This is a genomic window from Staphylococcus sp. HMSC62B09, from assembly GCF_001839115.1.
Taxonomy (GTDB): Bacteria; Bacillota; Bacilli; order Staphylococcales; family Staphylococcaceae; genus Staphylococcus; species Staphylococcus haemolyticus.
In genome coordinates, this window is the sequence record NZ_KV840169.1 from 68,033 (window position 1) to 121,356 (window position 53,324).

The 53,324-nt window shown below is 33.3% G+C and carries 49 protein-coding genes, 1 pseudogene and 1 riboswitch (1 of these 51 cut by a window edge); of the genes and pseudogenes, 24 read left to right on the plus strand and 26 right to left on the minus strand.

Features of this window, described 5'->3' with window-relative positions; translation table 11 throughout:
• Positions 1-524, plus strand: the 3' portion of a protein-coding gene (locus HMPREF3265_RS11325) for a hypothetical protein (protein WP_070861705.1). The gene continues 790 nt to the left of window position 1, outside the view; only the last 524 of its 1,314 coding nucleotides appear in the window; its start codon lies off the left edge, out of view; its stop codon occupies positions 522-524.
• Between the two features lie 349 nt (positions 525-873).
• On the opposite strand, the pseudogene HMPREF3265_RS13160 reads toward HMPREF3265_RS11325, so the two are convergent.
• Positions 874-1,007, minus strand: a pseudogene (locus tag HMPREF3265_RS13160) (RimJ/RimL family protein N-acetyltransferase); the annotation flags it as partial.
• 179 nt (positions 1,008-1,186) lie between these two features.
• Here HMPREF3265_RS13160 and HMPREF3265_RS11330 point away from each other — a divergent pair.
• The 3 genes from HMPREF3265_RS11330 to HMPREF3265_RS11340 all read left to right on the plus strand — a co-directional run bounded on the left by HMPREF3265_RS11330 (position 1,187) and on the right by HMPREF3265_RS11340 (position 4,282).
• Positions 1,187-2,761, plus strand: coding sequence for a BCCT family transporter (locus HMPREF3265_RS11330; protein WP_070861706.1), 1,575 nt, complete (start codon positions 1,187-1,189; stop codon positions 2,759-2,761).
• A gap of 273 nt (positions 2,762-3,034) precedes the next feature.
• Positions 3,035-3,253: a hypothetical protein gene (locus HMPREF3265_RS13045; protein WP_229664821.1), complete on the plus strand. Its 219-nt coding sequence runs from the start codon at positions 3,035-3,037 to the stop codon at positions 3,251-3,253.
• Between the two features lie 87 nt (positions 3,254-3,340).
• The gene (locus HMPREF3265_RS11340; RefSeq protein WP_070861707.1) at positions 3,341-4,282 is read left to right on the plus strand and encodes a ketopantoate reductase family protein; all 942 of its coding nucleotides are present in this window, start codon (positions 3,341-3,343) and stop codon (positions 4,280-4,282) included.
• A 216-nt stretch (positions 4,283-4,498) separates the two neighbouring features.
• On the opposite strand, the gene HMPREF3265_RS11345 is transcribed toward HMPREF3265_RS11340, so the two are convergent.
• The 14 genes from HMPREF3265_RS11345 to lepB all read right to left on the minus strand — a co-directional run bounded on the left by HMPREF3265_RS11345 (position 4,499) and on the right by lepB (position 17,339).
• Positions 4,499-5,263 carry an alpha/beta hydrolase gene (locus tag HMPREF3265_RS11345; protein WP_002502244.1) on the minus strand — a complete coding sequence of 255 codons (765 nt, stop codon included), beginning with the start codon at positions 5,261-5,263 and terminating at the stop codon, positions 4,499-4,501.
• Between the two features lie 24 nt (positions 5,264-5,287).
• Positions 5,288-5,947, minus strand: coding sequence for an ABC transporter permease (locus tag HMPREF3265_RS11350; RefSeq protein ID WP_070861708.1), 660 nt, complete (start codon positions 5,945-5,947; stop codon positions 5,288-5,290).
• Positions 5,947-6,903: an osmoprotectant ABC transporter substrate-binding protein gene (locus HMPREF3265_RS11355; protein WP_070861709.1), complete on the minus strand. Its 957-nt coding sequence runs from the start codon at positions 6,901-6,903 to the stop codon at positions 5,947-5,949. Before HMPREF3265_RS11355 ends, HMPREF3265_RS11350 begins: the two co-directional genes overlap by 1 nt.
• An 18-nt stretch (positions 6,904-6,921) precedes the next feature.
• Entirely contained in the window at positions 6,922-7,554 is a 633-nt protein-coding gene (locus HMPREF3265_RS11360) for an ABC transporter permease (RefSeq protein ID WP_002502247.1), read from the minus strand.
• Positions 7,551-8,738: a betaine/proline/choline family ABC transporter ATP-binding protein gene (locus tag HMPREF3265_RS11365; protein WP_016930946.1), complete on the minus strand. Its 1,188-nt coding sequence runs from the start codon at positions 8,736-8,738 to the stop codon at positions 7,551-7,553. Before HMPREF3265_RS11365 ends, HMPREF3265_RS11360 begins: the two co-directional genes overlap by 4 nt.
• 140 nt (positions 8,739-8,878) lie before the next feature.
• On the minus strand, positions 8,879-9,352 hold the full coding sequence (locus HMPREF3265_RS11370) for a thioesterase family protein (RefSeq protein WP_016930945.1): 474 nt from the start codon (positions 9,350-9,352) through the stop codon (positions 8,879-8,881).
• Between the two features lies 1 nt (position 9,353).
• Entirely contained in the window at positions 9,354-10,322 is a 969-nt protein-coding gene (locus HMPREF3265_RS11375) for a 3-hydroxyacyl-CoA dehydrogenase NAD-binding domain-containing protein (protein WP_070840041.1), read from the minus strand.
• Entirely contained in the window at positions 10,322-11,206 is an 885-nt protein-coding gene (locus HMPREF3265_RS11380; RefSeq protein WP_070861710.1) for a beta-keto acid cleavage family enzyme, read from the minus strand. The genes HMPREF3265_RS11375 and HMPREF3265_RS11380 overlap by 1 nt, the downstream gene beginning before the upstream one ends.
• A gap of 126 nt (positions 11,207-11,332) precedes the next feature.
• A complete protein-coding gene (locus HMPREF3265_RS11385) occupies positions 11,333-11,890 on the minus strand; it encodes a TetR/AcrR family transcriptional regulator (RefSeq protein WP_070861711.1) in 558 nt (185 codons plus the stop codon).
• Positions 11,891-12,505: 615 nt separating this feature from the next.
• A complete protein-coding gene (locus HMPREF3265_RS11390) occupies positions 12,506-12,892 on the minus strand; it encodes an FGGY-family carbohydrate kinase (RefSeq protein ID WP_070861712.1) in 387 nt (128 codons plus the stop codon).
• Between the two features lie 432 nt (positions 12,893-13,324).
• Positions 13,325-13,867 carry a GNAT family N-acetyltransferase gene (locus HMPREF3265_RS11395; RefSeq protein WP_141764286.1) on the minus strand — a complete coding sequence of 181 codons (543 nt, stop codon included), beginning with the start codon at positions 13,865-13,867 and terminating at the stop codon, positions 13,325-13,327.
• A gap of 181 nt (positions 13,868-14,048) precedes the next feature.
• Entirely contained in the window at positions 14,049-15,455 is a 1,407-nt protein-coding gene (locus HMPREF3265_RS11400) for a zinc ribbon domain-containing protein (RefSeq protein WP_070861714.1), read from the minus strand.
• Positions 15,455-16,528 (minus strand): zinc-ribbon domain-containing protein, encoded by a 1,074-nt coding sequence (locus tag HMPREF3265_RS11405; protein ID WP_070861715.1) that lies wholly within the window; start codon positions 16,526-16,528, stop codon positions 15,455-15,457. Before HMPREF3265_RS11405 ends, HMPREF3265_RS11400 begins: the two co-directional genes overlap by 1 nt.
• A 238-nt stretch (positions 16,529-16,766) precedes the next feature.
• Positions 16,767-17,339, minus strand: coding sequence for a signal peptidase I (gene lepB / locus HMPREF3265_RS11410; RefSeq protein WP_070861716.1), 573 nt, complete (start codon positions 17,337-17,339; stop codon positions 16,767-16,769).
• Between the two features lie 352 nt (positions 17,340-17,691).
• Between lepB and HMPREF3265_RS11415 the strand changes: the two genes are divergently transcribed.
• From HMPREF3265_RS11415 to HMPREF3265_RS11435, 5 genes are all read left to right on the plus strand, one after another.
• Positions 17,692-18,099, plus strand: a complete 408-nt coding sequence (locus HMPREF3265_RS11415) for a YxeA family protein (protein WP_070861717.1) — start codon at positions 17,692-17,694, stop codon at positions 18,097-18,099.
• 23 nt (positions 18,100-18,122) lie between these two features.
• Complete coding sequence (locus HMPREF3265_RS11420) at positions 18,123-18,881, plus strand: ABC transporter ATP-binding protein (protein ID WP_070861718.1); 759 nt, start codon at positions 18,123-18,125, stop codon at positions 18,879-18,881.
• A complete protein-coding gene (locus HMPREF3265_RS11425; RefSeq protein WP_070861719.1) occupies positions 18,871-20,754 on the plus strand; it encodes an FtsX-like permease family protein in 1,884 nt (627 codons plus the stop codon). The genes HMPREF3265_RS11420 and HMPREF3265_RS11425 overlap by 11 nt, the downstream gene beginning before the upstream one ends.
• A gap of 27 nt (positions 20,755-20,781) precedes the next feature.
• Positions 20,782-20,976, plus strand: coding sequence for a VraH family peptide resistance protein (locus tag HMPREF3265_RS11430; RefSeq protein WP_053023567.1), 195 nt, complete (start codon positions 20,782-20,784; stop codon positions 20,974-20,976).
• Between the two features lie 332 nt (positions 20,977-21,308).
• Positions 21,309-23,150: a Spy0128 family protein gene (locus HMPREF3265_RS11435; protein ID WP_070861720.1), complete on the plus strand. Its 1,842-nt coding sequence runs from the start codon at positions 21,309-21,311 to the stop codon at positions 23,148-23,150.
• A gap of 56 nt (positions 23,151-23,206) precedes the next feature.
• Here HMPREF3265_RS11435 and HMPREF3265_RS11440 read toward each other — a convergent pair whose 3' ends face one another.
• The 10 genes from HMPREF3265_RS11440 to rpmH form a co-directional block, all read right to left on the minus strand.
• A complete protein-coding gene (locus tag HMPREF3265_RS11440) occupies positions 23,207-23,779 on the minus strand; it encodes a helix-turn-helix domain-containing protein (RefSeq protein ID WP_053026893.1) in 573 nt (190 codons plus the stop codon).
• A gap of 257 nt (positions 23,780-24,036) precedes the next feature.
• Positions 24,037-24,576 carry a TetR/AcrR family transcriptional regulator gene (locus HMPREF3265_RS11445; protein WP_037551843.1) on the minus strand — a complete coding sequence of 180 codons (540 nt, stop codon included), beginning with the start codon at positions 24,574-24,576 and terminating at the stop codon, positions 24,037-24,039.
• The gene (locus tag HMPREF3265_RS11450; protein ID WP_053024872.1) at positions 24,539-24,937 is read right to left on the minus strand and encodes a DUF3147 family protein; all 399 of its coding nucleotides are present in this window, start codon (positions 24,935-24,937) and stop codon (positions 24,539-24,541) included. Before HMPREF3265_RS11450 ends, HMPREF3265_RS11445 begins: the two co-directional genes overlap by 38 nt.
• An 18-nt stretch (positions 24,938-24,955) precedes the next feature.
• Positions 24,956-25,318: a DUF3147 family protein gene (locus HMPREF3265_RS11455; RefSeq protein ID WP_053024873.1), complete on the minus strand. Its 363-nt coding sequence runs from the start codon at positions 25,316-25,318 to the stop codon at positions 24,956-24,958.
• Positions 25,319-25,538: 220 nt separating this feature from the next.
• Positions 25,539-26,378 carry a nucleoid occlusion protein gene (noc, locus tag HMPREF3265_RS11460; RefSeq protein WP_053026892.1) on the minus strand — a complete coding sequence of 280 codons (840 nt, stop codon included), beginning with the start codon at positions 26,376-26,378 and terminating at the stop codon, positions 25,539-25,541.
• 45 nt (positions 26,379-26,423) lie between these two features.
• The gene (gene rsmG, locus HMPREF3265_RS11465; RefSeq protein ID WP_037552646.1) at positions 26,424-27,146 is read right to left on the minus strand and encodes a 16S rRNA (guanine(527)-N(7))-methyltransferase RsmG; all 723 of its coding nucleotides are present in this window, start codon (positions 27,144-27,146) and stop codon (positions 26,424-26,426) included.
• Positions 27,146-29,023 (minus strand): tRNA uridine-5-carboxymethylaminomethyl(34) synthesis enzyme MnmG, encoded by a 1,878-nt coding sequence (gene mnmG / locus HMPREF3265_RS11470; RefSeq protein ID WP_053026891.1) that lies wholly within the window; start codon positions 29,021-29,023, stop codon positions 27,146-27,148. Before mnmG ends, rsmG begins: the two co-directional genes overlap by 1 nt.
• A 119-nt stretch (positions 29,024-29,142) precedes the next feature.
• Positions 29,143-30,522: a tRNA uridine-5-carboxymethylaminomethyl(34) synthesis GTPase MnmE gene (gene mnmE, locus HMPREF3265_RS11475; RefSeq protein ID WP_053026890.1), complete on the minus strand. Its 1,380-nt coding sequence runs from the start codon at positions 30,520-30,522 to the stop codon at positions 29,143-29,145.
• Positions 30,523-30,675: 153 nt separating this feature from the next.
• On the minus strand, positions 30,676-31,026 hold the full coding sequence (gene rnpA, locus HMPREF3265_RS11480) for a ribonuclease P protein component (protein ID WP_160380507.1): 351 nt from the start codon (positions 31,024-31,026) through the stop codon (positions 30,676-30,678).
• 112 nt (positions 31,027-31,138) lie between these two features.
• Entirely contained in the window at positions 31,139-31,276 is a 138-nt protein-coding gene (rpmH, locus tag HMPREF3265_RS11485; protein ID WP_000240855.1) for a 50S ribosomal protein L34, read from the minus strand.
• A 678-nt stretch (positions 31,277-31,954) separates the two neighbouring features.
• Between rpmH and dnaA the strand changes: the two genes are divergently transcribed.
• The 6 genes from dnaA (at position 31,955) to gyrA (ending at position 41,215) form a co-directional block, all read left to right on the plus strand.
• Positions 31,955-33,310 (plus strand): chromosomal replication initiator protein DnaA, encoded by a 1,356-nt coding sequence (dnaA, locus tag HMPREF3265_RS11490; protein WP_049394873.1) that lies wholly within the window; start codon positions 31,955-31,957, stop codon positions 33,308-33,310.
• A 301-nt stretch (positions 33,311-33,611) separates the two neighbouring features.
• Positions 33,612-34,745 carry a DNA polymerase III subunit beta gene (gene dnaN, locus HMPREF3265_RS11495; protein WP_011274360.1) on the plus strand — a complete coding sequence of 378 codons (1,134 nt, stop codon included), beginning with the start codon at positions 33,612-33,614 and terminating at the stop codon, positions 34,743-34,745.
• 374 nt (positions 34,746-35,119) lie between these two features.
• Complete coding sequence (yaaA, locus tag HMPREF3265_RS11500; RefSeq protein ID WP_172458781.1) at positions 35,120-35,362, plus strand: S4 domain-containing protein YaaA; 243 nt, start codon at positions 35,120-35,122, stop codon at positions 35,360-35,362.
• Positions 35,359-36,474: a DNA replication/repair protein RecF gene (gene recF, locus HMPREF3265_RS11505; protein ID WP_053026889.1), complete on the plus strand. Its 1,116-nt coding sequence runs from the start codon at positions 35,359-35,361 to the stop codon at positions 36,472-36,474. Before yaaA ends, recF begins: the two co-directional genes overlap by 4 nt.
• 9 nt (positions 36,475-36,483) lie before the next feature.
• Positions 36,484-38,418, plus strand: coding sequence for a DNA topoisomerase (ATP-hydrolyzing) subunit B (gyrB, locus tag HMPREF3265_RS11510; RefSeq protein WP_049394870.1), 1,935 nt, complete (start codon positions 36,484-36,486; stop codon positions 38,416-38,418).
• 97 nt (positions 38,419-38,515) lie between these two features.
• On the plus strand, positions 38,516-41,215 hold the full coding sequence (gene gyrA, locus HMPREF3265_RS11515) for a DNA gyrase subunit A (RefSeq protein WP_070861721.1): 2,700 nt from the start codon (positions 38,516-38,518) through the stop codon (positions 41,213-41,215).
• 101 nt (positions 41,216-41,316) lie between these two features.
• Here the strand turns inward: gyrA and HMPREF3265_RS11520 are convergent, their stop codons facing one another.
• Positions 41,317-42,129, minus strand: coding sequence for an NAD(P)H-hydrate dehydratase (locus HMPREF3265_RS11520; protein ID WP_037552514.1), 813 nt, complete (start codon positions 42,127-42,129; stop codon positions 41,317-41,319).
• Positions 42,130-42,784: 655 nt separating this feature from the next.
• On the opposite strand from HMPREF3265_RS11520, the gene serS reads away from it, so the two are divergent.
• The 9 genes from serS to HMPREF3265_RS11565 all read left to right on the plus strand — a co-directional run.
• Complete coding sequence (serS, locus tag HMPREF3265_RS11525) at positions 42,785-44,071, plus strand: serine--tRNA ligase (protein WP_049394867.1); 1,287 nt, start codon at positions 42,785-42,787, stop codon at positions 44,069-44,071.
• Between the two features lie 447 nt (positions 44,072-44,518).
• Complete coding sequence (locus HMPREF3265_RS11530) at positions 44,519-45,214, plus strand: AzlC family ABC transporter permease (RefSeq protein WP_011274367.1); 696 nt, start codon at positions 44,519-44,521, stop codon at positions 45,212-45,214.
• On the plus strand, positions 45,211-45,540 hold the full coding sequence (locus HMPREF3265_RS11535; protein WP_011274368.1) for an AzlD domain-containing protein: 330 nt from the start codon (positions 45,211-45,213) through the stop codon (positions 45,538-45,540). The genes HMPREF3265_RS11530 and HMPREF3265_RS11535 overlap by 4 nt, the downstream gene beginning before the upstream one ends.
• A gap of 124 nt (positions 45,541-45,664) precedes the next feature.
• A riboswitch (SAM riboswitch) is annotated at positions 45,665-45,766 on the plus strand.
• Between the two features lie 70 nt (positions 45,767-45,836).
• On the plus strand, positions 45,837-46,805 hold the full coding sequence (locus tag HMPREF3265_RS11540) for a homoserine O-acetyltransferase MetX (protein WP_011274369.1): 969 nt from the start codon (positions 45,837-45,839) through the stop codon (positions 46,803-46,805).
• A gap of 123 nt (positions 46,806-46,928) precedes the next feature.
• Complete coding sequence (locus HMPREF3265_RS11545; protein ID WP_029376641.1) at positions 46,929-47,855, plus strand: YybS family protein; 927 nt, start codon at positions 46,929-46,931, stop codon at positions 47,853-47,855.
• A gap of 27 nt (positions 47,856-47,882) precedes the next feature.
• Entirely contained in the window at positions 47,883-49,850 is a 1,968-nt protein-coding gene (locus HMPREF3265_RS11550; protein ID WP_070861722.1) for a DHH family phosphoesterase, read from the plus strand.
• Positions 49,847-50,293, plus strand: coding sequence for a 50S ribosomal protein L9 (rplI, locus tag HMPREF3265_RS11555; RefSeq protein WP_011274372.1), 447 nt, complete (start codon positions 49,847-49,849; stop codon positions 50,291-50,293). The genes HMPREF3265_RS11550 and rplI overlap by 4 nt, the downstream gene beginning before the upstream one ends.
• Before the next feature lie 196 nt (positions 50,294-50,489).
• Positions 50,490-51,890, plus strand: a complete 1,401-nt coding sequence (gene dnaB, locus HMPREF3265_RS11560) for a replicative DNA helicase (RefSeq protein ID WP_011274373.1) — start codon at positions 50,490-50,492, stop codon at positions 51,888-51,890.
• 277 nt (positions 51,891-52,167) lie between these two features.
• Positions 52,168-53,324 (plus strand): adenylosuccinate synthase (locus tag HMPREF3265_RS11565; protein WP_070581796.1); only part of this gene is annotated, 1,157 nt, incomplete at its 3' end.

A 53,324-nucleotide genomic window follows, 5' to 3' on the forward strand; every position in this document is an offset into this window, starting at 1 on the left:
TTAATTTTATATCAAGACATAATTTATATAAGCATTTTAATGATTCAACTCAAATATTTCTAAAAGTTAATATTGATAATGACAAAGAAGGTAATTACCAGTTTTTATCCTATTTTTTAAGAAACGACTTAAATGATCAGTTAAATTTTATAAATAATAATATTAAAAACTGGAATTTTAATCATATTAGTAAAGATTTTAGTAAAATTTTATTCGAAGTTTATGAAAAAGAAGGTTTGACCCAAGATTACTTGAACCAAATTATTGAAATATTTAGAGAGAGTGTTAGTTTTGACACTGCTAATTCTAATTTCAATCATTTTATAATGCCATTTTTCAGCTACTTTGATGAAACTCAATTTCAAAAAATTATAGCAGCTTTTAATGATAATAACCAGATAATCAGCCGTTGGAGAGGTAAGACAGATTTAGAAATGGTTTTAAATGAAATGTATAAACATAATTTTAAAACAGATATTATACATGAATATACACATGTAAAAAAATTACTAGAGGAAAGATAACTACTATAAATTTATATTTCAATTAACTTTAATACTCCCTTGATATTAAATCTCTTCAATCTAACAACTAGAATTACACCTAAATAATATAAAATTTATAGTTGTTGGATTAAAGAGATTCTACGATTATTACCGACTAATTTATACAGTTGCTTTATTATATGTACAGATATTCATTACTATACTTCCAGAGCTTTTTTATTTAAAAAAACCGCTACTAAAGAGGGTATGGAAATCCATCTCCGCATCAGTGCGGTTTTTAAATACAACTCCTCATTTCTTATTCGCGTGTAAACTGTTGCAATAGTGAATAGATAAAATTTTTACTATATTCAACCTTCTTTATTTATTCAGCAAAAGGTAGAAATTCTGATAGATACTTACGATTACTATCTATTAATTTAAATAGTTATTCTGCTTCACTTCTCGTTCTTCAAATATTTTTAATTTCAAGAGTTCATTAATTTGATATCCAAATATAATTAGAATCTCTTATATTTTTAAAACATGAAAGAAATTATAACCAAAGCAACATATTACACAATTCAAAGGTATAAACTTATTACATGTTTGTAAAATTTTAAACTTATTCATTATTCTTTTAACTATATATGTTAAGCTTTTATACATCTACTTTATTAAATTTGAAAGGAGTTAAATACATGGAAAACAAATCTAAACAGTTTTCAAATGTGTTTATTTTTGCTTCAGTTACTGTAGGGTTACTGGTAATTATTGGAGCCATCTTCCCTAATCAATTTGGTTCAATTTCAGGAGCAATCGGAAGTTTTATTACAGAAACGTTTGGTTGGTACTATATGCTACTTATTAGTATTATTCTGATATTTTGTATCACTCTTATTTTTCATCCAATTGGAAAGCTAAAATTAGGAAAACCTGATGATAAACCAGAATTTAATACCATTTCATGGCTAACAATGCTATTTAGTGCAGGTATGGGTATTGGACTTGTATTCTATGGATCTTCTGAGCCCATTTCACATTATCTATCGCCGCCAACAGCGAGTAAAGAAACAGAAGCTGCTCTAGCTGAAGCCATGCGTTCAAGTTTCTTACATTATGGACTACATCCTTGGGCAGTTTACGGTATTGTTGCTTTGGCTCTTGCATATACACAGTTTAGAAAAAATGACTTAGGACTCATTTCTCGTACATTACGTCCTATTTTCGGAAATAAAGTAGAAGGTCCATTAGGTACTGTTATAGATGTTCTAGCTGTTTTTGCTACTATTATTGGGGTAGCAGTGTCACTTGGTGTTGGCGCCATGCAAATTAACGGTGGTTTAAATTATTTATTTGGAGTGCCAAACAATAAGCTTATTCAAGGCATTATTATTCTTATTGTTACAGTTTTATTCTTAATTAGTGCTTGGAGTGGCTTAAGCAAAGGTATTCAGTATTTAAGTAATTTAAATATGCTTTTAGCTGCGATGTTACTTATTATTATTCTAATTGTAGGTCCTACAATTTTAATTATGAATATGTTTACATCCTCAATTGGTGAATATTTGAATACACTTATTTTTAATAGCTTTGATGTTGCTCCACTTAACTCACAAAAACATGAATGGTTACAGTCATGGACGATTTATTATTGGGGCTGGTGGATGAGTTGGTCACCATTTGTAGGTATCTTCATTGCACGTATTTCAAAAGGTCGTTCGATTCGTGAATTCGTTATAGCAGTATTAGGCGTTCCTACAATTATTAGTATGCTATGGTTTACAGCCTTTGGTATTACTGGTATTGAAATTGGTAAGCAATCTAAACATATCTTTAGTATGCCACCTGAAACACAATTATTTGGTATTTTCAATGAGATGCCTATGGGTACAATTTTATCGTTTATCGCTATTATCTTAGTAGGCTCGTTCTTTATTACATCCGCAGACTCAGCTACATTTGTATTAGGTATGCAAACATCATTTGGACGTTTAAATCCATCCGGTTTTGTTAAGATTGTTTGGGGAGTCATGTTATCAGCGATTGCCTACATACTTTTACTATCTGGTGGATCGACAGGTCTAGATGCTCTGCAATCAGCTGCTATTATTTCAGCATTGCCATTTAGTTTTGTTGTTATTTTAATGATGATTTCATTTTTCAAAGATGCAAATCAAGAAAGAAAATTCTTAGGTTTAACCTTACAACCTGATCATCAACGTAAAAAGAACTATATTAAAAATAACACAAACCAACAATCTAAAATTAAATAGGACAAAACCTGAGACATTATTAAATGTCTCAGGTTTTATATATTGATGGTAGTCGATGATTAAAATGTAGCTAAAATTTATGCTAAAAAATATTTAAATTCTGGACGAGAACAAAGTGGATTTTATATTGATAAAAATGCAACAAATAATGAAGCTTATTTTGTTAATTTTAAAAACGGAACAGTTGCTGGGCCTGCATTAACACAAACAATTAAGGTTAATAAATATCGTGGAGAAGTCATAGATAGTTATACTAATGCAACTGATGAAGAAATGAAACAATTTAATAAAGCTAAAGAACAAAAGTATGGTCAAAATCAAGAAGACAATAATCAAATTACTAATGAAAATCAAGAAGAAACAAACACCAAAAATCAATCATCGGAAGATAAAGAAGGTACGGAATCTAATCATAATGATGATAATGTGCAAGAAGAATCATCGTCTTCTGAGGATCAACAAGCACAAGACAAATCATCAGAAAATGATTAGTAGCTTAAATCTATGTAATTTAGACTATATTTTTAACATATTTTAGTGGAAATAGATAGAATACAAGAAAAATAAGGAGTGTTAAGTATGGCTAATAAAATTGCAATTGCTGGGGCGGGTGCAATGGGAAGTCGTATTGGTACTTACCTAAAACAAAGTGGACAAGATGTTACATTAATAGATTACTGGAAAGATCATGTTCATCGAATAAATGAAAAAGGAGTAGAAGTTCAAACTGAACATGATACTTATACTGTTGAAATGCATGCCACATTCCCTGAAGAGGTCAATCAAACCTATGATATTATCGTACTTTTAACAAAATCAATGCAATCTGAACAAATGATGCAAATTTTAAAAGAGCAGGGAGCAATTAGCGAGGATACTGCCATCTTATGTATGATGAATGGTTTAGGCCATGACGAACGTCTATCACAATTCGTTCCAAAATCACAAATTTTCTTAGTCGTAACAATGTGGACAGCTGGATTACGTGGTCCAGGTCAATTGCTATTAGAAGGTGAAGGTTCAATTGACTTTCAACGTGCTGATGGTAAAAAAGACCCACGTACTCAAGAAATTGCAGATATCTTAAATCAAGCTCATTTAAATGCCACTATCAGTAATGATGTATTTAAAGCAATATGGTCTAAAGCCACGCTTAACAGTGTTTTAAATCCACTGTGCACGATATTAGATAAAACAATCGGTGAATTGGGCGCTTATGATCATTCTAGAGCAATGATACGCCCAATCATTGAAGAAATTGTCGACGTAGCACATGCTAAAAATGTAGATATTCATATTAACGACTTAATCTCGAAAATTGAAGCAGCTTATCCTGATCATGCACAAGGTTTACACTATCCTTCAATGCATCAAGATTATAATCATGGTCGTTTAACTGAAATAGATTACTTAAATGGTCAAATTGTGAACTATGGTAAATCATTAGGTATCGCAACTCCTAATAATGAACTGATTACTCATCTCATTCATCAATTAGAAATGAAGTTAAATAAACGTTAATATGAAATAATGTAAAATTAAACTATACTTTTTTGTGAATTATTTGAAAGAATTGGTATTTTTTTGATAAAACTCAATTGTTGTCATTGCCCTAAATAATATATATATTGATTTTTAAATTAACTTGTAAATGAATAATCAATATTAAATCTTTCTATATAAGAATAAAATAATAAGACCACTAGTCAAAATTGTTAGACTAATGGTCTTATTATTTTATATATTATTTGTAAATATTTTAATTACTTTTTCAATAGCTTTATCCCAAAATGCATAATCATGTTTTCCTGAGCTCTTTATAAAGTCATACTGTACATTTTTTTTATCTAAATAGTTAATAAAATCTAAGTTACCTTTATAAAGTTCATCTTCTGTACCACACATAATTAATAACTCTGGCAAATCAATATTTTTCTCTATAGCTTTATCAACGAGATGATAAGGATCAAAATTACTACCAACTATCTCCTTATCCGTTCCAACTATAGACTCTGGTGAAAAATCATACCATTTGTATTTTTTAAGCATAGAAACGTCGAATGCAGCAGATAAAGGAGCAGCTTTAGAAAACAACTGACTTTGTGTTAATGCAAATTTAATTGTTCCATATCCTCCCATTGAATGCCCTGCAATAAAATTATCTTCTCTTTTTTTAGACAACGGTAAAATCTGGTGTACATAATTGTAAACTTCTAAAATGTAATCATAATAACTGTGTCCAAAAGCCATATTCGTATAAAAACTGTGATCTGCATTAGGCATTATAATCGCTAATTGATATTCATTAGCATAGCGTTCTATACTTGTATATCTCATATACGAATGAGTGTCGCTAGATAGTCCATGAAATAACATCATTGTTTTAAGTTTTTTTGTTTCGTTCGCTGAATCAAAATAACTGTCATCTTCAGGTAAAATAACATTTAAAGATTGATGCATTCCAAGCGTTTTTGATAAATAATTCATCTGGATTAAAGCCATATTATCTACTCCTTAAATACTTTATTAATTATTCGTTTGTGTAGCTGGATCTAATTTTTTCTCTGCTAGACGTAAAATAATATCTATAAGGATTACTATCACAACAATGGGTAATGCACCAGCCAAGATAAATAGTGTGCCATCAGTAGCATTCGTACCACGAATAACGACATCACCAAGTGAAGGAGCTCCAATGAACGAACCAACAGCAACAACACCTATTGCAACTACTAGTGCAATACGTATGCCTCCAATAATTACTGATAAAGAAAGTGGTAACTCAATCATACGTAAGACTTGATTACGTGTCATTCCCATTCCTTTTCCAGCATCTTTAATATTGATATCCACTTCATTAATACCAGTATACGTATTTTTTATAATAGGAAGAAGTGCATATAAGAAAACAGTGAAAATAACAGTATTAATACCTAGTCCTATTATTAACATTAAAATTGCTAACATAGCAATTACAGGCACTGTTTGAATAATGTTAGCTAATGTAATAATAATTCCAGACAACTTACCAAACCTTGCAATAAGTATTCCAAGAGGTATACCGATAATAGCAGCAAATAATACTCCATATATTGACATTAAGAAGTGATTAATAAATAACTCCCATAGATAACCAAAATTTGTTTGATAATAATGTATTAGTTGTTCGAATAAATTACCTTCCATTAGTTTTGAACACCTTTCTGTTTAGAGTCATTTTCATCGTCAAAGTAATTATGTTTTTTTAAGAAATCTTCTGCTACTGTTGCTGGTTCTTTACCTTTTCCATCTGCTTGATAGTTTAGTTCTTGCATTTGTTCAGTTGAAATTTTACTTTCCAATTTTTTTATAATTGGTTTTAATTCTGGTTTTTCTTTTAATAATTGATCAGTCGCTAAAGGACTTGCATCATATGGTGGAAAGAAATGTTTATCATCTTTAAGTACTTTCAAATCATATGCCGCTATACGACCATCAGTAGAATAACCTACTGCTACATCTAAATTACCAGAATGTAATGCATCATAAACCAAGCCAATTTGCATAGGTCTTACTGTTTTAAAATCGATACCATATTCTTTTTTAAATCCTGAATAGCCATCACCTTTACGACTTTCCCAAGAACTATCCATACCTACCCTTAATTTATTTGCATGTTTTTTCAAATCAGAGACTGTTTCTAAATGATATTTTTTTGCTGTTTCTTTCGTTACCATCAAAGCGTAAGTATTTGCAAAACCATATGAATTAAAGAATGTTTGATGATATTTATCTTTAAAGCCTTTTTGTGTTGCCTTCATTGCTTTGTTAGGGTCTTTAATTGGATCTTCCCCTAATGCCCCTGTTAAATCAGTACCTGTATAACGTGTACCAGACATATTTGCTTGATCACTTGTAATAGCATTATGCTGAATAACACTTGATCCTAAGTTATTAATTAAAGTAGGTTGTATTTTATTATTTGTATCATGTTCAATTAAAATTCTTAACATATGTGAAATGATTTGAGATTCACTTGTGCCTAAAGATGTAATTCTAACATCGTCATCTGAATTACTATTTTTTAAACCTGGTAAACTACATCCAGACAACACAGTTAGACATAGTACAAAAACTGCAATATATTTTTTATAATATTTCATAATGTCCTCCTTTATTGTTTATCTGGAAACTTTAAGTCCTTTCGGAACTATCCACTTTTCAATTTGAGCTAAAATTAAATCTACAATTAGTGCAAGTACAGTTACTAAAATAGTACCTACGATAATCATCATTGGCTCATATAAAGCTAAACCATTGAAAATCAAGTCACCTAGTCCTCCAGCACCAACATAACTTGCTAAAGCTGCCCAGCTAATTACATATACTGAAGATAAACGGATACCACTTAAAATCATTGGTAAAGCTAATGGTAATTCGACATCTTTCATCAATTGAAAATTTGTCATACCCATACTACGTCCTGCTTCTTTTACATTGCTATCAATATTTTGGACACCTACAATTGTATTATTTAAAATTGGTAATAATACGTAAATAAATAATGCAATAATTGCTGTTGTTTTACCCACACCAAAAAGTGGAATCATTAAAGCTAAAATTGCTAAAGTTGGAATTGTTTGTAAGATTCCAGCTACAGTTAAAGAAATCTTCGATAACTTTTCTCTTTTTGATAGTAGAATCCCCAAAGGAATAGCAACAATCATAGCAAGTAATAACGCTACTACTGATATATACAGATGCTCAAAAGTTTTATTAACTAATATGCCACCATTGTCTATTAAATAACTCATACTTTATCCGCCCCTATTTCTTTAGGCTCGACAATGCCTTCATCTTCATTTATTGTTTCTTCTTCAATTTCACCCCAAAGTGTATCGTATACGATATCTACTAAGTTAGATCGAGTTACTAATCCGATTAGAGTTTTACCATCTGTATCAACAATGGGTACATTTCTTACATTACGTTTTAAAATTGTACGTACAGTATCTTGTAATTTACTATCAACTTTAACGCGATAAATATCTCGCTGCATTGTATCAATAAGTTCTTTCATTTGACGTAGTCCTTGATTAATATCTTCAATATCTAAATATCCAAGTAAATGATGTTTATTATCAATTACAAAAACTGTGTCTACTCGTCGGTTTCTCATAATATTAACTGCATCATTTAATGACTCATCAATATGTACAGTGACTGGTGTAATCATTGCATCTTTTACTGTTCGTACATTTGGTCTATCTTGAATCAAACGATTCTGACCAATAAAATCTTTAACAAAATCGTTAGCTGGATGACGTAAAATATTATCTGGTGTATCATATTGAATTACTTTACCTTCAGACATAATACAAATTTTATCTGCTAATTTAATTGCTTCATCCATATCATGTGTAACAAAAATGAATGTTTTTCCTAGTTGTTTTTGTAATTTTTTCACTAAATCTTGTAATGTGTCTCTGGTAATTGGATCTAATGCACCAAATGGCTCATCCATTAAAATAATATCTTGCTCAGCTGCCAAGGCACGTACTACACCAATACGTTGTTGTTGTCCACCAGATAATTGTGAAGGATATCTATCTAAATATTCTTCAGGCAAATCTGCAAGTTTAATCAACTCTTTTGCTTTTCTGTCTTTTTTCTCTTGCGACCATTTTAATAGTTTAGGTACAAGTACAATATTTTCTTTAACTGTCATATGAGGCATTAGACCAATTTGTTGAATCACATAACCAATATTTCTTCTTAATTCTACTGCATTGATATCTTTAATATTCTTACCATTAATTGTAATCTCACCATCTGATGATTCGATCATTCTATTAATCATTCTTAATGCGGTTGTTTTACCACTCCCACTTGTTCCTATGAAAGCAACAAAATCTCCTGATTCAATATCAATGTTCATATTATCTACTGCTTTTTTCCCACCTGCATAGACTTTTGATAAGTTTCTAATACTTAACATATATCCAGTCCTCTCTTTTTTTATATTTATTACAAACTGAGGACTTAAAGTGTATGTTATACAAAGTTTACTAAGTAAAAACAAGGCACATTAAGTCCTCAATATTTCAATCATTCAATTATTAACTACTAAATTAGCCTCTATTTTCTTCTATTAATTCCTATTCGATGTCCTAATTGTTTAGGTCTTTCATTAATAGGGATTGTATTAAAATATAACTCTATAGATTCTAATATTTGTTCAGGAAAAGGTGCTGATCTATTTGTATTTATATCTATTCCCATCAACATAACTTCATATATGGCGCTACATATATCATCCTTATTAAACATTTCCATATAAACGTGTACACGTTTACTATCGTAATCATAAAGATGTACTTTTACCTGAATATTTTCGTCTTCTTTCATTTCTTTTAAAAATGTTATATGATTTTCTAATGTGAAAATTGTATACTGCAATCTTTGAATTGTTTCTTGATTAAGACCAATTAATGCTAACCATGCATCTGTTGCATCACTAAAAACACGGTTGTATTCAGCATCATTCATATGTCCGTTATAATCAACCCATTCTTTTTTTACATTTGTTTGGTAAATATAATGTTCTGACATATTAATTTACCACTTGATGTTTTTTAGATTTTTTCATTGAATCTGTATCTTCTGGCCAATATTCTTCTGCGAGTTGTTTTACTTTAATCAAGAATTCATTACGTTTTTGATCAAGTTCTGACATTGTATATCCTTGTGATGTCGCTTCACTACCGCTCACTACTTTTTCGTAAAGATCCTCTGTCAATTCTGGCGCAATTAACTTAGTCCATGGTTTTTTCAATGCAGGACCAAATTGTTTAAGCATGTGTCTCATACCACCTTCGCCACCTGCAAGATGAAATGTCATGAATGGTCCATATTGTGCATAACGTAAACCAGCTGCATGCGTAAATGCTTTATCTACTTCTTCTGTTGTCGCAATACCATCATTAACAATATGTAGAGATTCTCTCCATAATGCCTCCATTAGACGATCTGCAATATGTCCTTCAATTTCATTTCTTACATGGAGGACATCCATGCCAATATTCTCATAAATTTCCTCAGCTTTAATAATCGTTTCTTCTGAAGTACTTTGACCTGGTACAATCTCAACAAGAGGTAAGATATATACTGGATGGAAAGGATGTGCTACTACTAAACGTTCAGGATTCTTTAAATTTTTTTGCAATTCAGTTGGTATAATACCAGATGTACTTGAACCAATAATAGCAGACGGTTTCGCATAAAAATCAATTTCTTTTAAAACAGAATCTTTAATAGATTCTACTTCCGGAACATTTTCTTGAATAAGGTCTGCATCTTTAACTGCTGCTTTCAAATCTGTAGTAAAGCTTAAATTATCTAGTGATGCATTCTTAGCTAACCCCATTTTTTTAGCATAAGGCCAGTTTTGTTTAACTTGTGTTAGCATTCTTTCATAGGCACCTTCGCTAGGATCTGTAGCAACGACTTCATGCCCATGAGCGAGTATTCTTGTTATCCAGCCACTACCAATTACGCCTGTTCCAACTACTGCGAACTTCATTATTTACCTCCTTGATTATTTTTAAGATTAAGTTTCTCTCTTGCTTCTGCAGGTGTTAATGGGACTAAATCATATTCTTTCATTATTTTCTTAGCTTCTTCAACTAATGCTTCGTTTGTTGCTTTAACACCTTTTGAAATATACAAGTTATCTTCAAGACCAACACGAATATTTCCACCGCGTTTAGCAACTTCTCTAACTGTCGGTAATTGCATTCTACCAATACCGAATGCAGACCATTGTGCATCTTCAGGGATTCTTGAAATAAGATAGTCTAACGTTTGACCATCATTTTCAGCACCCCAAGGTATACCTAAACAAAATTGGAACATAGGTTGTTCGACTAAGCCTTCTTTAACAAGTTGCTTTGCAAAACTGACATGACCTGTATCAAAACATTCAAGTTCTGGTTGTACACCTGCATCTTTAATCATTTGCGCTTGTTCTCTCAGCCATGAAGCAGGACTAATATATATCGAATCTCCCATATTAACGCTGCCACAATCAAGCGTACACATTTCTGGTAATGTGTCACCTACTGGTCTATGACGCTCTTTAGGCGTTTGAATCCAGGTTCCTTTACCACCTGTTTCTGGGTGTTCTTGACTTGGAATAAAGTCGCCACCGCCACCAGCTGTTACATTAATAATAATATCTTCGTCTGCCTCTCTAATGAGTCTTACAGTTTCACTATACAGTTCTGAATCATGACTCACCCCGCCTGTTTTAGGGTCTCTAACATGAATATGTGCTACTGTTGCTCCAGCTTTTGCACACTTAATTGCTGAATCAGCAAGTTCTTGTGGTGTTACTGGAACATTTTCATTTTTGTCAATTGTATCTCCAGCGCCTGTAATTGCTGCAGTTAATAACACTTTTTTCAAGATAAGCACTCCTTTATACTTTAAATACGTTACAAACTATACCAACTGGTCGGTAAAGTTTCAACCGTAGCATAAAAAAATAAGCTGAAAAGTTTCAATCTCACCTAACAGCTTAAAACCTGAAAATTAATTTTTTTCTTTATTAATACCTACTTCTACGTTTTCTTTTAACCGATTTATTACTCTTTCACGCATTGATTCATCAATTGCACTTATTCCAAAAACTTCTGATAACCATAAACCGTCAACAGCTAACCTAATGATTGTTGCATCTATTTCATCTAGACCGTCATTAACAATTTGAGATTGCCAATCTTCATATAAAGATTTTAATGGTAAGAGTAGCGCTTTATTTGAACCTTGTGCAGCAAGCATTGCAGAAGTAATAGGCGCATTTTCAACACGATGCTCTTTCGTTGCTTCAATAAACGCATTTAACCATTGTCCTTGTTTACAATGTGTATTATCAATATGACTATTTACATTTTCTCGATATAATTCATTAGCATAATTGACAAGTTCTTTTATTAGACCTTCTCTATTTTTAACATGATAAAGCAAACCACCCTTGCTTATACTTGCTTCTTTTGCTACTGCATCTAATGTTAAATAGTCAGTACCTTGTCTATTTACTATATTAGCTGCAGATTCTAAAATATACTGTTTCTTAGATTTCCTCGTCATCAATTCACCCTCTTCCAATTAAAATCAATATTGTTTACATAATACTCTTAAATAGATAGAGATTATTATATTATATAAATTATTTTAAAAAAAGTTTTACGTTCTAATCTTTTTAACTATATTAAAAATGATTACACTTAAAAAATGTATAAAGTATGTGAGAATAAGACAAAGAATTCAAAATGCATTCTTCTTCCTATCCCAACTGTGTATGTAACCTAATTTATATTGAATATAAACTTCTTTTACGAAAGTCCTAGCTCTATGACTTAAATCAAATTGAAATTAAATTTTTTAACCTTTTGTATTGATTGTATAAGAGTAGAAGTGAAAAACTTAATATAAGTGTATTTTCTTTCATTTTAATTATTGATTATCTTTGTAAACAATCATTTAAAATGCTTTATGTCAAGTAGATAAGTAAATAATTAAAAGATACTATTAAATTTAACTAATTTCTCATCTTTAAATTTCATTTTCATATTCTTCTCTCAATAAACTATCTGAGAATTCCCCAGGTAATCCTAAAAATTGTCGATTTTGTTTAGTTAAATCGTTAGTCACAATAATTCACTTTCTCCCTTTGCTTATTTGTGATTTCTTTAAAGTTGTTCGTTAGCAAGACATTCTATAGGAAGACCTTTTTTTAAAACGTTCAATATAACGATTAAAGCTTTCTATTTCTTTTTCATTTGGTTCAATTTTGATAGAATCAGTATCTTTAAAAGCAATTTCATTAAGATAACTAGATAAATTTATATAGTTTTCTGCTACAAGATATCTAGCTAAAACAGCAATCCCCCATGCTCCGCCCTCACTAGCAGTTTGCATAACACTAACGGGACTTTGCATTGCTGCTGCCAAAAATGTTTGAGCAACTTTTTTGGTTTTGAATATACCTCCGTGTCCATATATTGAATTAATTTCAATATCTTCATTCTTTTTTAATAAATCAATACCAATTTTTAATGTACTAAATGCACTATATATGTGAGTCTTCATTACATTAGCTAAATTGAATGAACTATCTATCGATCATACTAACATAGGATAACCCTGTTGAACCTCTGTAATAAATTCTCCGGAAATTATCACTTTTAAACTTAAATATTGTTATATTATAATTTATACCCCATAACTGACTCCATCTTTACAATAGTTTTTATTGTGTTATCCTACACTTGGAATATTCTTAATCTAGCATAAAAATTTTAACCACTTTCAATTTATTCTGGAGCGTAAATTGAAAGTGTTTTTTTTAATTTATTATATATAGTTTTACTAAACAATAAGCTTAAAAATAGAAAGAGATAACTCTATTCTCTATTATATTCGGAATGAATCTATAAATGGATATCATACGTTTATTGATTACTTAAAAAATTATTATAAAATCATCTTGTAAATAAATTTGAATGTATATTTACAATAGAATTAATCATCATATTCTTCCCGGAGTAAACTATACACATAACTATCTGAAAATTCTCCTTGTAAACGTTCATCACTTCTCAATATACCCTCTTGTGTGAAACCAAGTCTTGTTGGTATAGCTCGGCTTTTCTTATTTTTAGTAGACATTCGTATTTCGATTCGGTTAATATCATATTCTTCATATACATATTGAATAAGTGCTTTAGTGCATCTAGTCATAATACCTTTCTTTTGAAAGTCTTCAGCTAAATAATAACCAATCGAAGTTGTTTTATTAACTAAGTCTAAATAGTGCAATCCTATGACCCCAATCAGTTCTTTATTACTCCATATTCCACAATGAAATCCATTACCATCGATAAATTGTTGCAACGCTGAATGGATAAAGTGTTTACTATCTTCCACCTTCTTTGTATGTTCGACAAATGGCAAGAACTCGCCTAAATAATCTCGATTCGCATCAACTAATTTGAAAAGTTGCTCCGCTTCACGTTCTTCTAATATCTTCAACGTCACATGTTCATTCACTTGATAACCAAACATCATATCTATCGCCTCCAGTTTAAATTTTCAAATTATTCAGTAAATTAAATATATAGTAACATAAATTGATTTAATTAATATTAAAGCTCATAAATTATTATGCTTCAAAAATCCTTAAAAATTAAGGCTGAGCAATTAAATTCAATCGCTCAACCTCATTATGATAATAACTATTCATTTATTAATAACCAGAACCGACTTCTTCACCATCTTCATCGTATTCAGTTACATAACCATCGTCAGTGTCAACGGTATATGATCCGGCTAAATCTCCGTCTTTGTCAGTAAATGAGAAGCCCCATTTACCATCATCTGTTTTTTCTGGTTCTTTGTATGTGTAAGTATCCGTATCTAACGTATGACCTTCGTATGATTCTACTTTATCAATGACGTTATCACGTGTCACTTCGCCTGAACTTGAATCAGAATCATCGCTATCACTATCATACTCAGCATCCATTTTGTCATCGATATACTTATCAATCTCATCATCATCAAACGTAACTGTGACATCTGTTACGTCATCATCGTCTTCCCCAGAACTAGTCACATTAACAGAATCTGATTTGAACGTTTTACCTTCATAAGTACCTTGTGCATAAACGGTTACTTCTTCATCAGGGTCATATGGTCCAAATGTTTCAGAAGATGATTCACTTCCGATTTCTTTATCATTCGCGTATATTTTCACATTGTTTAACATATAGCCGCCATCAACGCTGACTGTGAAACGTTTTTGTTTAAATGATTCATAAGCAGTAGCATCATCACTCATGTTAATCATTAACGCACCTTTGAATTTCTTACCATCGATGTCTTTTGTTGCTTTTAAATTGTAATCACCGATTGGGAACGTACCTAACGTTTTTTCGTCATTTTCCGTAACCGTTGTCGTACGCTTTTTATCATTATATTCGTAAGTAATATCTCCACTACTACTTGGATAAATGCTCACTGATTTTTGTGGAACATTGAATGAATAATTATCAAAAAATAGGAATTTCTTGCCATCCTTTGAAATATTTAACACACTATTTCCATTAGCATCTACAGATAAATTATTATAACGATTATCTTTAATTTCTTTCGCGCTTTGTTCTACGTTACTACCGACATTATTTAAGTCATCTTCTGTTTTGATGTAATTTAAATATGCGCGTGCTTCTTGTTTGCTTAATTTTTGGTCATTTTGAGTTGTAACTTCTTTGGCTAATGCCTTTTCGTCATCTTTCTTGATTGCTTGTGCAATATTAGATGCTTGCTTTTCCGGAGAAAATTGATTTTTTAATACTGAAAATGCAAGAATCAAAGCAATTAGCAATACAGCTATAACTGCAATAATAATCCAAGTCTTTTTATTATCGCCTTTACGTGGTTGTTGATCATGTCTGTCGGTATAACCGTTTTGATTATGGTTATTATACCCTTGATATTGATACTGCTCATGCTTATCTTGTCGACTTTGGTTGTGATGATCTTGCTGTGTGTTAGAGTGATTTGTTTTAGATTGCTGAACGGGTTTCCCACAATTTGTACATACCTTCACACCTTCGCGAAGAGGTTGACCGCAATTACTACAATATTTCATTAGTAAATCGAACTCCCATCAAATAAATTATTGAACTCACTGATTAAGTTTCCAAAGATTTGGTTAAATAAAGATTCACCGAAAATAATCACAAATAAGAAGAACACAATAATGTAAATGATCACACCGTAAAAACTTGAAAAGCGAGTATGATGATTTGCACTATATTTGGCAATCATGTAAACACCTGAAACAACGATTAATAAAATGGATAGTATAAATAATGCGCCACCAAAGCTAAAAGAATTAGCGAACATTAAAATAAGTGCAATCAATAGTACTGCGACTGAAACACTATTAATAAGTACAAAATCTGACAATACTTTTTTAAATGTAATTGGCTGTCTAGCTACTAAGTGCGTAATACCATATGTTGCTCCCACTATCACTGCTAGGAATAAAATGATACCTAAAACAACAGAAAAGATAATTTGGCTTTTCGGTGTTTCAAACATTCCAACTGATGAAGGAATTACAATAGCAAGTAACAGTGCTACGACTAATAAACCGACAATGATTAAAGAAAATAACAATTTAAAACTAAATGCTTGTTGGCTTTTTAGTACTTGATCAGGTGAAGCGAAAGCACTTTTAAAGAAACCTTTACTTTCTTCTGTCACTTCTTTTGCATGGTCACTAAATTGGCTTGTTTGTTGTGGTTGTTGATGGTTTGAATATGACTGATCGTATTGTGGTTGATTGTGATATGTATGTGATGCATTGTTGTGAGGTTGTTGGTGCTGATTTGATTGAGGTTGATGCATTTGATGTTGTTGTGTCGATGTAGTATGTTCAGGTACATGCTGATGATCTCGCACTTTACCATCTTCATTAGGATGTTTATCCTGTTTCGATTCGTTTGTTCTTGATAAATAATCACTTTGATTTGATGTCGTTTCGTTACCTTCACCTAATGATCCAGTTGAATCGTGTCGTCTACCATTAGCTTCAGCATTAGAGATATCTTTTTCAGCAGAATTAATAGTATGAGACTGTCTATCTATTTTATGGCCACACTCTCCACAAAATAAATCGTTAGGTTCGATAGCATTTCCACAATTTGGACATTGCATAGGTATCCCTCCAATTTTATTATTTTTTAAATCTTCAAAAAGTATATCATTTATTTTGTGTTGCTTTCTATATTATTTTAAACTTTTTATCAAAATAATTATATATTTTAAAAAGCATTATTTAGATGTGCGTATTTAATATAATAATCTAAATATTGACTTGACTAAACTGAAATAAAAAAACGATGAAGTCTAAGACTCCACCGCCAATAAAATTTTAATTATTTAATTGTTTTTTCTAAAATGTGCCTGGGTTAAAACCAGCTTCCCATTTATTAAATGGCCAATATCTTAAAACAACTTTACCTACAAGTTGGTCTTTATCTACTAAACCAACTTCACCAAAACGGCTATCTACACTATTTTGTCTATTATCACCTAAAACTAAATACTTATCTTTAGGGATTTTATTTTTGCCATTTGCACCGTTCACTTGGCTTGTTTTAAATGTACCTGTCAAATACTTACCTTGTTTATGCTTCTTATTATAATCTAAATAAGGCTCTGATACCTTTTTGTCATTAACATATAATTGATCACCTTTATACTCAACTTTATCACCTGGCGTACCAATCACACGCTTAATAAAATCACGTTGTGCATCTTCATGGAAGACAACGACATCACCATTATCAATGTGGTTCAATATTTTCGAAATCTTACTAACTATCACTTTATTTCTATCTTGGAAAGTTGGATACATCGATGAACCTGATACTGTGTATGATGTTCCAATAAACTTTAATACAATACCTACAATTAAGAGTGCGCCACCAATGGCTACAATCCATTCAATTATCTCTTTTTTCAATTAAATCCCGCCTATCATCTTTTATAAACACAACTTACTTTATCACAAATATATTGCAAAGTCGTTTCACTCATCTTTAAAAAGCGTAACGTTAATCAATTTACTTCGTTTTGAAAATTAAGCTCATCAAGAAAATCATCGTCAATGTGCTTATTGATAGCTTCATAGTAACAAACCTCTCACAAGATTACTATTCAAGTTATCACATTTAAGAATGCCTTCTTACTTACATTTTCAAAAAATAATCTAATCTTTCATATTCGTAAGAAATGGCATCGACTTTGTAAGGTTAGATAAAGGCAGTTCTAACGCAACCCTTCTACAATTATAAGTGTAATAGAAACAAGGAGTGATGATATTGAAAACCTTAAGAAATATATTCATTGCAATTGCCGTCATTGCAATTATTGTTATCGGAGGATTGTTTGGATTAAATGCTTATTCCAATCAACACCCTAACAATCGCTCAATCAATGACTGGAACAAGCTCAATCCTTTAGCCCAAACATATGAATATTACGTTAAGACTCAGAAACCATCTAAAGTGGAAGTCGTTGATAAAGAAAAAAACTTCTATATCTATCATTACAATCAAACTGGTTACACGAAAGATGGTAAATCTAAAAAAATTGAATACACAGCATCCAAAAAATTAAAACAAAATCATTACTTAGTTGTACGCGAAAAATCTCACACAATTCTGTCATACGAAGAAGTTAAAAAATCAGAAATTCCAACTAAAGCAAAAGAAAAATTATAAATCAAACAAGGAGTGCAATCGACATGCCAATTTTAAACATCAATCATTTATCAAAAGTATATGGAAGTAAGCAAAAGTATAAAGCCCTAAACGACATCAACTTTTCAGTGGATAAAGGAGAATTCGTTGCCATAATGGGACCTTCAGGTTCAGGTAAGACTACCCTCCTCAATGTCATTAGTTCCATCGATAGTATTTCTGGAGGAACTGTAGAAGTAAGTGGCAATGAAGTTAATCAACTCAAAGATAAGCAATTAGCACAATTTCGTAAGAAAGAACTTGGATTTATCTTCCAAGATTATAGCGTCTTACCTACCTTAACCGTTAAAGAAAATATTATGTTGCCACTATCCGTTCAAAAAGTAAGTAAAGATGAGATGGAACAAAATTATAAAGAAGTCACTGAAGCACTCAGTATTTATGAGTTAAGCGATAAATATCCAAGCGAAATATCAGGTGGTCAGCAACAACGTACCGCTGCCGCACGTGCATTCGTTCATAAACCGTCTATCATCTTTGCCGATGAACCGACAGGAGCACTTGATTCGAAAAGCGCACAAGACTTACTTAACCGTCTAGAAGATATGAACGAGCGATTCAATAGCACGATAATCATGGTAACTCATGACCCATCTGCAGCGAGTTTTGCACAGCGTGTCATTATGTTAAAAGATGGCAATATTCATTCAGAAATCCATCAAGAAGATAAATCTAAACGTGAATTTTATGATGAAATCATTCAAGTACAGTCAGCCTTAGGTGGTGTCGCAAATGACGTTTAATCAAATTACACTCAAAAACTTAAAAAGTAATTTTAAAAATTATGCACTGTATCTTTTTTCACTCATTTTTAGTATTATTTTATACTTTAGCTTTGTCACTTTGCAGTACACACATAGTATTAATAATGGTGATTCTCCAAAAGTAATCCAAGAAGGTGCTAAAGTAGGCGCAGTTTTCCTATTTATTACAATTATTATTTTCTTAATGTATGCGAACCAATTATTTATTAAACGTAGAACACGAGAATTTGCGCTATTTCAACTTATCGGACTAACACGACAAAACATTTTAAGAATGCTAGCTATTGAACAGTTCACATTATTTGTTATTACTGGCATCATAGGTATTGTAATTGGTATTGTAGGCTCTGAAATTCTACTCAATATTTTAGTTAAGATGATGCATTTGAAAGTAGGTGTCTCAATCGGATTTGAATTTCCTGCATTGATTCAAACAATTGTGATGCTTGTACTAGCATTTATCTTGATTATGTTCCAGAACTTTCTTTTCCTAAAAAGAAGAACCATCCTGTCACTGATGAAAGATAATACTAAATCAGAAGCTACTAAAGCTAAAATTACCGTTCCTGAACTTATTGCCGGTATTCTAGGCATTATCATGATCATCTTTGGATATTATATTTCCACTGAGATGTTTGGTAAGTTCGAAGCTTTAACAATGGTCTTGATCACACCTTTCTTAATTCTGTTTCTAACCGTTGTGGGGGCTTATCTATTCTTTAGAAGTTCAGTATCTATCATATTTAAATCACTGAAAAAATCTAAACATGGGCGCATTTCAATTACAGATGTCGTATTTACTTCATCAATTATGCATCGCATGAAGAAAAATGCGATGTCACTAACAATTATTGCTATTATTTCAGCAGTGACAGTAACTATTCTATGTTTTGGTGCAATTAGCAAAGCAAATACAGATTATATGATTCAAGTATCCTCACCTCAAGATGTTAACTTTGCTAAAGCGCAATCAGCTCAAAAATATGAAAAACTATTAAAACAAAATCATATTCAATATGACACGAAAACTTTTGAAGGTAGTAATACGAAATTATTTAAAAATGATGCCTTAAAAAGTAAAACAAACGAAGGTATGCAAAATGCTGGTATCGTTGTTATGCCAGATAAAAATATTAATGGTAACCATGCTACTATTACTAACCTACAAGGACCACTTTCTGGCATTGTAAGTGTTCATACGAATGAAGATATGACACTTCAAGGTCAACAAAAAATGACATTAAACGTGAATAAAAAGGATGACAATGAGGTAATTCCGTCGACCGTTTCTATAGGAGGTCCTGTCTTAAAAGTAAGTCCAGATAATTTCAATAAATTGAAAATGAAGGACCAACTAATGCAACATTACGGTTTTAATATCACAGATCATAAAGACCTCTCTAAAGCGGAAAAACTAGCTCAGAAAGTAAGTGCAAATGTTGAATTAAAAAATGACACGAAGAAAATGCTAGATGAAAGTAACGGTATTCTAATGTTTGTCACATCATTCTTAGGATTAGCGTTTCTCATCGCAGCGGGATGTATTATCTATATTAAACAAATGGATGAAACCGAAGATGAAATTAACAATTATCGCATATTAAGACGTATCGGCTTCACACACACGGATATGACGAAAGGTCTAGCATTAAAGATTCTATTCAACTTCGGTTTACCTTTAATCATCGCATTATTACACGCACTATTTGCTGCAATGGTATTTATGAAACTATTGGGAGAATACTCTCCAACACCGATTATCATTGTGATGATTGTTTATTCACTTGTTTACCTTATCTTTGCAACAATCTCATTTATCCATGCAAATCGAATTGTAAGACACTCTATTTAATAATTGAAAAGAAAGGACGTTGTTTAAATGAATATTAAAGAATTAATTCGCAAATCTTACGAGGATTTATTAAGTTTGAAAGTCAATTGGTTTAACGGTCTTATGTTAGTACTTATCGTCTTCATCTTAAGTGGCATTGCGACACCATTTATTGGAGTACCAGTAGGCTTACTTGGTGGTGGTTATATTCTAAAACGTTATGAAGAAAAGACTAATAACTAATATTGAAAATCAAAGCATTTAGAACAAATATATTAAAGGGCTACATTGCAAATAGACTGTAGTTAACTGAGCTGAGAAAGTGCCTTAAATCAAGCGATTCTCAGCTCTATTCATACATACGGGGTTCGGGGCCCCAACACAAAGAATTTCACAAAGAAATTCTACAAGCTAAGCAAGTTGAGGTTCGGAGCCCCAACACAAAGAAATTCTACAAGCTAAGCAGGTTAGGGTAAGATAGAATTCAAAGGAATTCTATCCTACCCCTTTTTCATTTTATTTTATATATTTTATAATTAAATTGACAGAAATATTTTATTCATCTAAGAAAGGACATCAAGTTATGCAACAAAAAAACAAAGTATCGCTTCTCTATTCGAAAGTTTTCAATAGGAACAGTCTCCATATTATTAGATGCCTTTTTATTTATGGACTTTCAAGATGTAGCTCATGCAAGTGGATTACATAATAGTACGTCAACAACGGACACGGCTTCCAATCAACAATCTTTTGAAAAGAAAGTCAATAATTCAACACATGAAGACGTACAAAATGCAGCTTCACCATCTCAATCTATTCCCCTGAAAAATTTAGAAAATACAACAAAAACAGAAACGCAACCACAAACAACTAGTAAGACAACACACTCAGGTAACGAAAATGCAAATGCACAAATCATTGCCGCTTCATCTCAAGTAGAGAAGACAACAACACATACTTCTGCAACGTCAGCAATTACTTCAGAAGGCGTTCTAGAGGACACAACGACAACTGCAACACCTAATATGGATAATGCCAATAGTGCATCTGTTAAAAGTAGAGATGTTATCACTCCACAACCTAAAGATTCAAATACTATCCCAACACCAAACGTCGTATTTGAAAAAAGTACTGATCCAAATCAATTTACATTTGAGATAACAGATCTTAAAGAATTTAATGCTGCATATCAAACTAAATATTACTATCGTTTATCTAAACCCTACGACGACTCTAATGACTTAACGATTGAGTTAGTTAACGGTGAGACAAATTCTGTAGTGGAAACGAAACAAATCAATTCACCTGGTACAGTATCCATTGGTGAAAATTCTTTAGAAAGAGCAGTAGCTGCTCGTGACCCTCAAAAAGCTAAATATGGCTATATTAATTTTACTTTTTTAAAAGATAACAAAATTAATAAATTAGGCATTACTGATGACTATGATGAAACAAGCGTAGTTGTTCAAAGTATTGAGGTATATGACGGTATTACTGGACAAGACGTTACAAACTTATTTGATATTATAGATGAGAATGGTGTCATCACAGCTACACCTAAAGAAAGTCTAGTTAAAGATCATGTGTTAGATAATGCGCAAATTCCATTTAGGCGTTACTACAAATTAGATATTGTCGGGGTCATTAAAGACAGTGCCAAAGCAAACAAGGACATTACTAACGTAGCGATCCAATCTGTTCAGTTCTTTAACCCAGCCAAAGGTGGCAATGAAGTACCACCTCCTAAACCATCAGAAAAACGTGTAAACAAAGTAAAACCAGTAAACTTTGAATTCAAAGTGCCTAAGAAATTGGAAGATGGTCAGCTTAAAGGTGGAGATTACACATTCATCTTAACGGATTTAAACAATCCTGATCATCCAGTACAATCAGCAACAAATGATGCGAATGGTAAAGTGAATTTCTTACCAATTAAATTCAATAAAGTAGGCACTTACGTTTACCAAATCAGTGAACAAGTGAGAACAGATTCAAATATTGCTTATGATACAATGTCTATCAAAGCAACAGTGGTAGTTACTGAAAATCCAAAAACAGGTAATTTACAAGCAGCTGTAACTTACAACAGTTCAGGCGGTAAATCCGATGGAGTAAATGATACTGAATTTAACAACACTGTTGAACCACCAGTACCACCAACGCCAAACAAACCACCACATAATCCGCCTAAAACACCGAGTCAACCTCCAGTTAACCCACCAGGCAACCCACCTGAAAAACCAGGTGTGCCACCGATACATCATGTGCCACCAACACCTAAACAACCAAATCAACCGAAACACCTACCAAATACTGGTAGCGACGACGCTAATATGAATAAATCATTATTAGCAACAATGTTTGCAGGTTTAGGTAGCGTATTATTAATTGGTAGAAGAAGATTACGCAATAAATAATCACTTATAATTACTAAAGGCATATGAAGCATTGCGTTTCATAGCCATTTAAATTGTTATGGTAAAAATTTAAATGATAGATAAATACTCAACCAGCATATGATTACAAATGCACCTACTACAAAGATAAATGATAAGATACTCGTAATGAAATTGCGTGTTTTAGTAGTCTGAACTTCATTAGGATCTTGACCATTCATAAAAGCTACGATTCGATCGTAATTATCCATGCCGTGCTTATATTTAATTTTATCTATCCTTGTAGAACTATAAAAACCTATAGAAAAAATGGCATAGGTTATCGCAACACCCCACCAACTTAAATAAAATAAAAGCGGTCCTATTAAAACACATGCTAATAACGTCCAAATTAGCATCATCCACGTCCAAAAATCCATGTCTTTTTTAATTTCTTCATGTTCCATACGTTTCACGTCTCCTTTGACAAGATCATCTAATGAAACATTAAATAAGTTACACATCATTAATAAATTATGGATATCTGGATAGCTTCTTTCATTCTCCCAATTAGAAATCGTTTGTCTCGAAACATATAATTTCTCAGCTAGGTACTCTTGAGAATAATTTTCTTTTTCCCTATATTTACGAATTTGTTGACCGATTTCCATCACCCATAACTCCTTAACCATTTAGATTAATCTTGCCTATATTAGAAGCAAGATAGACATTAATAGTTGTATCTCACTTCAACTCCATAGAAACGTTTCTTCATATAAAAAACTACCAAATTTCTTTGTCATTCGCATCTTTTTCATTGTCAAAGTCCTTTTACATGCTGATTTATCAGTATTTATAAGACTTCCTGACGTCTAAAAAAGGAACTACGCTATTTGTTTAAACGCAGTTCCTTTTGTTAATTAAGATATTATTGATTAAAAGATTTTAAGATAACGTCTAGCATTTTTTCAATATATGCTTCATCAAGTGTTTCCGGTTTAATTAAAATATTGAAATAAATTGGTGAGAAAATCATATCTATAAATAAATCTTGATCCTCTTCTTTTATGTGATGTGCTATGATTGATTTCAATAATTTTCGATTACTTTTAAAATAACCCTTCATAAACAATTCACGTGCTTCAACTTGTTGGTTACTAATTAATATTTCAATAACCGCACGCCCTAAATTCGTTTTATAAATTTCCATTATTTTAATTAAGAATTGATACAACCCCGTGTGTAGATCTTTATTTTCATTTTCAAAAATCTGTGTTCTACTCACGAACATATCTACAATAATTGAAGATTTGTCTTTCCAACGTCGATATATTGTAGCTTTAGACACACCTGTGTTTTCAGAAATTTGATCGATGGTGATGTCTCTAAAATGTGTCGTAGCCAACATTCGATCTAATTCATTAAAAATTTTATGATTGATTGTCGGATCTTTCGGTCTTCCAGCCATGTTTTCCCCTTCTTAAATGTGTAATAAATTCAACCGCTTCAAAAATAATTACTGCACTTACAAACCATGCAATAAATCCAATAACAATACTAAGTAGCCATTGATTTGTAAAATATAGCATCGCCCATGTTACTAGTATACTAATAAGTACGCCCGTCATGCCAAAAACTGCCCCTCTACTTACGTGCTTAGCAATAACATCGCCATGTTGCATTCCTGTGATAAACAATGAAACCAAGAATACTGCAGGTAATGTAGCAAACACACCCCCGAGTTCTTTCCAAGGTAAAATAACAGAGATAATATAACTCAGCGTAACTGCAAGTCCCCCAACCAAGAATTTAATTAATGCTAATTTCATTACAAAAGCCTCCAATGATTAATTCATATGTCTAACAACAAATATACTTAGAGAAATTACAAGCCAACATATTAATGCAAATCCTGTTCCTCTTTTATAATCTCTTTTACTAATATAAAGAGACGTTAAAAAGACTGTTATGATGCACGATATAATTCCAATAATGGCACCAGAACTAAGATGAATTGACATTTGAACTAATTGATTGCCACGATGATCTATCGCAAGGGCTATAATTGCAGCTAAGTAGACTGCCGGCATAGTAGCGATAATGCCACCCATTTTACCACCGACCTTCTCAGCCATTATAGATGCAATCGCCACTGCAAGACCTCCAATAACAAAATGAAGAATAGCACTAGAAATGGATATTCCGAACACAATAAACCCTTCTTCTTTAATTATTAAACGATACGTTTCGTTTAATAATATTGTAAATCTATTTATTAGCTATGTAAACAGCACTTTGTAAGAAAAATGAATGCTATATGAACATAAAAAACACTAAAATGATTCAACTTTTAATCATCTTAGTGCTATTATTAAGTGGTATAACTTTAAAACCTATTTTTCAAGGAATAGCATTATACACACTTTTCATCTATTTTTTATAAATTTTTATTTTAATTTCGTAATAATCATCATGTTCTTTATCACGTTGTTCTACACGTATACCAGATTGTTCAATGGCTTGAATGCTTTTTCCAACTTCGTCACGTGCTTGTGTTAAATCTTTAGAGAATTGGAAAGATTGAGCTTTTACTTTTTCTGGTCCAATTTTCTGTTTAACACGTGCCTCTGTTTGTTTAACATTTAATTTTTGGCTAATCACTTGTTCAATTAGCTTTTCTTGATCTTCCTCTTTAAGAGATAAGACAGCACGAGCATGACGCTCAGTAATCTTGCCTTCTCTTAAACGACTAATCACTTTAGGTGTTAATTTCAATAATCGCAATTTATTTGCGATAAAACTTTGACTTTTACCTAAACTTTTAGCTAATTCACTTTGCGTTGTGCCACCAATCTCAAGAAGCTTTTTATAAGCTTCCGCTTCTTCAACAGCAGATAAATTTTCACGTTGAATATTCTCAATTAATGCAACAACTGCTGTTTCTTCATCATTCATATGACGTATAATGACATCTGCTTGAGATTTATGCAGTGACTGTAGTGCTCTAAAACGTCGTTCACCCGCAATAATTTCGTACATATTCTCTTCAATCGGTCTTACAACGATGGGTTGTAATAAACCATGCTCGTCAATAGATTCAGCAAGTTCAGTAATCTTACTTGAGTCAAACACCTGTCTTGGTTGATAACGGTTAGGTACAATACGCTCAATTTGAATGGATTCAACGCTAGAATTGCGATCTTCTTCAATGTATCCAACGATGTCATCTTTATTTTTCAATCCAAATAATTTTGAAAAAGGCTTTTTCATTATCCATTCACTCCTCTTAAAATTAATTTTAACATGTAGGTGCTATTAATTTTCTAGTAAAGGAGATTTATTAGGCGTACCAGGTTTTCTAGGATATTTTTTAGATGTTTGACGACGTTTATCTATAATAATCATTTGTCGTTCACCAGCATCTTCTGGTAAATCAAATGTATAAGAATCACTAAAGACGCCACCTAATATACTAATCCCAAATTGTGCTTCTTCTAATTCTTCTTCTCCTTTAGAAGACTTCAATGCGATGAACTGCCCCCCCTTTTTAACTAAAGGAAGGCACAATTCACTTAACACTGTAAGTCTGGCTACTGCACGTGCTGTAACTACGTCATACGTTTCTCTGTTTACGCCTTTACCGAATGTTTCAGCGCGATCATGTACAAAGCTAACTTGTGTTAAGCCAAGTTCAGCAGCTAGATGATTTAAAAATTGAATACGTTTATTTAAAGAATCTACAATGGTTACTTTCAATTCAGGGTAAACAATCTTCAATGGAATACTTGGAAAACCTGCACCTGCACCAACATCACAGATGGTTAAAGGCTGATTGAAATCATAATAAAAGCTCGGTGTAATTGAATCATAGAAATGTTTCAAATAAACTTCATGTTCATCTGTAATACTTGTGAGATTCATTTTCTCATTCCATTCTACAAGTAAACGATAATATGTTTGAAATTGTTCTTTTTGTTTATCTGACAATTCAATTCCATGTTCACTTAATTCTTTAGCTAGCCATTCTACGCCATTCATTAATTTTTCACCCTTTGCAATTTACCTTGCTCCAAATAAACAAGTAAGATTGAGATGTCTGCTGGGTTAACACCAGAGATTCGTGATGCTTGTGCAATATTCAATGGTTTAACTTCAGCTAATTTTTCACGAGCTTCAGTCGCTAAACTATCCACTTTACTATAATCTAAGTCTTCCGGAATTTTTTTCTCTTCCATGCGTTTAACTTTTTCAACTTGTTGCAATGATTTATTGATATAGCCTTCGTATTTCGTTTGAATTTCAACTTGCTCTTCAACCGCTTCAGGTAATTGATGACTTTCTTCTAGAATTTCTAAGATTGTATTATATGTCATTTCAGGACGTCGTAATAGATCAATTGCTAGAATGCCATCTTTTAGACGTGAACCACCATTTGCCTCAATGACAGATTGTGTGTATTCATTTGGTTTAATACGAATATCAGTTAAACGTTGGATTTCATCTTGAATTTGTTGACGCTTTTCATTAAAACGCGCGTAACGTTCTTCTGAAATCATACCTAATTCATAACCTACATCAGTCAAACGCAAGTCAGCATTATCATGACGTAGTAATAATCTATATTCTGCACGAGATGTTAATAAGCGGTAAGGCTCATTCGTACCTTTTGTAACTAAGTCATCAATTAAAACACCAATATATGCATCTGAACGACTCAAGATTTTTTCTCCGGTACCAAGCACTTTACCTGCAGCATTGATTCCAGCCATAATACCTTGACCAGCCGCTTCCTCATATCCTGAAGTACCATTGATTTGTCCAGCCGTATATAAATTTTTAATCATTTTAGTTTCCAATGTTGGCCATAATTGCGTTGGCACAATCGCATCATATTCAATGGCATAACCCGCACGCATCATGTCTGCCTTTTCAAGACCAGGAATCGTTTCTAACATTTGACGTTGTACGTGTTCTGGTAAGCTTGTTGAAAGTCCTTGAACGTAAACTTCATTTGTATTACGACCTTCAGGCTCTAGGAAAAGTTGATGTCTAGGTTTATCATTAAAACGCACAAATTTATCTTCAATTGATGGACAATAACGAGGACCTGTTCCTTTAATCATACCTGAATACATAGCTGATAAATGTAGATTATCATCGATGACTTTATGTGTACGATCATTGGTATATGTTAACCAACAAGGTAATTGGTCTAGGATATATTCTGTAGTTTCAAAACTAAATGCACGACCTACATCATCACCAGGTTGAATTTCCGTCTTAGAATAGTCTATTGTTTTCGCGTTTACACGTGGAGGTGTACCCGTTTTAAAGCGCACAACTTCAAAACCTAATTCTCTTAAATTATCAGCTAGCGTGATAGATGGAAGTTGATGATTTGGACCACTTGAATATTTCATGTTACCTAAGATTATTTCACCACGTAAGAATGTACCTGTCGTAATAACAACCGCTTGAGCGCGATATTCAGTACCGATATTTGTGCGGACACCTTTTACTTCATTGTCTTCAATAATTAATTCATCCACCATACCTTGTATGATGTCTAAATTATCTTCATCTTCAATGACACGTTTCATTTCTTGTTGATATAACACTTTGTCTGCTTGAGCACGTAACGCACGTACTGCTGGCCCTTTACCAGTATTTAACATACGCATTTGGATATGTGTTTTATCAATCGCTTTAGCCATTTGCCCACCTAATGCGTCAATTTCTCGAACGACAATACCTTTCGCTGGACCACCTACTGATGGGTTACATGGCATGAATGCAATATTATCTAGATTAATTGTTAGCATTAGTGTTTTTGCGCCACGTCTTGCAGATGCCAAACCTGCTTCAATACCTGCATGTCCAGCACCAATGACGATTACATCATATTCTTGAACCACCTAATTGACCTCCTTTAAATTTCCTTTGTCTTTATTTTTATAAATAAGACTTCCTACCGTCTCAGTTTCTTTAATATTTATCATTTCTTAAACGTTACATAGCTATAAGGTATAAACTATTATTTTCCTAAGCAGAATTGACTAAATAGTTGATCAATCAATTCGTCACTAGCAGATTCACCAATAATTTCACCTAATAATTCCCAAGTACGCGTTAAGTCAATTTGAACCATATCCATAGGAATACCTGATTCAGCTGCATCAATCGCATCTTGAATAGCATTTCTAGCTTGCTTTAATAAAGAAATATGTCTTGAATTAGATACATACGTCATATCTTGGTTTTGAACATCGCCACCAAAGAATAAATCTCGTATTTGTAATTCTAGTTGATCAATACCTTCTTGTTTAAGCATAGATGTTTGGATAAGTGGTGTATCACCAATCATTTCTTTTACTTCATTTATATCTAAGTTTTGTTCTAAATCAGTTTTGTTAACAATTACAATGGCATCTTCATTTTTAATAACTTCATATAATGTACGATCTTCTTGTGTTAATGGCTCATTGTTATTTAATACAAATAAGATTAGATCTGCTTCACTTAAGGCTTTGCGTGAACGTTCGACACCAATTTTTTCAACGATATCTTCAGTGTCACGAATACCTGCAGTATCTACCAATCTTAATGGTACACCTCTAACATTGACGTATTCTTCTAAAACGTCACGAGTTGTACCTGCAACTTCAGTTACGATGGCTTTATTATCTTGAATAAGGTTATTTAACATTGACGATTTCCCTACATTTGGTTTACCAACGATAACGGTTGAAAGACCTTCTCTCATAATTTTACCTTGTGTTCCAGTCTCTAATAATAGATTAATTTCGTTTTTAATCTTTTTAGATTGCTCTAATAGGAACTCAGTTGTAGCATCTTCAACATCGTCATATTCTGGATAATCAATGTTCACTTCTACTTGCGCGAGAATTTCTAAAATGGATTGACGTTGTCGCTTAATTAAATCACTTAGTCGCCCTTCGATTTGGTTCATGGCAACTTTAGAAGCACGATCTGTTTTAGAACGAATAAAATCCATAACAGCCTCAGCTTGTGATAAATCGATACGCCCGTTCAAGAATGCACGCTTTGTATATTCCCCTGGCTCTGCCATTCTTGCACCATGCGTCATTGTAAGTTCTAATATTCGATTAATTGTTAAAATACCACCGTGACAATTAATTTCAATAATGTCCTCGCGTGTAAATGTTCTTGGTGCTCTTAGCACAGATATCATAACTTCTTCAACAACTTCATTTGTTTCAGGATCTATGATATGACCATAATTAATCGTATGTGAATCTACGTCTTGTAACTTTTTCTTTCCTTTATATAGCTTATCTCCAATTTCAACGGCTTGTGGTCCAGATAAACGGACAATACCGATTGCTCCTTCACCCATAGGTGTTGAAATACTAGTTATCGTATCAAAATCCATGATTATCCTCGCCTCCTTATTCAAGTAAAATTTCATTATAACATTGTAATTTGTTTCTATAAAAATTGCTAATAAGTTGATTTATCGCTCATAAGGTAAGACTTCGGTTTGTATAACCTCAGACTGACGGACGTCTAAAACTCCCCTACCCTTCTATTTAATCTTTTTATTAAAGACCTTTGCAATTTTTAATACATGTTCTAAGCTACCCTGGATTTCAAGTGTAGTCATATCCTTAGCTGGTTGCCTAGCAATAACGATAATATCACGTGCAATAATATCTTCTTTATGAATTTTGAAATTCTCCCTTATCGCACGTTTAATTCTGTTTCGAGTCACTGCATTGCCTAATTTTTTAGATACACTAATACCTAATCGAAAATGATCTTTATTACTATTATAGGTATAAACAACAAACTGTCTATTTGCTACCGATTTTCCTCTTTTATAAATCGTTTGAAAATCAGTATTCTTTTTTATACGGTAAGCCTTCTCCACGTTCACATCACTCACTTATTTTATTCTTTGCCAACTTAGCTAAAGTTAGTTTTGATATAGCGTATCTCAATTTATACCTATTCAAACGAAAAAAAAGACCACTGAGAAGTCAGTGATCTTATGCTGATAAAACTTTACGGCCTTTACGACGACGACGTGCTAAAACTTTACGGCCATTTTTAGTGCTCATGCGTTTTCTGAAACCATGAACTTTACTATGTTTACGTTTATTTGGTTGATAAGTACGTTTTACCATGCAAAACACCTCCATCTACATATTTATCCAGCTCACTCGCTCTTGTAGTGATCCTGATTATTTTAATAGATAAATTATAATTTCTGATATCAGAATTCTTGTTTTAATTCAATTTTATCTAGTCATAATTCAAGCAACTACTACAATATAACAAATTACTATTTATAAAGCAAGCAGCATTTGCATTAAGATGTTATTTTTTTAACCACTTGTCAACATCCATTTTTAATATTTATACATTTCGCCAAACGTGCGTCTCACACATTTTATTCATTTTAAATTCATCTTTATAAATTATTTCCCAAAGCTGTTGTAGTACATAAACTTAGTTTTTTAAAATTATCCACTTATACACATACGAGATTTAAGTTTCTGTGGATAATATATTCATTATTAACAGATTTATACCAAGTTTAACAACATATTCACACCTATTTGACATCTCTCTAAGTTAAAAAGTATAATTATGTGGATAAGTCGTCTAACTCATTATTTTTAAAGGATTTATTTATTGATTTTATATACGTATTTAGTGTGAACAAATCATAGCATATATAAAGTTATCCACTGAATGTTATTAACTTGTGGATAATTATTAACATGCTGTGATTATTTTTATCCACTTGTCTAAATGTCTGTGTATAAGTCCTAAATTTAAAAGAAGATGGAGTTTATTTTATGTCAGAACAAGAAATTTGGAAAAAAGTATTAGAAGTTGCAGAATCAGAAATATCTAAATCGACATTTAATACTTTTTTGAAAGATACAGAACTCAAAGAAATTCGTGATAATGTTGCAATCATCTTTGTAATTCATGAATTTTACGCAGAATGGTTAAATTCAAACTACAAAGAAGTAATCCAAACAATTATGAAAGATGTTATTGGTTATGAAGTTGAACCCAAATTTTTCACTGCTGAACAATTAGCTGAACTTGATGAGACAAGTCGTAAATCTAACACGCCAAGTGAACCTCAACGTCAAATCATTGAAGATGGTCATGAAGGCATAGATCAATTCAATACTCACAATACATTTGATACTTTCGTCATTGGACCTGGCAATAGATTTCCACATGCAGCAAGTCTTGCAGTTGCTGAAGCACCAGCACAAGCATACAACCCTCTATTTATATATGGTGGCGTTGGTCTTGGTAAGACACATCTTATGCATGCGATCGGTCATCATGTTCTTAGCAATCAACCAAATGCTAAAGTACTATATACTTCAAGTGAAAAATTCACAAATGACTTCATCAAATCAATTCGTAACAATGAACCTGAAGCCTTTAGAGAGAAGTATAGAAACATCGACGTGTTACTGATTGACGACATTCAATTTATTCAGAATAAAGAACAAACGCAAGAAGAGTTCTTCCATACATTTAATGAATTACATCAAAATAAGAAGCAAATTGTCATTTCAAGTGACCGTCCACCTAAAGAAATTGCAAAATTAGAAGACCGTTTACGTTCTCGTTTCGAATGGGGATTAATCGTTGATATTACTCCTCCTGACTATGAAACGCGTATGGCGATTCTTCAGAAAAAAATCGAAGAAGAGAATTTAGAAATTCCTGCTGAAGCTTTAAATTATATTGCTAATCAAATTCAATCAAACATCCGTGAATTAGAAGGCGCACTCACACGTTTGCTTGCCTATTCTAAACTTCAAGGCAGACCTATTACGACTGAATTAGCAGCAGAAGCGCTCAAAGATATTATTCAAGTTCCTAAATCTAAAAAAATTACGATCCAAGATATTCAAAAAGTCGTTGGACATTACTACAACGTTCGCATCGAAGATTTCAGCGCAAAAAAACGTACAAAATCAATTGCTTATCCACGTCAAATTGCGATGTATTTATCAAGAGAACTTACTGATTTTTCATTACCTAAGATTGGTGAAGAATTCGGTGGTCGAGATCATACGACAGTGATTCATGCGCACGAAAAAATCGCTAAAGATATTAAAGCCGATACAATTTTTAAACAAGAAGTTGAAGATTTGGAAAAAGAAATTCGCAATCAATAAAATTAAAGTTGAAAACTGTTATACAACAGATTATGAAATGATAAAGTGGGAAATAAAAAATAGTGACAAGTTATTATGGTATAAGAAACATTGATTAATGATAAATGTCATAAACATTTTATTCGTAATTGTGGATAATGTTCAAAAGTAATACACAACATCAACAGTTTATCCACATGTGTATAACTTTGGCACATAAGGATTTTCTTAACATATCCACTAATCCACAAGCTCTACTACTATTACTATGAATTTAAAACCTATATAATTATATATAAACGACTGGAAGGAGTTTAAATTAATGATGGAATTCACAATTAGAAGAGATTATTTTATTAATCAATTAAATGACACATTAAAAGCCATCTCACCAAGAACAACATTACCAATTTTAACGGGTATCAAAATCGATGCTAAAGATAACGAAGTCATTCTTACTGGTTCAGATTCTGAGATATCTATTGAAATTACAATCCCTAAACAAGTAGATGGTGAGGATATTGTCACTATTTCTGAAACAGGTTCAGTTGTACTTCCTGGTCGTTTCTTCGTAGATATTATTAAAAAACTACCAGGTAAAGATGTTAAATTATCAACAAATGAACAATTTCAAACACTAATTACTTCAGGACATTCTGAATTTAACTTAAGTGGTTTAGATCCTGATCAATATCCATTATTACCTCAAGTATCACGTGATGATGCAATCCAATTATCAGTAAAAGTATTAAAAAATATCATTGCACAAACAAATTTCGCAGTGTCCACCTCAGAAACACGCCCAGTACTTACTGGTGTTAACTGGCTTATACAAGATAATGAATTAATATGCACTGCGACCGATTCACACCGCTTGGCTGTAAGAAAGTTGAAATTAGAAGATGACTCTGAAAATAAAAATGTCATCATTCCAGGCAAAGCTTTATCAGAATTAAATAAAATTATGAGTGATAGCGATGAAGAGATTGATATTTTCTTTGCTTCAAATCAAGTTTTATTTAAAGTTGGAAATGTAAACTTTATTTCTCGCTTATTAGAAGGACATTATCCTGATACAACACGTTTATTCCCTGAGAATTACGAAATTAAATTAGGCTTAGACAACGGTGAATTCTATCACGCAATCGATCGTGCTTCTTTATTGGCACGAGAAGGTGGTAACAACGTTATTAAGTTAAGTACAGGTAATGATGTTGTAGAATTATCATCTACATCACCTGAGATTGGTACCGTAAAAGAAGAAGTTACAGCAACGGATGTAGAGGGTGGCAACTTGAAGATTTCTTTCAACTCTCGTTATATGATGGATGCGCTAAAAGCGATTGATAATGATGAAGTTGAAGTTGAATTCTTTGGTACGATGAAACCATTCATCCTCAAACCAAAAGAAGATGATTCTGTCACACAATTAATTTTACCAATTAGAACGTATTAGTTTTAAAAGCTATTAATTTGGAGTTACGACGAATTCAAAAGGAATTCTGTCTTAACTCCTTTTTTATTTAATTTAAGCTCATTCAGCCTTCAATTTAGACACAAAAGTTATTCACTAGTGGATAAATCTAAATAATATATCATCAAGCTAAAATAGCCCTTAAAATTAAAAATCAGGCTATTCTCTATACAACATCATTTGTAATCTTCAATTTTCTTTAAAAAAGCCGCTTCAAACTGAAAAATATAACTAATTTTCCTACTAAAATTAAATATGTAAAAAGATATTGTGAAGTAAACGGTTTCATATTCTATTTTAAATGAAATTCAAACCTAAAAAAGGTATAATAAATTAATGACACATAAAGAAACGGAGTGATTATTTTGGTTCAAGAAGTAGTAGTTGAGGGCGATATTACGTTAGGCCAATTTCTTAAAACGGAAGGCATTATTGAATCAGGTGGACAAGCTAAATGGTTCTTACAAGATGTTGAAGTTCTAATTAATGGCGAGCGCGAAACACGTCGTGGTAAAAAACTAGCCAACCAAGATCGAATTGATTTCCCAGATATCCCTGAAATTGATTCTGTAATCATTATTCATCAAGGTGAACAATGAAACTTAAAACACTCCAATTAGAAAATTATCGTAACTATGAAGAAGTTACGCTCGAATGTCATCCTGATGTGAATATTCTGATCGGAGAAAATGCACAAGGGAAGACGAATTTGCTTGAATCAATTTACACATTAGCTTTAGCCAAAAGTCATCGTACAACGAATGATAAGGAGCTTATACGGTTTAACTCAGAGTATGCTAAAATAGAGGGTGTACTAAATTATAGACATGGAACGATGCCACTAACGATGTTTATAACTAAAAAAGGTAAACAAGTAAAAGTGAACCACTTAGAACAAAGTCGACTAACTCAGTATGTTGGACATCTTAACGTGGTTCTTTTTGCGCCAGAAGATTTAAATATTGTTAAAGGATCCCCTCAGATACGAAGACGCTTTATTGATATGGAATTAGGTCAGATATCTGCAGTATATTTAAATGATTTGGCTCAATACCAGCGTATCCTCAAACAGAAGAATAATTACTTAAAGCAACTGCAATTGGGCCAGAAGCAAGACACTACAATGTTAGAAGTCTTAAACCAACAATTTGCACAATATGCTTTAAATGTAACGTTGAGACGAGAGCATTTCATCAAAGAATTAGAATCATTGGCTAAACCGATTCATGCAGGTATCACGAATGAGAGAGAAACGTTGTCATTAACTTATTTACCAAGTATTAAACTCAGTGATATGAGCAAAGATGAACAGACGTTATTGGACGAAGTGATTACGCTATTGAATGACAATATTAAGCGAGAAATGGATAGAGGCATCTGTTTATTTGGACCACATAGAGATGATTTAGGCTTTAATGTAAATGATATGGATGCACAAACATATGGATCTCAAGGGCAGCAACGTACGACTGCATTATCCATTAAATTAGCAGAAATAGAGTTAATGAATATTGAAGTTGGAGAATATCCAGTCTTATTATTGGATGATGTGTTAAGCGAATTAGATGATTCTCGACAAACACATCTATTAAGCACGATTCAACATAAAGTACAAACCTTTGTAACAACAACATCTGTAGATGGCATAGATCATGAAATTATGAATAATGCTAAGCTTTATCGAATCAATCAAGGTGAAATTATAAAGTAATAGAAAGTGATGGTGAATACATTGTCAGATGTAAACAACACAGATAACTATGGTGCTGGACAGATACAGGTATTAGAAGGGTTAGAAGCCGTTCGTAAAAGACCTGGTATGTATATAGGGTCAACTTCAGAAAGAGGTTTGCACCACTTAGTATGGGAAATCGTGGATAACAGTATCGACGAGGCACTTGCTGGTTATGCAAATCAAATCGAAGTTATTATTGAAAAAGACAATTGGATTAAAGTAACTGACAATGGTCGAGGCATTCCTGTTGATATTCAAGAAAAAATGGGGCGTCCAGCAGTTGAAGTTATCTTAACTGTACTGCATGCTGGTGGTAAATTTGGCGGTGGCGGTTATAAAGTATCTGGTGGTCTACATGGTGTAGGTTCTTCAGTTGTTAACGCATTGTCTGAAGATTTAGAGGTATACGTTCATCGTAACGATACTATCTATCATCAAGCATATAAAAAAGGTGTACCTCAATTTGATCTTAAAGAAGTAGGTAGCACTGGTAAAACAGGTACAGTCATTCGCTTTAAAGCAGATAGTGAGATATTCACTGAAACAACTGTTTATAACTATGAAACGCTACAAAAGCGTATTAGAGAGCTTGCATTCTTGAACAAAGGTATTTCAATCACTTTAAGAGATGAGCGTGAAGATGTAGAGCAACGCGAAGATACATATCACTATGAAGGCGGTATTAAATCTTACGTTGAACTATTAAACGAAAATAAAGAGCCTATTCATGAAGAACCTATTTATATTCATCAAACTAAAGATGATGTAGAAATAGAAATTGCTATGCAATATAACAGCGGTTATGCAACAAACTTATTATCTTATGCGAATAATATTCATACTTATGAAGGTGGTACGCATGAAGATGGTTTCAAACGTGCCTTAACGCGTATATTAAATAGCTATGGAACACAAAGTAAGATTATTAAAGACGATAAAGAAAGATTGTCTGGTGAAGATACACGTGAAGGTTTAACAGCCGTCGTATCAATTAAACACGGTGATCCTCAATTCGAAGGACAAACTAAAACGAAATTAGGTAACTCTGAAGTACGTCAAATTGTTGATAGATTGTTTGCCGAGCATTTTGAACGTTTCTTATATGAACATCCAAATGTTGCACGCATCGTTGTGGAAAAAGGAATTATGGCATCACGTGCACGTGTCGCAGCAAAGAAAGCACGTGAAGTGACACGTCGTAAATCAGCTTTAGAAATTTCAAGCTTACCAGGTAAACTTGCAGACTGTTCAAGTAAGAAACCTGAAGAAAGTGAAATCTTCCTAGTAGAGGGTGACTCTGCCGGTGGGTCTACAAAAGAAGGTCGTGACTCTAAAACACAAGCTATCTTGCCATTAAGAGGTAAAATCTTAAACGTTGAAAAAGCACGTTTAGACCGTATTCTTAACAATAATGAAATACGTCAAATGATTACAGCCTTTGGTACTGGTATTGGTGGCGAGTTCGATATCTCTAAAGCACGTTATCATAAAATTGTAATCATGACAGATGCTGATGTGGATGGCGCGCATATTAGAACTTTATTACTAACGTTCTTCTATCGTTTCATGAGACCACTAATCGAAGCGGGATATGTGTATATTGCACAACCGCCATTGTATAAATTAGCACAAGGCAAACAAAAATATTATGTATTTAATGATCGTGAACTTGATAAATTGAAATCAGAATTAAGCCCTACACCTAAATGGCAAATATCACGTTATAAAGGTTTAGGAGAAATGAATGCGGATCAATTATGGGAAACGACTATGAATCCTGAAAACCGTATGATGTTACAAGTTAAATTAGAAGATGCGATTGAAGCGGACCAAACATTTGAAATGTTAATGGGTGATGTAGTTGAAAATCGTAGACAATTTATCGAAGACAATGCAGTATATGCGAACCTAGATTTCTAAGTTAACGTCTAGTATTGAAAATCTTGAAGACTGTACAGCATAATGGCTTGCAGACTTGCTATTTTAAGTGAATTGATTATAGAAGGAGGATATCTTGATGGCTGACTTACCTCAATCAAGAATAAATGAACGAAATATAACCAGCGAGATGCGCGAATCATTCTTAGACTATGCAATGAGCGTTATCGTTTCACGTGCGTTACCTGATGTACGTGATGGTTTAAAACCTGTACACCGTCGTATCTTATATGGCTTAAATGAACAAGGTATGACCCCTGATAAACCATATAAAAAATCAGCACGTATCGTTGGGGATGTAATGGGTAAATATCACCCTCACGGAGACTTATCAATCTATGATGCCATGGTCAGAATGGCACAAACATTCAGTTATCGTTATCCACTTGTCGATGGTCAAGGTAACTTTGGTTCAATGGACGGCGATGGTGCCGCTGCCATGCGTTATACTGAAGCGAAGATGACTAAGATTACGTTAGAATTACTGCGTGATATTAACAAAGATACAATCGATTTTCTAGATAACTATGATGGTACTGAAAGAGAGCCGGAAGTCTTACCTTCTCGTTTCCCTAACTTATTAGTTAATGGTGCATCAGGTATCGCTGTAGGTATGGCAACAAATATTCCTCCTCACAATTTAACTGAAGTTATCAATGGTGTTTTACATTTAAGTAAGAATCCAGATGTAACGATTGCAGAACTTATGGAAGATATTCAAGGCCCTGATTTCCCAACAGCTGGTTTAATTCTAGGGAAAAGTGGCATCCGACGTGCTTATGAAACAGGTCGAGGATCAATTCAAATGCGTGCACGTGCGGAAATTGAAGAGCGAGGTGGCGGTCGCCAACGTATCGTAGTGACTCAAATCCCGTATCAAGTTAATAAAGCGCGTATGATTGAGAAGATTGCAGAACTTGTTCGTGAAAAGAAAATTGAAGGTATTACTGATTTACGTGATGAAACAAGTTTACGTACTGGCGTTAGAGTAGTAATCGATGTTCGTAAAGATGCAAATGCCAATGTTATTTTAAACAATTTATATAAACAGACGCCATTACAAACTTCATTTGGTGTTAATATGATTGCACTTGTTAATGGACGTCCAAAATTAATCAATTTAAAACAAGCTTTAGTTGAATATTTAGAACATCAAAAGACAGTTGTACGTCGTCGTACTGAATACAACTTGAAAAAAGCGAAAGACCGAGCACATATCTTAGAAGGTTTACGTATAGCGTTAGATCATATCGATGAGATTATTACGACAATTCGTGAATCAGAAACAGATAAAGTCGCTATGGAAACATTGCAAGAGCGTTTTAAATTGTCTGAACGTCAAGCGCAAGCTATTTTAGATATGCGTTTGAGACGTTTAACTGGTTTAGAACGAGATAAAATTGAAAATGAATACAACGAATTACTCGGTTATATTTCTGAACTTGAAGAAATCTTAGCCGATGACGAAGTTTTACTTCAATTAGTTCGTGATGAGTTAATTGATATTAAAGAACGTTTTGGTGACGAACGTCGTACAGAAATTCAATTAGGTGGCTTAGATGATTTAGAAGATGAAGATTTAATTCCTGAAGAACAAATCGTCATCACATTGAGCCATAATAACTATATTAAACGTTTACCAGTTTCAACGTATCGTTCACAACACCGTGGCGGACGCGGTGTTCAAGGTATGAATACATTGGAAGAAGATTTCGTAAGCCAACTTGTAACGTTAAGTACACATGACCACGTTCTATTCTTCACGAATAAAGGCCGTGTTTATAAACTTAAAGGATACGAAGTTCCAGAATTATCTCGCCAATCTAAAGGTATTCCAGTCATTAATGCGATTGAATTAGATAATGATGAAACAATCAGTACAATGATTGCTGTTAGAAACCTTGAAGATGAAGATAGTTACTTAGTATTTGCAACTAAAAATGGTATTGTGAAACGTTCTGCTTTAAGCAATTTCTCACATATCAATAAGAACGGTAAGATTGCGATTGGATTCAAAGAAGACGATGAATTAATTGCAGTACGTCTTACAGATGGTAACCAAGATATCTTAATTGGAACATCCCATGCTTCATTAATTAGATTTGCAGAAACAAGTTTACGTCCATTAGGTCGTACTGCTGCAGGTGTAAGAGGTATCTCATTACGTGAAGATGATGTCGTTGTAGGTCTAGATGTTGCCCATGCCGATAGCGAAGATGAAGTGCTAGTCGTCACTGAAAATGGTTATGGTAAACGTACGCCAGTGAGTGAATATCGCTTATCAAATCGTGGTGGTAAAGGTATCAAGACTGCGAAGATTACTGAACGTAATGGTAATATCGTTTGTATCACAACTGTTAATGGCGAAGAAGACTTAATGATTGTTACAAATAGTGGTGTTATCATTCGTTTAGAAGTAGAAGATATTTCTCAAAATGGTCGCGCAACTCAAGGTGTTCGCTTAATGAAATTAGGCGATGATCAATTTGTATCAACAGTTGCTAAAGTTATTGATAAAACAGAAGATGAAGATGCGACTGAGGCTGCTCAAACTGAGAATGGTGAATCAAATGCAGAAAGTACAGAAAGTCCTAGTGAAGAAGTAATTGATGATGATACACCAGGTAACGCACTTCATACTGAAGCGGACGAAGAGACTACAGTTTTATCTGATGAAGATGCAACAGATGAACGTATTGAAGTTAGACAAGACTTCATGGATCGTGTAAATGAAGACATTGAAAATGCATCTAACAATGATGAAGATGACGAAAACTAAAGAATAGAAGGTTAATCAATAATAGAAAGTTACAACAATATTGATTTCTTCAACAAATAAGACTTCCCTAATACCAGGGAAGTCTTATTTTTATAGCTTATTTAGTTTTCTAATTCTTTCATAACGTATGGAATTTCACTAATTAAACGTGAAGGTGGTACGACATACATAGATTCAGATAATTTTTCTCCAATATAACTATGTGTATAAGTTGCGCTAGTTATCGCATCTCTAAAATCATCAAATTGTCCAACAAAGCTTGTAATCATACCAGCTAACGTATCTCCCATGCCACCAGTCGCCATTGCCGGTGTACCAATGCCAAGTCTATATTCTTTGTCTTTGAAGAATATTTCAGTACCGTGTTTTTTCAGTACAACTGCAGCACCTAACTTATCTACAGCTTCTCTATTACGTTCATAAGTTTGTTCTTCAATAGGGATACCACTCAAACGTTCCCATTCCTTTTGATGTGGCGTGAAGATAACACGGCAAGTTGGGATATCAGGTTTTAATTTACTAAATATCGTTATAGCATCACCATCAACAATTAAGTTTTGATGTGGCTGAATATTTTGTAGTAAAAATGTAATTGCGTTATTACCTTTGAAATCGACACCTAAGCCTGGCCCAATTAAAATACTATCAGTGTTCTCAATCATTTTAGTTAACATTTTAGTGTCGTTAATATCGATAACCATCGCTTCTGGGCAACGAGAATGAAGTGCAGCATGATTTGTAGGATGTGTAGCTACTGTAATTAATCCACTCCCACTATAAACACATGCACGCGCAGCCAACATGATTGCTCCCCCTAAATTGGCACTCCCACCTATAAGTAAAATCTTTCCATAGTCACCTTTATGTGTCTCTTCTTTTCTTTTCGGAATATTAACTGTTGTTAATGTTTCCATGAATTAAACCCTCCCTTGAAGACGTTTCGAACGTATAATACTAAATTGTAAAAATGTGATTATTGTCAATTCTATATATAACTCAAATTTTAAGTGACGATGAGATGCGTAGCGAAAGCATCAAAAACTAACTCGCCTGTTGAGTTTTAAATTTGAATGTTTGTTTATGACCTTTTTAAATACAATAGAAAATATTATACCTGTGAATGACTTTCGTCAACACTATTATGAAGATTATTTTGTAATGAATGATGGGAAGTGATTATGTTGGTTAATAGAGGGTGTTTACGACTAGCATGAATATAATATTATTTACAATTTACTTGCTAATTATAAAGGAGTTTGCTATATTAAAAATAACTTAATAAGTTATTGTTCGTGGGACAAGTAACATAATTAATTAATTTCAGAGAGCTTGTGTTGAGTGTGAACAAGTAATTGATTGTTATGCGAATCTACCTACAATTGTGAACAACCGGTAATAACCGTTATTTTAAGGAAAGTGCAATTTGATACATATGTAGTGTTAAATTGTTAAATAGGGTGGCAACGCGTAGACCACGTCCCTTGTAAAGGGGATGTGGTCTTTTTTTATTGAAAATACGCATGTTATCCGAAATTAAATTTTTCAAAAATTGGGAAGGATGAGTATTACATGTTAGACATTAGACTATTCAGAGAACAAGCAGACACAGTTAAGAGCAAAATTGAATTACGTGGAGATGATCCTAAAGTAGTTGACGAAGTATTAGAATTAGATAATGAACGTCGTCAATTAATCGGTAAAACTGAAGAAATGAAAGCACGTCGTAACAAAGTAAGTGAAGAAATCGCTGAAAAGAAACGTAACAAAGAAAATGCAGACGACGTTATCAAAGAAATGCGTGAACTTGGTGACGAAATCAAAGAAAACGACGCTAAACTTAACGAAGTGGATAATAAAGTTAGAGATATCTTAATTCGTATCCCTAACCTAATTGCTGAAGATGTACCACAAGGGGATTCTGATGAAGAAAACGTTGAAGTTAAAAAATGGGGTACACCTCGTGAATTTGACTTTGAACCAAAAGCACACTGGGACTTAGTAGAAGAATTAAAAATGGCAGACTTTGAACGTGCTGCAAAAATTTCAGGTGCGCGTTTCGTATACTTAACTAAAGATGGTGCATTATTAGAACGTGCATTAATGAACTACATGCTTACTAAACATACAACGCAACACGGTTATACTGAAATGATGACACCTCAATTAGTTAATGCAGATACAATGTTTGGTACTGGTCAATTACCTAAATTTGAAGAAGATTTATTCAAAGTTGAAAAAGAAGGTTTATACACAATTCCAACTGCAGAAGTTCCATTAACAAACTTCTATAGAGATGAAATCATCCAACCAGGCGTATTACCAGAAAAATTCACTGCTCAAACAGCTTGTTTTCGTAGTGAAGCAGGATCAGCTGGTAGAGATACAAGAGGTTTAATCCGTTTACACCAATTCGACAAAGTTGAAATGGTTCGTATCGAAAAACCTGAAGATTCTTGGGACGCTTTAGAAGATATGACACAAAATGCTGAAGCAATTCTTGAAGAATTAGGTTTACCATATCGTCGTGTTATCTTATGTACTGGCGACATCGGTTTCAGTGCTAGTAAAACATACGACTTAGAAGTATGGTTACCAAGTTATGACAACTATAAAGAAATTAGTTCTTGCTCAAACTGTACTGATTTCCAAGCGCGTCGTGCTAACATCCGCTTTAAACGTGATGCCGCTTCTAAACCAGAATTAGCACATACTTTAAATGGTAGTGGACTTGCTGTAGGTCGTACATTTGCAGCTATCGTTGAAAACTATCAAAATGCAGATGGTTCAATAACAATTCCAGAAGCATTAGTACCATTCATGGGTGGTAAAACTGAAATCCGTCCAGTAAACGACTAATTCATTAGTTAGTAAGAAGTACAGATTAAAATAAATATGTTAAGGCTATATCGCAAATTCGTAGTAGCTTACTAAACTGAGAAAATGCTCTTACCGAGCTTTTCTCAGTTTTTTTCGTCCTTACATATGAGATTCTAATATATTAAATTTAGTCCATCTCCTCTTAGTATATTTCTAATAATTAATTGCATAAAATTCCACTTTTTCTTAATAAAGTGATGAAGTAAAAAGGCTAATTTAGACTACTTTTTAAGAGATAAATAAACCGTTGTCTACAAAAACAGACACATTTAAAATCCTTTCAAATCAACACTTCTAATTAGTCGTTAAGTCTAACGTCACACAACCCTGCGTCTAATGTTGTTGCCACTCTAGCATCCGTATATTAGACTGAAAATATTAGTATATTACTTTATAAAATTAATAAGAATAAAGGAGGTTACAAAGATGCCATCACATGTGACATTTAAACAGGGCGTTAAAGAATGTATACCTACTTTATTAGGCTACGTTGGAATTGGACTATCATTTGGAATAGTGGCGGCTTCACAACACTTTAGTATCATCGAAATACTATTATTATGTTTGCTTGTGTATGCTGGTGCAGCACAATTTATTATATGTGCGCTTGTGGCTACTGGAACACCGATTTCTGCCATTGTCCTTACAACATTGATTGTCAATTCACGTTTCTTCCTACTTTCAATGACGTTAGCACCTAATTATAAAGATTATGGTATTTGGAATCGACTAGGCTTATCTTCAATTTTGACAGATGAAACCTTTGGCGTTGCAATCACGCCTCATTTAAAAGGGGAGAAGATAAACGATCGTTGGTTACATGGATTGAATCTAACTGCATATTCATTTTGGGCACTAGCAAGTATTGTTGGTGCGTTACTCGGTAAATACATATCTAATCCAGATATGTTAGGTCTCGATTTTGCGATTACCGCGATGTTTATCTTTTTAACAATGGCACAATTTGAATCAATCACTTCATCTAAACTTAAAATTTACATAGTACTTATCGTATTTGTCATCGTGATGATGCTCAGTTTAAGCTGGTTCATGCCGTCATACGTCGCAATTTTAATTGCATCTATGTTAGCAGCAACATTAGGGGTGGTGATGGATAAATGACAACATCTTGGCACATGTTTATATTAATCGTGTTGTGTGGACTTGTAACTTTAATTATTCGAGTAGTCCCATTCTTAATGATTTCACGTATTCAACTTTCAGAAACGGTAATTAAATGGTTATCGTTTATACCAATTACATTATTTACAGCACTTATCTTAGATGGCATTATCGAGCAACAAGAGGGCGTAGCAGGATATACACTCAATATCCCATTTGTTTTAGTAACAATTCCGACTGTTTTTGTTGCACTTTTTACACGAAGTCTTACGACAACAATATTAGTGGGTATTGTTCTTATAGCAGGTTTACGTTTCTTCTTTTAGAAAAGGCAGAACCCAACAACTAACAATTGAAATTGGTTATACAATTAGATAAAATAAAAGTCTAGAACGTAAATGGTACATTGATACTATTTTATAAATACGCAGTAAATGAATAGAGTTAAAAAACTTATTAAGAGAAGTGGAGGGACACGGCCCTGAGAAACTTCAGCAACCGGCGATGCATACGCACGGTGCTACTACCAACGAGATACTCGAATGATAAGTAATGGAGACAAATCGCCTCATACTTTAATAATAGAGTATAGGCGATTTTTTATTTAAAAGGAGGTAACCGCATGACCAATTACACAGTAGAAACATTAAATTTAGGACCCTTTACAACTGAATCAGGTGAAATGATTGATAATTTACAATTGCGTTATGAGCATGTAGGCTATGCTGGTCAACCGCTTGTTGTAGTGTGTCACGCACTTACTGGTAATCATCTAACATATGGCACAGATGACGAGCCTGGTTGGTGGCGTGAAATTATAGACGGTGGTTATATGCCGATTTATGATTATCAATTTCTAACGTTTAATGTTATTGGTAGTCCCTTTGGTTCAAGTTCTCCTTTAACTAATCCAAATTTTCCAAAGCATTTAACTTTGAGAGATATTGTAAAAGCTATTGAATTGGGCATACGCGCACTTGGCTTCGACAAGATTAATATTTTAATTGGTGGTAGTCTAGGTGGCATGCAAGTCATGGAGCTTCTATATAATCAACAATTTGAAGTGGATAAGGCGGTTATTCTAGCAGCAACTGATAAGACGTCGTCATATAGTCGTGCTTTCAATGAAATTGCACGAGAAGCGATTCATCTTGGTGGCAAAGAAGGTCTTAGTATTGCACGACAATTAGGCTTTCTAACGTATCGTTCATCTAAAAGTTATGACCAACGCTTTTCACCAGATGAAGTGGTGAGTTATCAACGACATCAAGGTAATAAATTTAAAGAAACGTATGATTTGTCATGTTATTTAACAATGCTAAATGTTTTAGATAGCCATAATGTTGATCGCGGACGTACGAATGTAGATGATGTTTATCAATCTCTAGATACTAAGGTCTTAACAATGGGATTTACGGATGATTTATTATATCCAGATGATCAAGTGAGGGCAGTAGGGGAGCGATTTAAATATCATCGTCATTTCTTTGTTCCAGACAATGTAGGTCATGATGGCTTTTTATTAAATTTTAATGATTGGGCACCTAACTTGTATCATTTTCTTAAAGTAACGAAATTTAAGCGAAAATAGACGAAGTGGGTAGGTCGCTATGGAAGTAAAAACACATTGTTACAGTCTTATGCTATACCTCAATCTTCACAATTTGTTTTAATTTTGCTTAGAGGTTAAAATAGAAGTTATAGTCAAAATAGTATAGGAGTGGCGAATTTGTTTTCAAAAGTACATCCTAAAGCAACAATTATAGGAACAATTGCACTTGTTATGGTTGCTTTAGTTACGTATGTATTACCAGTACTTGGATTAATTCTATGTTTATTCGCTACAATTCCAGGTATTATTTTATGGAATAAGTCTATTCCATCATTTGGAATTGGAGCTTTGATCACAGTTATTCTTACCACATTGTTGGGTAATACATTTGTATTAAGTGCCATGATTTTAGTTTTAATACTTAGCTTTATTATTGGCCAATTATTGAAAGAACGTGCCTCTAAAGAACGCATCTTATTTATAGCTACAACATATTTAAGTATATTTACTTTAGTTGCATTTATGTTATTACAAACGTTTAAAAAGATACCTAGCGCTACGACATTAATTAAGCCTTTTAAAGATACAATGCATAATGCTGTTGTAACATCAGGTGTTGAAGCAGATTATAAAACAATCTTAGAAGAAGGCTTCCGTCAAATGGCAGTTCAACTTCCAAGTTTTATTATCATTACAGTCTTTATTTTAGTCTTAATTAACTTAATTATTACATTTCCAATTCTTCGTAAATTTAAAGTAGCTACACCAATTTTTAAACCTTTATTTGCTTGGCAGCTTAACCGTTCATTACTATGGGTATATATGGTTGTTTTACTTTGTGTAATGTTCGCTACTGAACCAAGTACTTTCCAAAGTATCGTGTTAAATTTCGAAGTTGTGTTATCATTACTGATGTATATCCAAGGATTGAGTGTAATTCATTTCTTTGGTAAAGCAAAACGTATACCAAACGCTGTAACGATATTGCTGATGGTTGTGGGGACAATTATTACACCAGCAACACATATCATTGCATTACTTGGCGTACTTGATTTAGGAATTAATTTAAAACGAATGATTAAAAAATGACTTTAAAAAGTGAATAGAGGTGGAATAATGAACCGTCAATCCACTAAGAAGGCGCTACTGATACCATTTATTTTAATGGTACTCACTTCGATTGCACTTGTAGTTGTATGGTTTATCTTTAAACCATTAGTCGCTACAATTGCAGCAGCTATTTTAGTCGTGATTATTATTATTAGCATCGTGTTAGTCAGACAAGCCTTATTGAAAATGGATAATTATGTGGATAACTTAAGTGGTCACATCTCGGCTGGAAGCAACAGAGCAATTAAACGATTACCTATTGGTATGGTCGTGCTTGATGCTGATGACCATATTGAATGGATTAACCAGTACATGTCTGAACACTTAGAAACGAATGTCATCTCAGAACCAGTCAATGAAGTTTTTCCGAATATTTTAAAGCAGCTTGAAAAGGTACAAGAAGTTGAAATCGAACATGGTCAATATCATTACCACGTTCGTCATTCAGAAGAAGAAAGTTGTTTATATTTCTTTGATATTACAGATGAAGTACAAACTAATGAGTTATATGAAGAATCAAAACCAATCATCGCAACGTTATTCTTAGATAACTACGATGAAATTACGCAAAATATGAACGACACGCAACGTTCTGAAATCAACTCAATGGTAACACGAGTGATTAGTCGTTGGGCATCAGAATACAATATTTACTTTAAACGATATAATTCTGACCAGTTCGTAGCGTATTTAAATCAAAAAATATTAGCCGAAATCGAAGAATCTAACTTTGAAATCCTTAGCCAATTACGTGAAAAGAGTGTCGGTTATCGTGCTCAACTAACACTAAGTATCGGTGTCGGAGAAGGTACGGAGAACTTAATCGATCTTGGTGAATTATCACAATCTGGTCTAGATTTAGCATTAGGTCGTGGTGGTGACCAAGTAGCTATCAAGAATATGAACGGAAACGTGCGATTCTATGGCGGTAAGACTGACCCGATGGAAAAACGTACACGTGTAAGAGCGCGTGTTATTTCTCACGCATTAAAGGATATCTTAACTGAAGGCGATAAAGTTATCATTATGGGACATAAACGTCCTGACTTAGATGCTATAGGTGCGGCAATCGGGGTTTCAAGATTCGCATTAATGAATAATTTAGAGGCCTATGTTGTCTTAAACAAGGAAGATATTGATCCAACGTTACGCCGAGTGATGGATGAAATCGATAAGAAACCTGAGTTGAAAGAACGATTTGTTACATCAGATGAAGCATGGGATATGATGACATCTAAATCTACAATTGTCGTTGTGGATACGCATAAACCAGAAATGGTATTAGATGAGAACATTCTAAATAAAGCTAATCGTAAAGTCGTGATTGACCATCATAGACGAGGAGAAAGCTTTATTTCTAACCCATTATTAGTATATATGGAACCTTATGCAAGTTCGACTGCAGAACTTGTAACAGAATTATTAGAATATCAACCAACTGAACAACGTTTAACACGTTTAGAATCTACTGTTATGTATGCAGGTATCATTGTTGATACACGTAACTTCACATTGCGTACAGGTTCTAGAACATTTGACGCGGCAAGCTATTTACGTGCCCATGGTGCAGATACGATATTAACGCAACACTTCTTAAAAGATGACGTCGATACGTATATTAATCGTTCAGAACTTATTCGAACGGTTGAAGTTCAAGATAATGGCATTGCAATTGCACATGGTTCTAACGAAAAAATTTATCATCCTGTTACAGTTGCACAAGCTGCGGATGAGTTGTTAAGTTTAGAAGGTATAGAAGCTTCTTATGTAGTAGCTAAACGTGAAGATAACTTAATCGGTATATCAGCACGTTCATTAGGCTCTATTAATGTTCAATTAACGATGGAAGCCTTAGGTGGCGGTGGTCACTTAACTAACGCTGCAACACAATTGAAAGGATTATCAATTGAAGAAGCGATTGAACAATTACAACAAGCAATTACAGAACAAATGAGTAGGAGTGAAGACGCATGAAAGTAATTTTCACACAAGATGTTAAAGGTAAAGGTAAAAAAGGCGAAATTAAAGATGTACCAGTAGGTTATGCAAATAACTTTTTAATTAAAAATAATTATGCTGTTGAAGCAACTCCAGGTAATTTGAAACAATTGGAACAACAAAATAAACGTGCTGAAGCGGATAGACAAAAAGAAATTGATGACGCTAAAGCCTTAAAATCAAAATTAGAAGAAATTGAAGTTGAAGTGAGTGCTAAAACTGGTGAAGGAGGCAAATTGTTTGGTTCTGTAAGTACTAAACAAATTGCTGAAGCACTTAAAACACAACATGATATTAAAATTGATAAACGTAAAATGGATTTACCTCAAGGTATCCATGCATTAGGTTATACAAATGTACCTGTTAAATTAGACAAAGAAGTTGAAGGTACAATCCGTGTTCACACTGTAGAGAAGTAAGAAGCGGGTAAAGTAGTTCTTTGATTATAATCACTAGAACTACTTATTTAAGTGCTAAAGCACTTAAGTTCATTAAAAACTGTGTATTTGAGCGTCATTCAACTACGCTACGTGAACTAATGACTAAAAATTTTCAAATAACAATGTTGCACTATGATTTGTGAAAATTAAGATGGATTTAGAGGTGTAATGATTAATGGATAATATGTATGAGCAAAAGCAAATGCCACATAATAATGAAGCTGAACAATCTGTCTTAGGTGCAATTATTTTAGATCCACAATTGATTAATTCGACTCAGGAAGTGCTCCTTCCTGAGTCCTTTTATAGAGGTGCCCACCAACACATCTTCAGAGCGATGATGAACTTAAATGAAGATGGTGATGAAATTGATGTCGTAACGTTAATGGATCAATTAACGAAAGAAGGTACATTAAGCGAGGCTGGTGGTCCTCAGTATTTAGCGGAACTCTCAAATAATGTACCTACGACACGTAACATTCAGTATTATACAAATATCGTCGCAAACCATGCATTAAAACGCAGATTAATTCAAACTGCGGATAGTATTGCCAACGATGGTTATGATAATGAACTTGAATTAGATGCGATATTAAGTGATGCCGAGCGACGTATTCTTGAATTATCCTCTAATCGTCAAAGTGATGGATTTAAGGATATTAGAGATGTATTAGGACAAGTTTATGAAACAGCTGAAGAGCTCGACCAAAATAGTGGTCAAACGCCGGGTATTCCTACGGGTTATCGTGATTTAGACCAAATGACAGCTGGATTTAACAGAAATGACTTAATTATCTTAGCTGCCCGTCCTTCAGTAGGTAAGACTGCCTTCGCTCTTAACATTGCTCAAAAGGTAGCGACACATGAAGGTAATTATACTGTCGGCATTTTCTCACTTGAGATGGGGGCAGACCAATTAGCAACACGTATGATTTGTAGTTCAGGTAATGTGGATTCCAATCGACTACGTACAGGTACGATGACAGAAGAAGACTGGAATCGATTTACAATAGCAGTCGGTAAATTATCACGTACCAAGATCTTCATTGATGATACACCTGGTATTCGAATTACAGACTTACGTTCTAAATGCCGTCGTTTAAAACAAGAACATGGTTTAGACATGATTGTGATTGACTATTTACAGTTAATTCAAGGGAGTGGTTCACGTGCTTCTGATAACAGACAGCAAGAAGTATCTGAAATTTCACGTACTTTAAAAGCGATTGCTCGTGAATTAGAATGTCCAGTTATTGCACTAAGTCAGTTATCTCGTGGCGTGGAACAACGTCAAGATAAACGACCAATGATGAGTGATATTCGTGAATCAGGTTCTATCGAGCAAGATGCGGATATCGTTGCCTTCTTATATCGTGATGACTATTATAATCGCGGTGAAGGCGAAGATGACGATGACGGGGGAAATTTCGAACCACAATCGAATGATGAAAATGGTGAAATTGAAATCATTATCGCTAAACAACGTAATGGTCCGACTGGTACTGTGAAGTTACATTTCATGAAACAATATAATAAATTTACAGACATTGATTATGCACATGCAGAAATGTCATAAAAATATTTTACCGTACATTAAATTATATTGTTAATTTAATGTACGGTTTTTACTTTGTTTTGATGATAGAATTTGAGCGTAAGTATGTGTAATGATTTTTTGGTAAATGAGTTTGAATCGTTGTACTATCAAGGTTTTAACAGTTTTGTTAAATAAATTGACGTTAGAGTGTAGAACTATTATACGCTAAAATTAATGTTCGATTTTTATTTGCATTATGAGGTTCGTATTGATAGAATACTTAATGGTTAATTGAGAAAACTTTGGAGGTGCTCACATGTCATCAATCGTAGTTGTTGGGACACAATGGGGAGACGAAGGTAAAGGTAAAATTACAGATTTCTTAGCGGAACAAGCAGATGTTATTGCACGTTTTTCAGGAGGTAATAACGCAGGTCATACGATTCAATTTGGTGGAGAAACTTATAAATTACATTTAGTGCCATCAGGTATATTTTATAAAGATAAACTTGCAGTTATAGGTAACGGTGTAGTTGTAGATCCAGTTGCATTATTAAAAGAATTAGACGGTTTAAATGAACGTGGTGTATCTACTTCAAACTTACGTATTTCTAACCGTGCGCAAGTCATTCTTCCATATCACTTAGCACAAGATGAATATGAAGAACGTCGTCGTGGTGATAATAAAATCGGTACTACTAAGAAAGGTATCGGACCAGCTTATGTGGATAAAGCGCAACGTATTGGTATCCGTATGGCTGACTTATTAGAAAAAGAAACATTTGAAAGACGTTTAAAAGAAAACATTGAAGTTAAAAATGCATACTTCAAAGGCATGTTTAATGAAACTTGCCCACGTTTCGATGAAATCTTTGATGAATACTATGCTGCAGGCCAACGTTTGAAAGAGTTTGTTACAGATACTTCTAAAATCTTAGATGATGCATTTGTAGCTGAAGAAAAAGTTTTATTTGAAGGTGCACAAGGTGTTATGTTAGATATTGACCATGGTACATATCCTTTCGTAACTTCAAGTAACCCTGTTGCAGGTAATGTAACAGTTGGTACAGGTGTAGGCCCAACTTTCGTATCTAAAGTGATTGGTGTATGTAAAGCATATACATCTCGTGTAGGCGATGGTCCATTCCCTACAGAATTATTTGATGAAGATGGACATCATATTAGAGAAGTTGGTCGTGAATACGGTACAACAACAGGACGTCCACGTCGTGTAGGTTGGTTTGACTCAGTTGTATTACGTCACTCTCGTCGTGTTAGTGGTATTACAGACTTATCTATTAACTCTATCGACGTACTTACAGGTCTTGATACAGTGAAGATTTGTACTGCTTACGAATTAGATGGAGAAGAAATTACAGAATATCCTGCTAACTTAGATCAATTACGTCGTTGTAAACCAATTTTTGAAGAGTTACCAGGATGGGAAGAAGATATCACTGGTTGCCGTACATT

Excerpts from the sequence above, each read along its gene's own strand:
- HMPREF3265_RS11330 (WP_070861706.1), top strand. The coding sequence starts at position 1,187 with ATGGAAAACAAATCTAAACAGTTTTCAAATGTGTTTATTTTTGCTTCA.
- HMPREF3265_RS13045 (WP_229664821.1), top strand. The coding sequence starts at position 3,035 with ATGAAACAATTTAATAAAGCTAAAGAACAAAAGTATGGTCAAAATCAA.
- HMPREF3265_RS11340 (WP_070861707.1), top strand. The coding sequence starts at position 3,341 with ATGGCTAATAAAATTGCAATTGCTGGGGCGGGTGCAATGGGAAGTCGT.
- HMPREF3265_RS11345 (WP_002502244.1), bottom strand. The coding sequence starts at position 5,263 with ATGGCTTTAATCCAGATGAATTATTTATCAAAAACGCTTGGAATGCAT.
- HMPREF3265_RS11350 (WP_070861708.1), bottom strand. The coding sequence starts at position 5,947 with ATGGAAGGTAATTTATTCGAACAACTAATACATTATTATCAAACAAAT.
- HMPREF3265_RS11355 (WP_070861709.1), bottom strand. The coding sequence starts at position 6,903 with ATGAAATATTATAAAAAATATATTGCAGTTTTTGTACTATGTCTAACT.
- HMPREF3265_RS11360 (WP_002502247.1), bottom strand. The coding sequence starts at position 7,554 with ATGAGTTATTTAATAGACAATGGTGGCATATTAGTTAATAAAACTTTT.
- HMPREF3265_RS11365 (WP_016930946.1), bottom strand. The coding sequence starts at position 8,738 with ATGTTAAGTATTAGAAACTTATCAAAAGTCTATGCAGGTGGGAAAAAA.
- HMPREF3265_RS11370 (WP_016930945.1), bottom strand. The coding sequence starts at position 9,352 with ATGTCAGAACATTATATTTACCAAACAAATGTAAAAAAAGAATGGGTT.
- HMPREF3265_RS11375 (WP_070840041.1), bottom strand. The coding sequence starts at position 10,322 with ATGAAGTTCGCAGTAGTTGGAACAGGCGTAATTGGTAGTGGCTGGATA.
- HMPREF3265_RS11385 (WP_070861711.1), bottom strand. The coding sequence starts at position 11,890 with ATGACGAGGAAATCTAAGAAACAGTATATTTTAGAATCTGCAGCTAAT.
- HMPREF3265_RS11390 (WP_070861712.1), bottom strand. The coding sequence starts at position 12,892 with ATGAAGACTCACATATATAGTGCATTTAGTACATTAAAAATTGGTATT.
- HMPREF3265_RS11395 (WP_141764286.1), bottom strand. The coding sequence starts at position 13,867 with ATGTTTGGTTATCAAGTGAATGAACATGTGACGTTGAAGATATTAGAA.
- HMPREF3265_RS11400 (WP_070861714.1), bottom strand. The coding sequence starts at position 15,455 with ATGAAATATTGTAGTAATTGCGGTCAACCTCTTCGCGAAGGTGTGAAG.
- HMPREF3265_RS11405 (WP_070861715.1), bottom strand. The coding sequence starts at position 16,528 with ATGCAATGTCCAAATTGTGGAAATGCTATCGAACCTAACGATTTATTT.
- HMPREF3265_RS11415 (WP_070861717.1), top strand. The coding sequence starts at position 17,692 with ATGATATTGAAAACCTTAAGAAATATATTCATTGCAATTGCCGTCATT.
- HMPREF3265_RS11420 (WP_070861718.1), top strand. The coding sequence starts at position 18,123 with ATGCCAATTTTAAACATCAATCATTTATCAAAAGTATATGGAAGTAAG.
- HMPREF3265_RS11425 (WP_070861719.1), top strand. The coding sequence starts at position 18,871 with ATGACGTTTAATCAAATTACACTCAAAAACTTAAAAAGTAATTTTAAA.
- HMPREF3265_RS11430 (WP_053023567.1), top strand. The coding sequence starts at position 20,782 with ATGAATATTAAAGAATTAATTCGCAAATCTTACGAGGATTTATTAAGT.
- HMPREF3265_RS11440 (WP_053026893.1), bottom strand. The coding sequence starts at position 23,779 with ATGGAAATCGGTCAACAAATTCGTAAATATAGGGAAAAAGAAAATTAT.
- HMPREF3265_RS11445 (WP_037551843.1), bottom strand. The coding sequence starts at position 24,576 with ATGGCTGGAAGACCGAAAGATCCGACAATCAATCATAAAATTTTTAAT.
- HMPREF3265_RS11450 (WP_053024872.1), bottom strand. The coding sequence starts at position 24,937 with ATGAAATTAGCATTAATTAAATTCTTGGTTGGGGGACTTGCAGTTACG.
- noc (WP_053026892.1), bottom strand. The coding sequence starts at position 26,378 with ATGAAAAAGCCTTTTTCAAAATTATTTGGATTGAAAAATAAAGATGAC.
- rsmG (WP_037552646.1), bottom strand. The coding sequence starts at position 27,146 with ATGAATGGCGTAGAATGGCTAGCTAAAGAATTAAGTGAACATGGAATT.
- mnmE (WP_053026890.1), bottom strand. The coding sequence starts at position 30,522 with ATGGATTTTGATACGATAACTAGTATTTCAACACCTATGGGTGAAGGA.
- rpmH (WP_000240855.1), bottom strand. The coding sequence starts at position 31,276 with ATGGTAAAACGTACTTATCAACCAAATAAACGTAAACATAGTAAAGTT.
- dnaA (WP_049394873.1), top strand. The coding sequence starts at position 31,955 with ATGTCAGAACAAGAAATTTGGAAAAAAGTATTAGAAGTTGCAGAATCA.
- dnaN (WP_011274360.1), top strand. The coding sequence starts at position 33,612 with ATGATGGAATTCACAATTAGAAGAGATTATTTTATTAATCAATTAAAT.
- recF (WP_053026889.1), top strand. The coding sequence starts at position 35,359 with ATGAAACTTAAAACACTCCAATTAGAAAATTATCGTAACTATGAAGAA.
- gyrB (WP_049394870.1), top strand. The coding sequence starts at position 36,484 with ATGGTGAATACATTGTCAGATGTAAACAACACAGATAACTATGGTGCT.
- gyrA (WP_070861721.1), top strand. The coding sequence starts at position 38,516 with ATGGCTGACTTACCTCAATCAAGAATAAATGAACGAAATATAACCAGC.
- HMPREF3265_RS11520 (WP_037552514.1), bottom strand. The coding sequence starts at position 42,129 with ATGGAAACATTAACAACAGTTAATATTCCGAAAAGAAAAGAAGAGACA.
- serS (WP_049394867.1), top strand. The coding sequence starts at position 42,785 with ATGTTAGACATTAGACTATTCAGAGAACAAGCAGACACAGTTAAGAGC.
- HMPREF3265_RS11530 (WP_011274367.1), top strand. The coding sequence starts at position 44,519 with ATGCCATCACATGTGACATTTAAACAGGGCGTTAAAGAATGTATACCT.
- HMPREF3265_RS11535 (WP_011274368.1), top strand. The coding sequence starts at position 45,211 with ATGACAACATCTTGGCACATGTTTATATTAATCGTGTTGTGTGGACTT.
- HMPREF3265_RS11540 (WP_011274369.1), top strand. The coding sequence starts at position 45,837 with ATGACCAATTACACAGTAGAAACATTAAATTTAGGACCCTTTACAACT.
- HMPREF3265_RS11550 (WP_070861722.1), top strand. The coding sequence starts at position 47,883 with ATGAACCGTCAATCCACTAAGAAGGCGCTACTGATACCATTTATTTTA.
- rplI (WP_011274372.1), top strand. The coding sequence starts at position 49,847 with ATGAAAGTAATTTTCACACAAGATGTTAAAGGTAAAGGTAAAAAAGGC.
- dnaB (WP_011274373.1), top strand. The coding sequence starts at position 50,490 with ATGGATAATATGTATGAGCAAAAGCAAATGCCACATAATAATGAAGCT.